Below are 51,579 nucleotides of genomic sequence, written 5' to 3'. Positions count from 1 at the left end.
GAAACTGCCCCGGCAGTCGACAGTTGATATAAGACATTCAGCTCTGCGAACGTAAGCATCTTGTCCTCGAAGAGGTTCGCGATGGTCGCGAGAACGATCTTCGCCGCCGTTACCGCAAGCGGATCTAGCTCAAATCCGGCATCCTCAGTCGGCTCGATGCAATGCTGTCCATCCATTGCGTTGCTCCTTGTCATAAGGGGCGCTGGCGCTTTCGGCTGGGCGACCCGGAGAAGAAAGGTCGCCGGTCCCCGCATCAGGGGCCGGCCTCGGTCTTTGCGAGTGGTGAAGCGAGCGCTGCGGTCTGCCGCGTGAACGGTCCCCTAGTCTCGAGCGAGCAGAAGCCATTGGTGCCGACAACGACAAAGCGTGCATCGCGAACATTCCTCGAGATATTGCAAAGCAGTATACATACATACTACACGTATGTAAATGATCGACATGGTATGCTGAACAGAACTGCGCCAATATGAACATGCGAAAGAGCCCCGCAGCTGGTATGGAGGATGATATTGGCTCAAGGAATCCAATGAGACGGACAAAAGAAGAGGCAGCGGAAACGCGACGGCAAATCCTTCGATCGGCGGAGGACGAATTTCTCGCGCGGGGCTACGAAAATGCCAAACTGGAAGACATAGCTACCGCGGTGGGGGTAACCCGCGGCGCAGTGCACTGGCATTTCAAGAACAAGCAAGGCCTACTATATGCGTTGCGCGATGAAGCAAAACGGCCATTCATGGAACTGGCCGAACGTTTGGCCGAGGAGGACACGGGTCAGCCTCTTGATGCGCTTGGTGACGTGATATGCGGAGTTTTTACGCGATTGAGCACGGACCCCCGTCAACGGGGGATGTTGCAGGTGATGTTTCGTTTGGATGCCACGCCAGTTGGTGGCCCCAGCGCAGATCCATTCCGACAAGCATTGCTAGACGCAATGACTAAGGTTCTTGAAATAGCAGAGCAACGCCAGGGTCTTCCGGCTCCCTGGACAGCGAAAGCAGCTAGCGCCGCCATGCGCGGCATAATCGAGGGACTACTGCTAGAATGGTCTCGCGGAGAGCTCGAGTTCGAATTGCTGCCTCACGGTCAAGCCGTAATCCGCACAATCTTGACGAGTTGGAAAATCTGATCGCGAAGAGGATGAACAAGACCATATGCTGACTTCAACCTACTCGCTTGATGCTCCGTCTTTTCCCGGAGATCTTCGTCGAAGGGCCTCTATGACTTGAACCATTGCCCTTTTCCCGCGGGACGCCATGCCGTTCAACAGCATGGATGTTGGCATAGAGTTGCCGATCTGCAACAGCTTGGGAAATCTCCCTCGACACGCGATCTTTGAATGTACTTAATATTGATACATTACGGCGAATATGCATATTCGAAGCGGCGGTAGCTCCGCACTTCCCGACAGGGCTGATTGAAATTGGGCAAGGTGAAACGTCGATTTCCGGCGCGAGAAACTGCGCCCATTTAAAAAACGGATTGGACCAACCATGAACTTGAAAACGCTTCTCTTGGCGTCTGGGGCCGCACTCGCTGCTGCCTCTGGGGCGCATGCTGCTGACGCGATCGTCGCAGCTGAGCCGGAACCTCTTGAATATGTCCGTATCTGCGATGCCTACGGCGCTGGTTATTTCTACATCCCCGGCACTGAAACCTGCCTGAAAATCGGCGGTGAAGTGCGCTCGGAAGGCGAATGGCACGATGCCTATAACCCGAACGGCAAGGTTGGTACGCTGTGGCACACCCGCGCCGAGCTTAGCATCGACACAGCCAGGGACACCGAATACGGCGCGCTGAAGACCAACACCGTTTTGCGTTGGGACTGGAATGACGGCAACGATACGAAGACAAAGCTGCTTTTCGCCAATATCAGCCTAGGCGGGTTTACCGTTGGCAAGCTCGACTCGCAGTTCCTCCTCTACCAGGGCTATGCTGGCGACGTCATCAACGACGACGTGATCTACGACGGACCGTACGAACTCAATCAGCTGACCTACAAGTACGACCCCGGCAACGGCTTTACCGCCATGATCTCGCTGGAAGACAGCAATTCCGCGAGCGACCAGTCCAGCTATGGCGGTGCCTGGAAGACATCCAAGGGCGATCACTACGCTCCCGACGTTGTCGCAGGTCTCGCCTACAAGAGCGGCATCTGGGGGATCAACGTTGTCGGTGGTTACGATTCGATTGTCGAAGAGGGTGCGATCAAGGCGCGCGTCGATGTCGACTTCGGTACTTTCTCAGTCTATGCGATCGGCGGCTGGAACACCGATGGCGACAAGCTAAACAAGTATGCAGGCTCCAATCTTGATGAAAGCTCGTGCCCTCCGGGTCGTGGCGATCTTTGCGGCTGGGGTGACTGGGCAGCATGGGGCGGCGTGGCCGTTCCGTTCAACGACAAGCTGAAGTGGAACCTGCAGGTCGCTTATACCGACTCGAAGATTTTCGCCGCAACGACGAACTTGAAGTTCAATCCGGTCAAGGATCTCTTGGTCGAGCCAGAGGTGTCCTACACCAACTGGGATTCCGTCAACCAGGATCAGTGGGCCGGCATCCTGCGCTTCCAGAGAAGTTTCTGATCCGATTGACCTCCGATCAGTGACTTGAGAGGGGTTCGGTTTCCCTGCCGGACTCCTTCCAGCTGTATGTAGACCCAGGAGACGGAGGGGTCGACCCGCCGGCAGACTTAATTGGTGATTTCGACCCCGCTGGCGGTCGGGCGAACATGAAGCTCATCGACGCTGTCCTGCACACTTATGTCGTCAAGCATATCCATAAGGGTCTGTTCCGCTTTGCTGCACAGGTCCTGGGAGAACAGCGCAATGCGTTCCGTCAGCTTGCATTGGCCGGAGACCCCCTCCCGAGCGCTCCAAACCGCCTTGTCGTTTGTCACCAGTCGGTAGATTTCGCCCAGGCTGATCGAGGCCGGGGGGCGGCCAAGCCGCAGACCGCCGTTGTTGCCTTTGGAAGGCGACACGATCGACGCCGCAATCAGCGGCGACAGCAACTTCCTTACGAACGAAGGATTGGTATTCAAGGTCTCTGACAAAGAACTGCTCGTGGATCGCACGTTCTCAACATCGTTTAGGGCAATGCGGATCACGACATGCAAGGCCGTCGAGAATCTAGTGTCGATCATGTGGCATTGTCATCCTTCCAACCGTCACCGAGCGGCCCATGTGGTGACCAAAAAGAAAGCCGACGGGCAGCCTTGCAATCCGTTCGGACGTACCTATGCGTTCCACAGTTAACTAGCAATCTCACGACGAAATCAAGATTCAAAATTAAAGGTTCGTAATGTACGCAGACCAACCCTGGGGTGACAATCTACTATTCGAGATGTTCAATTGTGCAAGACTGGTTCGCAGGCACCTGGAAACAAGGATGGCTGCGCATTATGATGGCCTGACATTTGGAGACGCTCAGGCGCTCGCGGCAATAGCAACGGAACAGCCGATGCAACAAGGCCGCGTCGCCGCGCGCTTGCTGATCAATCGACCGACTGCCACCGAGACGATAAATCGCTTAGAGAGGTTCGGCTTGGTGGAGCGTCGTCACGAACCAGCGGACCGCAGAATGTTATACATACACGTTACGGACAAAGGGACCGACGTCTTCAACGCGATCTTTGCGGAGATTTCTTCTATGGAGGTGGCACTCCATGCGAACCTCACTTCAACGGAACGCAAAGAACTGCGCTCTTCCCTTTTGGAGATGCGCAAGCGCTTGAGTTTAAATCACGACGATTAGGTGGTTCGATCTCAACGACCATCGGATGGACGACTTGCGCGCGCAGCAACCGATCTGTTCACCTAGGCTTGCAAAGCCATCCGACATCAATTGGATGTGAGGCCATAATGACAACTCCGAGCCGACCGCGCGGGCTTGCGTTCGGTAAGGCTGGAAACTGAGCTAGCAGCAGTAGCGTCGCCATTGCTTAAAGCATGCCCTGTCTGTCTTCGTCTCACCCCGGACTGTCAACGGCATCGAACCGCTCAAGCATTCTTCTGATCTGCACGTTTTCGGCACAAAGGACTTCGGCCAGCATCTTCCTGAGCCGTTTGTTTTCTAGTTCGAGCGCCGCCACCTCTTGAACAGAAACGGCATCCGCGGCAGTCACTGACTGCGCGCTTAAATTCACGTTGAGGCGGTCCTCGCCATTGATCGCTTGGGTGACAGTACGACGAGCACGTTTTCGAGCTGTGGCTTTCAAAGGTTTGCGAGGCTGCTGCACTCTCTGGCTCACGGGTGCTTGCGCAATGGTGTCCACAGCCGCCAAATTGTCCTCATGCTGCTTCGACGCCTTCGCCTCTTCTTTGTCGACAGCCAGCAACGTCGAATGTGCAGCGTCGCTATCATCTCCGGCTGCTCTGGGTGAGCCCGAATTCAATGGTTCAGGCGATATGTATCCATCATCAACTGACGAACCGAGCGTTTCATTCGGACCGAACAGATGCGGCGCGTCATCTTCGGCTTTGCGGACAAACGCTTTGAGGTCGGTATCACCCCAAATCGACTTCGTCTCCGCTCTTTGCTGGCGTCGCCCCGATTTGAATTCAACAACGAAGTTCCGTTGTGGCGTTTTCATATGCTGTTCAACCTAATCAATCCACACAGCCACGCTGATCAACGCAGCCTCGCTCCTGTTGCGGAGCTATATATTGTCTTATCGCTCGGCTCAATCGACTATAGAGGGCAATGATCGATGCAGAACACGGACCGCTCAGGAGGCTCCCTTGTCGGGTTGGGTTGGGTTGGGTTAGCTTAGTCCCAGCCTCTTGCGCAGGTCAGCGTTTTCCGCGCGCAGTTTTTCCGCTAGGACCTTGCGGAGCCTCAGGTTCTCCTGTTCGAGTTGAACAAGATCTGCCAGCTCATCGCCGGCCGGGACTGGCTTGGGGTCAGTCTGCTCAACGGGGTTCGTGGCTCGTTTCCAGTTATAGTAGGTTTGCTCCGATATGCCGGCGGACTTGACGGCGTCCTTGAGAGTGCTGATGCCTTTGCTGACCTGAGTATTGATCAACGCGAGCTTCGCCACCCGTTCGTCGGCGCCATAGCTTTTGGCACGCGGGGTCCGGGTGTCTGCCGCCACGGCTTCGGTAGCAGCCCGCACCGGTTCAACAGGCATCTTTTGACGCCGTGGCGATCTCTTCTTTTTGTCAGTCGTTGCCTTTGCCTTAGGATCCGTACCCGCAACCACGGTCATCGGTTCGACGTTATTCTCGTCTGCCATTTATTTGCCCTCTCTAGCGATCGTCTGTTGTCGGCTGGCTGAACCAAAGAGTCAACATGACGCCCGTCTGCTTCAAACTTGCGTGCTGCGAACGTCCGCCGTTTTGCCGGTATGTTGATTGATTGATACCAAGAGTTCCAACAGCGGCCTTTCGAAAAGGCTCCGGTCATGTTCCCCATAGTTTCAGCTTGATGCCATCAATTTTGCTCGCTGATGCCAAGCCACTTGAAGAGTTTGGCGGCTCGAGGCAGTGCTACAGAAAACTCCTAACCGTTGATAGGCAAGCATTCGCGCTATAGGTTGGTTGCGCGAGTCGAATGACCACGGGAAGTGGAGAGGAACTGTCATGCCCATCGGTACTGTTAAATTTTTCAATGACGACAAGGGATTTGGCTTCATTACACCTGAAAATGGTGGAACGGACGTGTTTGTTCACGTGTCTGCTTTGCAGCGAGGTGGCTCGCTCAGAGAAGGCGACAAAGTCAACTTCGAGGTTGGCCAAGATCGCAAGACAGGGAAGTCGAAGGCCGAGAACGTTAGCGTGCTCTGATCATACTGGTGGATGCTGTGTTTCCGGTCTTGGCCATCGCCGATCTTCACATGAGGTAGGTCACGTCCGCGACGCGGCGCCAAACGCAAAAAAGAGATCCGCGGAACGTGTGGCGCGGATCTCTTTTCCAGCAAAAGTGATGCACTGCTACGTACGACATGTGCTGCACATATGCCCTTGCAGCCAATTTACCATGTGCCCGCCCTATCAAGAGTGGGTTAATTGCAACGCCGACCAAGCGCAGGTTTGTTCACCCGACCAGCGTGCTGGCTCGCTGTCCGTGGGCATGAACAGCCAAGCGAAATCTTCCTGCAAGTGTCCAAATCGATTGGTCATCCATAGGGTCAATGATGTCGATCAGCGCTCCGGCCAAAGAACACCCTCAATCCAGTCCTTGCGAAAGATCGAGACGCCCATCAAACGGCGCCGTGACGTCTTCTTCGTCTAGAAGACACCGGGATCACGAAACGTCGAACCGCTCAAGCATCTTCTTTAGCTGAAGGTTCTGCAAATAGAGCTTTTGAGCCAGCTGGCTTTTCAGCTGGTTGATTTCCGCGTCAAGGCCAGCCACGTCATCTAAGAACGCACTTTTCCCGGTAGCCAAAGTTTGCGTGCTTTGATCCTCATTTGTGTCGACAGCGCTCTCAGCGACCGCGCGGGCCCGCACTCGCTTTGCGGGCGCTGGACGCTTGATCCGCTGTGTTCGTCGAAGCGGTTTGCGTGTCTCGTTCTCCTCCACCAATTCATCCGCTTCGGCACTCGAATGATCGGCCGCATCACGCGTCGATGTACTGAGCTCTCCAACATAACCCGGTGGAAGCACCTCTCCCGCGGCAGCGGGATCGACACCAGGGTCATTTGACGCGGCAGCCGTTCGATCAACCGGAACGTTCTCACCGCTATCAGGTGTGGCGGAGGCTTCGGTGGAATCTAATAGAAGCGCCGAGCGCTGTTCTACGGCGCTTGCAAAGGCCTTGGGATCGGTATCATTTTCAATCGGGCTTCCTTGCTCCTGTTCCTGCCGTCGCCGTGACGTGAGACCGACAAGGAATTTCCATGGTGACGTCTTCATAGTGTTTCCACCTTGAGCAACCTGCATTGCTATGCTGCTGCCGCCTTCGACATATCCTCAAATACCGTTCCGCCGGGCTCATAACGTGAGCCCGGCGAATTTCTCTTGTCGTCGGGCATTGACCGAGGTCGCTGTCGTAGCCGACCCGCCTGCCCCGCGATGATCAATTGAGCCCGAGCCGCTTGCGCAGTTCTGCATTTTCTGCACGCAGCTTTTCTGCCAGAGTTTTCCGAAGCCTCTTGTTCTCCTCTTCGAGTTGAACAAGATCCGCCATCTCATCGATTGCCGAAACACTCGTCTTTGCCGTTTGCTTAACGGGCTTAGCAGCCTTCTGCCTTCCGGTGCTCTTGGTGGCGTCCTTCGGCGTGCTCGTCGCATCTGTGACTTGCACCTCGACCCGCTTGAGCTTCCCTGTTCTATCTTGTTTGTCACGCTTCCCAAGATTTACTGTCGGTGACTTCGCAGTCGTCGCCCTTGATGTGGCTCGAACCGGTTCGACAGCTTCCTTTTGACGCCTTAGTGCACGCTGCTTCTTGGTCGCCGGTGCCGTAACCGGGGTATCAGTCTCTGCAACCGCAGCAATGAGGCCTGTATTGTTCTCGTCGGGCATTGGTTTTCTCCTCTGTAGCAGAGCCCTTTTCGGCTCCGCTAAGGAAGGAGTCAACACAAGCGCTACAGATCGCATTCAGTGTGGCCCCGCGGGTAGCCGCTTCTAGGGCCGCGGGCACGTTGAAGCCGCGACTAAATCAGCAATGGACTATCCTTCTGCATGGCGCATTACATCGACGTCAGTTGATCGGACGTCCGCACGTCGTGATGATCAAAAGCGGCCGCCACCCGGTCCGCCGTCGCCGACCACCGGGTCTTAAGAATATCGATCTGTCTCTCAATGACGCCAATCGACTCCTGCTCATTGAGGTGGAACTGCCCTGCGGCGGCGATGCACACCGCGAGCCTGCTCTGCCGGTTCTCGCCGGTGATAAGCATCGCCTGGCCTGCTTCATCTCCGGCCCTGTCTTGCGGGCAGATGTCATATGCAGGTGTCAGAGCAAGAGTGGTGCCATCCCAGAATGCGGCATGGTTTCTGGCGTGGTCATCGGTGTTGCCACATATAATGTTGAAGACCAGCCGGCCGAACAGCTCACGCAAAGACTGTTTGCGAGCAACGTCCCATAAATAGCGCACGAAACTAATCTATGATGATACAGCTCCATCACGCCGCTCCAGAATGAACGCCTTCTGAGCGTCCGAAAACTGCGCTGCATTCATCGTATTCCGTCCCTTTCGCAGATCGACACCGTCGCCCGCCATCGGCAGCGACCTGGCCTGCAACGCTGCGTTCAGAAGGCCGCGATCAGGTTCGTTCCGAAATCCGGCTCGACACCCAGCAGTGGTGCCGACCGCGCGATGATATCGCGCACCATGGGCGCTGCCGTATTAGTGGCGAAGGTCAAGTGATGTTCGCCGGTTAAGGGCTCATCGATAAACGACAGGATCACATATTTCGGATGATTTATCGGGAACGCGGCAAGGAAGGAATTAAAGCTCAGCTTGTGAGAGTAGACGTGGTTAATGACCTTGTTGGCCGTGCCGGTCTTGCCGCCGACATGGTAGCCGGGCACGTTGGCGGGCTTGCCAGAACCCTGTTCGCCGTTCAACTGAAACAGGTAGCGGATGACGTCGCTGGTGCTTTTCTTGACAATCATCTGCTCGGTCTTTTCGGCCTCGTCCTGGCTGCGCGGCAGGAAAGTCGGCTCGATCAGCTTTCCGTCGTCGATGAGAGCCGCACCCGCTACGGCCGTCTGCAGTGGCGTGGTGGCGACGCCGTGGCCGAACGAGATGGTAATCGAGTTGATCTTCTTCCAGACCTTCGGCTGGCTTGGCATCTTCACTTCGGGCAGCTCCGTTTGGATCTTGGAGAGCAGGCCGAAACGGGTCAGATAAGCCTTCTGGTTATCCATCCCGACGCGGTCCATCATCTTGGCCGTGCCGATGTTGGACGAGTAACGGAAGATTTCGGGGATCGACAGCACGCGACGCGGCACGTCGCGATCATCGTGGATGGTAAAACCGCCGTAGTGCAGTGGCGCGCTGGCATCGAATGTGTCGGTGAGCTTCGCCGATCCGCTGTCGATGGCCATGGCCATCGAGAATGTCTTGAATACGGAGCCCATCTCGAATGTGCCGTTCGACATGCGGTTCAGCCAGCCGTCGCTGCCGTTTGCCTGGGGGTCGTTGGGGTCGAAATCCGGGGCCGAGGCCATGGCCAGCACTTCGCCGGTGTGGATGTCGAGCACCACCGCACCGGCCGACTGGCCCTGATAGATTTTGACGGCATTTGAAACGACGTCATGGACGATGTTCTGAACGCGCAGGTCGAGCGACAGGCGCACCGGCTGCAGCGTCTCAACACCGGTCAGGCCCGTTGCGGCCAGATCGGAGAGACCCTGCTGGTCGATGTATTTCTCCATGCCGGCGACGCCCTTGTTGTCTATGTCGACATAGCCAAGTACGTGGGCAGCGGTGTTGCCACCGGGATAAAAGCGCCGGACTTCGGGACGGAAGCCGATGGCGGGGATGCCAAGGCTCAGGATTTGGCTCTGCTGTTTGGGCGTCAACTGTCTTTCAAGCCAGATGAAGTGCGAGCGCTTGTCCGCCAGCTTGCGATAGATCGCCTTGCGGTCGAGATTGGGAAAGACAGTCGCCAGCTTTTCGACAGCATCATCGGCATCCGCCAGCTTGAAAGGCTCGGCGAACAGCGAAACGGTTCTGATGTCCGTTGCCAGCAGCTGGCCATTGCGGTCGACGATATCGGGGCGGGCGGCCACGATCCCCTGGTTCGGAGGAATGCTAGAGGTCGTATCGCCCGGGTGTTCGCCGAAATAGATGAGTTTGCCGATGATGATGCAATAGAAGACAGCCAGCACGACAGCTAACGTCACCAATCTCGACTTCGCGTTAACCTGCCGCTTCTGCTTTGCCTTGGGAAGGCTTCGGTTCGAGCCAAGCTTGAAGTCAAGCTTTACAAGGCGGCCGCTATTGCTGTTCAACGCGCGAAGGATCGACATTGGGCGACTTTGCAAGACAAATTTAACCAGTGATCCCCCGTTATGACGGCAGTGGCATTAACAGCGCGTTAATTATACTCGCTGGGACAGGTCATTGCCTTTCCGAGGTAAAAATCGATCAGGTGAATTTTCTATATGCATCCCTTACTCTGCAGCTTAAAAGACAGTTGGCAGTGACTTTTGCTCGCCATCTGGACAATCTGTGCTGCTTACCGAGAGCCGCTGGCTATCGCTCCTCTCGCAAGGTTGGCGCAGCCTAAAGGCAAAAGATGTAGACCTGGCCGATGAATTGGCCCACGCGCATACGCGCCAGTTCCGGGACAATTTCATTGATTTCATGCGCGAGAACTACACCACAGACGTCACCCTGGGCACCGTTAAGGCGGCCCAGTGACCTGCGCGATACATCACGGAGATTAGAGAGCCGCATGAAACTGGGATTCATTGGAACCGGGGCGATCACCGAAGCCATCGTCACCGGCACGCTACGCTCTTCATTGGCGATTTCCGACATCAGCGTTTCGCCCCGCAGCGCTGATGTTGCCGCTCGGCTTGCTGCCAAAGATAAGCGCGTGATGATTGCGGCAAGCAATCAGGCGGTGGTCGATGCGTCGGACATCGTTTTCCTCGCCATCCGCCCGCAGGTGGCCGAAGAGGTCGTGCCGCCGCTTCGGTTTCGCAGCGCGCAATCCGTGATCAGCGTCATCGCCGCGACAGAGCGTGCCCTCTTGGAAAGATGGATCAATCAGACGGTCAAGCTGACCCAGGCGATCCCGCTGCCGTTCGTTGCAGATTGTGACGGCGTTACCGCCATCTACCCGCGCGACGACGAAACGGCAGGCATCTTTTCAGCATTGGGAACGGCCGTGGAGTGCGATACGAAGGAGGAATATGATCTACTCGCCGTCGCCAGCGCGCTCATGGGCACCTACTTTGGTGTCCTTGATAGAACGGCGGGCTGGCTTGTCGATCACGGCATGAAAGCCGAAACGGCAAAAGCCTATCTTGCTCCGCTATTTACAAGCCTCTCGCAGACGGCTTTTCAGTCCGCCAACCCATCATTCAGCCAACTTCGCCTGGAATTTTCCACGAAGGGCGGTCTGAACGAGCAAGTCTTTGCGGACTTCGATCAGAAGGGCGGCACGAAGGCGCTACTTGACGCTCTCGACCGGGTTCATCGAAGAGTCCGAGGATAGGCGGCTTTCTCAAGAAAAGCCGCCCGTCGCACTGAAGGATCAAGCCGCCCGTTGTCTAATAGCGCTCCAGGAGTCAAGGTGGTTTGGCCACACAGTATCGATACCGTATTGCAGGCATGCAAAGCGGTGTACGTTATTTGATTAGATCGAACCTCAGCGGCGTGACTTTCTGCAGAGCTATCCGGTGCCAGGAGCAGGGTTGTCTCCGCGGTCGACACATGGTCGCCGCATAATGGGTCTTCGCAGGGGGACCTTCCTATGTTTGAGGCGCAGTCTCAAGCGAGCTGCGACGGGTCTAACGGAATGATCCAACCCACGTCCGCGGCACGGACGCTCAGTGCCTCAAATCAGATTTGACGCGCTGAGGGAGGAAGGCTGGCGCTTCGCTTATGTGGTGGCGCCAGCCAATGCGTTGAATATCTCTCCTGTCTTGAGCATGCTGTGCATGATGACCGCCAGCTTTCGCGCGACCGCCACTGCGGCGCGCTTGAAGCCCAATCGCTCACGCAGCTTAAGCCCCCAGCTCTTGAGACTGCTCTCGTTCCTGGCACTGGTTCTCGTGAGGATCACCGTCGCCGCTTCGTAAAGCAGCCCCCGCAGGTGGTTGTCGCCTCGTCGCGAGATGTGGCCGTCATAATCGACCTCGCCTGACTGGTAGCGCCGCGTTGTCAGCCCAAGCCAGGCGCCGACCGAGCGCGACGTTTTGAAGTTTTCTGGCTCTTCAATCGCGGCGACATACGAGACAGCGGTGACAGCGCCGATCCCCGGGATCGTCATCAAAAGCTTCGTCTCCTGGCTCTCCCGCGCCGCTGTGAGCAATTGGCGATCAAGATCGGCCGCGCGCCTGCGTATGTCGCGCCAGGCCTCGAGCAGAGGCAATATGATCTTTGCCAGGCCGTCATTCCCATCCACCAGCTTTCTCACATTGCCATCGAATACCCGACCCGTCCCTTTGGGGACGATGAGACCGAATGTCTTCATCAGGCCGCGGATCTGATTGCTGAGCTGGGTCGAGATGCTGAGGAGCTGATTGCGAGCTGCCACCAGCGTGCGTGTCAGCATGCTATCAAAAGCCTTTACCCGGACGGCCTTGTAGAAGCCGGCTTCGGCCAGCTGGGCCAAGCCATCCGCGTCATTGGCATCCGTCTTGTTGAGCGTCTCGTTCAATACCTTTTGCGCGTGCCGCGCTTCAATGCAGATTGCCGGCATCCCCTCGGCTGTTAGCGCATGATAGAACCACGTCGACAACGGTCCTGTTTCGAAGACAACGCGCTTGGCGTGCGGGGCGTGTTTGCGGATCATTTCCGCCAAAAGTTTTGGGTCAGAGGGGCACTTGCCGCGCCAGATCCGCTTCCCGTCCTTTCGGATCGAAATCGCGGTGTCTTTCAATGAAACGTCAAGCCCTATATATTCGCCCATGGTTGCCTCCATTCGATGTTTGGGCCCGGTGCTAATCGTGAGCCCGTATTTCCATCTTATCGGGGGCAACCACCCTTACCAGCCATCTTGGATATCTGGCCTGGGACCATCGCGCCGCGATTACCCCATGTTTGAGGGCATCACCGAGAACCGAGACGATCTCGCGGATCTGTTCCTTCGTGATGATCAGTGGTGGCGAGAAGGCGATGATGTCCCCCGTCACGCGGATCAAAAGACCCTTCTCGAAGCAGTCGACGAATACGTCATAGGTACGCGATCCCGCAGCTCCTTCGCGGGACGCAAGCTCCACCCCGGCGATCAGACCGATCGTTCTGATGTCGGTGACGTGAGGAAGCCCCTTCAGGGAGTGCATGGCGTCTTGCCACTCCTGCTCAAGGTCAACCGCGCGGGTCAGCAATCCTTCCTCACGGTAGATGTCGAGCGTCGCAATCCCGGCGGCGCAGGCTGCCGGGTGACCCGAATAGGTGTATCCATGAAAAAGTTCGATCTGGCCTTCCGGCCCATGCATCAATGCATCATGCACCGTGCGGCTGACGAAGACCGCGCCCATAGGGATTGCGCCGTTCGTCAGTCCCTTGGCCGTGGTCACGATGTCGGGACGGACCCCGAAATAATCGGCTGCAAAGCCAGCACCCAGCCGACCGAAGCCGGTGATGACCTCGTCGAAGATCAGCAAAATTCCATGTCTGTCACAGATGGCGCGAAGTCGTTCGAGATAGCCTTTCGGCGGCACTAGGACGCCCGTCGATCCCGCAACCGGTTCGACGATGCAGGCCGCAATGGTCTCAGCACCATGAAGAGCGACCAGACGTTCCAGATCGTCCGCCAGTTCCGCGCCATGTTCTGGCTGGCCGCGCACATAGGCATTTCGAGCCGGGTCGTGGGTATGGCGCAGGTGATCGGAGCCAGGAAGCAGAGGGAACACCCGCCTGTTGTTGACCAGTCCTCCGACCGAGATCCCGCCAAAGCCGACGCCATGATAACCCCGTTCGCGGCCAATCAGCCGACTGCGCGTCCCCTGGCCGATCGACCGCTGGTAGGCGATGGCGATCTTCAAGGCTGTGTCGACCGATTCAGAGCCGGATCCCGTGAAGAAGATCCGATCAAGCCGGTTGCCGGGGCCGCCGGGAGCGATCTCGGCAAGACGCTCGGCGAAATCGAAGGCGATCGGGTGGCCCATCTGGAACGACGGGGCGAAGTCCAATGTCGAAAGCTGGCGTTCGACAGCCGAGGCAATCTGGCGACGTCCGTGTCCGGCGTTGACGCACCAGAGACCCGCCGTCCCGTCGAGGACGGTGCGGCCATCGGTGGTTGTGTAATGCATGCCGGAGGCGGATGACAGAAGCCGCGGGGCGGCCTTGAATTGCCGGTTGGCAGTGAATGGCATCCAGTAGCTGTCCAGAACGGCTTCGTTGGGTCGGATGTATGCGTTCATCGGAATCTCCCTTGCGATGGCGCATTGCGGTCGTGATTTACATAGCTAAACAAGTCCTTTTCTACTGACATTTAAACCATTGAATTCCCGTATGGTACCACACTATGTTTGCGATATTTCGAACAACCGGAACGGATAAATGATGTCGGTCGACATAGGAACGCGCCTTCGCCATCTGCGGCTCATGCACAATCTCTCCCAACGCGAACTCGCCAAACGCACCGGTGTGACAAACTCGACGATCTCGTTGATCGAGTCGAATTCATCCAATCCATCCGTCGGCGCCCTGAAGCGAATTCTCGACGGCATACCCATCGGACTTGCCGAATTCTTTGCATTCGAACCAGAACGACCGAGAAAGGCCTTCTATCGGTGCGATGAACTAACGGAGATAGGAAAGGGACCGATCTCGTATCGGCAGGTCGGCGACAACCTGTTCGGCCGCGGCCTTCAAATTCTGAAAGAGTGCTATCAGCCAGGGTCGGACACCGGCAAGGTTCCGCTTGTGCACGACGGCGAGGAAGGTGGGATTGTCCTGTCCGGACGCCTGGAGGTCACGATTGACGACGAGCGGAGGATCCTTGGGCCAGGTGATGCCTATTATTTCGAAAGTCATCATCCTCACAGGTTCCGCTGCATCGGGCCAGTCCCGTGTGAAGTCGTCAGCGCCTGCACACCCCCGACTTTTTGAAGCAACGAAAGTCGCGTTCCGCAATGGCCAGATACGGTCGCGGACCTCACGCGAAAAGGACCCGAGTGCTGCAACCATTTGCGAAAATGGCCCAAGCCTCGAGATCGGGAAGCCACTTCCGCCTTGTGTCTTTTCGCTGCCATTTCAATCGATCAGTTCGCGCTTGCTCATGGCAGGACTCCTTTAAGGTTGTTCGCCTTAGAAACGCGCGCGACGGCCAAAAGATGCATGTGAATCAAGATGCTAATCAGGACTCGCATTGCGGGAAGCGTGCCACCGCTCAGTCATTGAAAAATGATTCGTTTTGCCACGGAACGATTCGCCCGTTGATTCGGTTGAATCGCGTTGGCTGCGTCAGGAGTATAGATGTCATGGTTGGCCCAAGAGCGAATTGGAAAGGCTTCATCAAGTTCGGGGAGGTCTCCTGCCCGGTGGCTCTGTTCACGGCAGCATCGTCTTCCGAGCGCATCGCGTTCAACACCCTCAACCGCAAAACGGGCAACCGGGTCAAACGGGAGTTTGTCGATAGCGAGACCGGCGATCCTGTCGAGCGCGACAACCAGGTCAAAGGCTATGAGATCGAGAACGGCCAGTTCATCGTGTTGGAGCCGGATGAAGTCGCGGCAGCCGTGCCCGAGAGTGACAAGACCCTGAACATCGAAGCCTACATCCCCTGCGCGCAGATCGACACGACCTATTTCGACAAGCCCTACTATTTGGCGCCGGACAAGATGGGGACGGATGCCTTTGTGCTTCTGCGTGACGGCATGAAAAAGGAAAAGGTTGCAGCCATTGCCCGGACCATTCTGTTTCGCAGGATGCGTACCGTTCTCATTCGCGCGCACGGCAAAGGCCTGATCGCCAATACTCTCAACTTCGACTACGAGGTCCGATCGTCTGAGAAGGCGTTCGAAGAAATACCCGACCTCAAGATCGAAGGCGAAATGCTCGAACTTGCGGAGCACATTATCGGCACCAAGAAGGGCAGGTTCGACGCGAGCACGTTTGATGACCGTTATGAGGCTGCCGTTGCCGAACTGGTGAAAGCCAAGATCGAAGGCCGCTCACTGCCGAAGAGGAAGGCACCGGTGGCTTCGAAGCCCAGCGACCTTCTGCAAGCGCTGCGCGAAAGCGCCGGCAGGGGTGCAAAAGAGGCCCAACCCAAACGCACTGCCGCAAACGCCAACAAGGGCGCGGCTCGCCAGAAAGCTGCAAAGCCTGTGGCAAAGTCAAAAGCCGCGTCGGCGCCCACGCGCCGAGCAAGCTGACCGGAGGAGTTCGCCATGGCAATTCGCCCCTACTGGAAAGGCTATCTCAAGCTCTCGTTGGTCACCTGTCCGGTGCAGATGATGCCGGCGACCTCAGAAAACGACAAAGTCCGGTTCCATACCCTCAATCGCGAGACCCAAAACCGTGTCGTCAGCCGCTATGTGGATTCGGTCACCGGCAAAGGAGTAAAGGAAGAGGACGAAGTCAAAGGCTATCAGCGCGGTGAGGACGAATACATCATTCTCGAGGATGACGAACTCGAGAATGTCGCGCTGGACAGCACGAAGACGATCGACATCTCCACCTTTACGCCACGCGACAGCATCGACTGGATCTGGCTGGACTCGCCCTACTACCTGTCCCCGAACGATCCCGTCGGTCAGGAAGCCTTCTCCGTCATCCGTGACGCGATGCAATCGCAGGATATGGTCGGTATCTCCCGGCTGGTCATCACCCGTCGCGAACGCGCCGTCATGCTGGAGCCACGCGGCAAGGGTATTGTTCTTTGGACTTTGCGCTATGGTGACGAGGTCCGGGATGAAGAAACCTATTTCGAGGGTATTGGCGAGACACAAGCCGATTCCGACATGATGCCGCTCATCCAGCAACTGATCAAAAAGCAGACCCAGGACTGGACGCCAAAGATGGTCATCGACCCCGTGCAGGATCGGCTGCTCGATATCATCGACGCGAAAAGGAAATCGCTCAAGAAGCCGTCGAAGAGCGCGAGCAAGGCTCCCGCATCGTCACCGGCACCCAACAATGTTGTCAACATCATGGATGCTTTGCGCAAGTCGGTTGCGACGGAAAATCGGACCGGTAAATGAGCAGACGTGCGAAAGCGCTACTCCAGGACGATCACGTCGCCAAATCTCAACCACGCCGGCGCCGCAATCCGGCACAGCCCAATCTCCCGTTCGATCCCATGCCCGACCGTGTCGAACCATGTCTGGCGCTGCCGAGGACAACAGCGCCCGCGGGGCCAGACTGGGCCTTTGAGGTGAAGTGGGACGGCTATCGGCTCGCGATCCATATCGAGCCGAAGGGGGTCCGCATCATCACGCGCGGCGGCCACGACTGGACCCATCGTTTCCCGACGATTGCAGCCGCAGCCAAGAACCTGGGCGTTGGGACAGCCATTCTGGATGGCGAGGCGGTTGTGCTTGATGACCAGGGGCGATCCGACTTCGGTGCCCTTCAGCGATCGCTGGGAGGGCGGGGCGGCAAGCGGACATCGACGGAATCCCTCCTCTACGCCTTCGACCTTCTCTATTTCGACGGCCACGATCTGACGGGGACAGAGTTCTCAGTGCGACGACACATCCTCGAGGATCTGCTCGATGGCGCCAGCGGCGCGATCCGGCTGTCTGAGGAAATAGGCGGCAATGGTACCAAGCTTCTGAAGAATGCTTGCACCTTCGGGCTGGAAGGTGTCATCGCCAAGCGTCGCGACAGCACCTATCGGTCGGGCCGCACCGGCGACTGGCTGAAGATCAAATGCGTGCGGAGCGAGTGCTTCATGGTCGTCGGCTATGAGCAATCGGCGTCGGCCCGCTCTGGGATCGGCAGCTTGCTCCTTGCCGGGCGAAACGGGGATGAATGGGTCTACGTCGGCTCCGTCGGAACCGGGTTCAACACCAAGGATGCCGAGTACCTGCGCAAGACGCTCGACGGGCTGAAGACAAAACAACCAGTCGTGCATCTCAAGGGCAAGAACCTCGTCTTCGCTCAACCGACGCTGATCGCAGAAATCGAGTTCTGTGGCTGGACCAATGACGGCTATTTGCGCCACGCATCCTATAAGGGCCTGCGCGAGGTTCAGGATAACGCCGCGGTCTTTGATATGGGCGAGCGCGCTTCCCCTTGAAAAAGATAATGAGCTCGACCCTTATAGGGAGCGCCCTATCACACCCGGACAACCGCGCGCATCTGGGTAGCTGTTGCGCATGCGGTCATCAAAACAGGTAGTGGGCAGCAGGTGATAATTGGTTGTCGGAAATTCAAGCGCTGCCCATCCAATCAGCGCTCACGGCTCATCAATCCGATCGAGTTCGAAGAAGTAAATCCGATCGTCTCCCTGGATCGCCATCGCTCCCATGATCCTGCGATCATCCATCCTGCGGAAATGGTCGATAATGGGTTGATCGTCATAGATCATCGCGGCACTCGCCACGCCGTGAAATGACATGGTTTTCAAGGAAGCCACCGGGCCTTTGGCCCGAAGCCCACGCAGAAGATATGAAAACAGGATCCGCGCGGTACGCGTCCTCCCGACCCTGTGGAAACGGAGGGCCAGGCGAAGTGGTATCATTGCCGGGTCGATTGGAATCAGTCGCCGCTTGTCCAAGCGAAACAGCAGCGCGTCCGCGCGCAATTCCGGCGTAAACCGCTTACCGAACCAGCCAAGGTTTTCCAGAACCCCGTCGAAAGGGTGGCCGGACGGGATGCCCCGACCGGCCCATAGCCCGATCATCTCGCGCGGCGCGATCGGCGGCAAGCATCGAAACTCATCTAGCGCTTTCTGCATCTGCGGCCTGCTCAATCCCAACGCTCCTCTGCCCGCAACGTGTGGCACGACCTACGCGGTATCGTCCTGCTTTTCTTGCCTACGCTGTTGGGTTCGACGTTTTGATCTGGCCTTTCGCCGCGCGATCCGCAATTCCTCCAGCGTCGGTAGCCACCAGCCGCGCGCGCGTTCTTCTTCTCCAGTTGGCGTTCGTGCTGGCCATGTCGCCACCAGCTCTTCCAGCGAACCGGGCCGCCACGACACCCAAATATGCTCCTTGCTCTGTCCTGCGGGAAAATAGAACGTGTTGACAGTCACAGGATCTGCCAACTCGCCGTCCGTACCGGTGAAGATAATGACACCCGCATGCGTGCTAATCGCGCGTTCGAACGGCGCGACGTCGTCAGAGGGGACAGGATAACGTTTCCGCCGGCGCTCCCTCAATCCCGCCTTTGATGCCTTCTCTTCATCCGTGCCCTTCAATGCCTCACGGCGCGCTTGCCTCACCTCGGGTTCATTTCGCGCAGCCGCCGCCTCGATCGCTGGCCACCGTCGGCACAGTTCATCGTATGATCGGTAAGGCACAGTCCAGAGCCGGCGATCCGCGTCCCAGCGTGCAAACGGGATTTCTCGAATTTCGTTCACGATGGTACGCGAGTAGGGCGTCCGGACTTGAAAGACCGAAGGCGCTGCTTCGAGATAGCGGCTTTTGATCGGATCGAATTCGAAAGCGTCCCTACCTTTTTCGTCAGCAAAAGCGTCTGCCTCTGCCTCCATCTCGGCGAGCCAGCGTCCGATGCGCCTTTCGGCGGTCCGTCCGGGCACGAACCAGGCATTCAGACGGTCGCTCCACCGTGCGCGTGGGAAAGATTCCCGAAAGCGCTGCACTGTTATGCGATCGTGAGGCAGGTCAGTCGTTGCACCAACACCTAGGTCTGGGGGCACGGTGTCGTTCGGTTCCTTGTCCATAGTGTCTTACCGCACGAATTCGAAATCCTATTCGCTCGCGGCGCGGCCCTCGAACGCTGACGCTGCCCGGCTTGATCTTCCGAGACGCTTGATGGCCTGCTCAAGCGGTCGGTGACCATCGCAATAATCCAGCCACGCCGAGCTTTTCGCAAGCAGCGCTGGGACCGTGCGAACCGTAAATCGCTTCGGGTCTAGGTCAGTCTTTACCTGCGTCCAGGTCAACGGCATCGAAACGGTGGCGCCGGGCCGCGCTCGGGGCGAAAGGGGTGCAACAGCCGTGGCCATGCGATCGTTGCGCAAATAGTCGAGGAAAATACGGCCCTGTCGCTGGTTCTTGGCCATCTTGATCAGGTAAAGATCCGGATTGTCACGGGCCATCTCATGGCAGACATCGTGGGCAAAGGCCTTTGCTATGTCCCAGCTGAGTTTCTTGCCTTTCGGCACGGCAAGAGGCGTGACCACATGCAGTCCCTTGCCACCCGTCGTCTTGCAGAAGCTCACCAGACCCAGCTCCTCCAGCCGGTCGCGGATTTCGCGGGCGGCTTCAACGACGGTCGAGAATGCGACATCTGGACCGGGATCAAGGTCGAACACCAGACGGCCAGGCACCTCAGGCTGACCGGGCTCACAGTTCCACGGATGCAGCTCGACGCCGCCGATCTGGGCGATGGCGGCGAGACCTTCGATGCGGTCGATCTGCAGGTAAGGCTTCTTGTCGCCAAAGACCGTGACCAGCTTTAGAAGGTTCGATGTCCCCGGCATGGCATGGCGCTGGAAGAACTGTTCTCCTCCGATCCCGTCCGGCGTGCGAATGATCGAGCAGGGACGTCCTTTGATGTGGTCGATCAGCCAGGAGCCAACGGCTTCATGATATCGAGCAAGGTCAACCTTCGTTACCGGCTTCCCGTCACCGGCATCCGACCATAGCGGCTTATCGGGACTAGAGATCATCACGCCCATCACCTCTACCTTCCCGCCCTTGCGGGAACGCCTTGGCGCTGGTTTCTCCGTCTCGGGATCGGGCACGTCAGTCTTAGAAGGTGATGCCGGCTTCTCGGCCTCGACCTCTGCCGCGGGCTTGTCTTCCCGTAAACCTTTGAATGCGCCCTGACGCACCCGGCCATCGGCCGTCCAGCCGGCAAACTCGATCTCGGCGACGAGCTCGGGCCTCAGCCAGACGATATCAGCGGTCTTCTTCGGCGCTCCAATTCCGGTGAACGGCGATTTGGAAGTCTCCATCTCCTGTAGCTTGGGCAGAAGTGTCTCGATGGTCTTGGCGCCATAGCCTGTGCCGACGCGGCCGACATAGACAAAGTTGTCACCGTGATTGACGCCAACCAGAAGCGAGCGAAACTTTCCATTGGTCTTCGCATAGGCGCCGATGACAACTTCATGTCCCGCCCTGCATTTCGACTTCGCCCAGGTCTTCGTGCGGCCCGATTGATATGGCGCGTCGCCTTGCTTGGAGACAATCCCCTCCAACGACAAACGACAGGCAGATCTGAGAACGGCGTCGCCACCGCTTTCGAAATGCTCGACGAAACGTAGACGCGGATCTTCGCCGGCGTCCGACAAAACAGCCGCCAGTCTGTCCTTTCGTTCTGTGAGCGAGAGCCCACGCAGATCTTCGTCCCCCGCAAAGAGGAGGTCGAAGGCGAAATACACAAGATCACCTGTCATTCCTTCCGACAACGCCGCCTGCAGCGCTGCAAAATCCGGGGCGCCGTTTTCGTCAAGAGCGCAGATTTCTCCATCGATGATGACATCGGGAAGAGCGGAGGCTGACTTGGCGATAGCCGGGTATTTGGCCGTCCAGTCTAGACCCTTTCGGGTTTTCAGGGTTGCCTCACCATCGTCAACTCGCATCTGGATTCGATAGCCGTCAAACTTGATCTCATGGATCCAGCCGTCAGCAGATGGCGGGCGCGTCAGGGTTTCGCACAGTTGCGGCGGAATGAAATCCGGCATGGTGGATTTCGACCGCTTCGCAGCCGCCGGCTCCTTCTTGTTCGTCACTCCCGCTTTGCGTTCCTCGGCCGCAACACCCTTGTTGCTGTCCCACACCGCATCCGCCTCAACGTCGCCACCTTGCAGCATGAATGGCTTGGGCTTCTTGCCCTTTCCGGATGCAATTGCTTCCATCGTTCTGCCGGAAGCCACCGACGTATCGTTTTCTTCAAGGACGGCCGCTCCGTGCTCCTCGACCGAGAAGTCGTCGTGGTGCTTGATCAATAGCCAGTTCGTCCGTTTACCGCCGTCGCGGTCATTTCGCATACGCACGAGGACGAAACTCCCATGCAGGCGCTGGCCTTCCAGGGTGAACTTGAGGTCTCCCTTTTTCAGAGCCTCTTCCGGCGGCTTGCTGCCCTCCGGTTCCCAATAGCCGCGGTCCCACATCATGACCGTGCCGCCGCCATACTCACCCTTCGGGATGGTGCCTTCGAAATCGCCATAGTCCAGCGGATGATCTTCAACTTGGACGGCCAGCCGCTTGTCATGCGGATCGAGAGAGGGTCCCTTTGTCACCGCCCAGGACTTGAAGACGCCATCGAGTTCCAGCCTGAGATCATAGTGCAGGCGGGTCGCGTCGTGCTTTTGAATAACAAACCGCCGACGGTTCGACGACTTCACTTGAGCTTCGCCGCTCGGTTCGCCCGTTTTCTTGAAATTTCGCTTTGCACGGTATCTCGAAAGATTGTCGACCATGAGCTCCCAACTCCTCCCAATCTGACAAAGAAACGCAGCCGGCTTGCCCCACCGGCTCCCGTTACTGACCTAGCGACCCGATAGGCGGATCGCGCCAGCGTCACCGAGACTGCGTTGAACTGCAGTAATCTGACTGACGGCAATATCCGCCGAGACCACGATGTCGCCTTCAAGGGCTGCGTCTTTACGGGCGCCCTCTTCATGGAAAGTATCGCCGCCCGATGGCACTGAGCCGGCGGTTTTTCGATCCGTAGCGGATTGAATGAAGATGTCGGGCCGTGAGATAACGTGTTGCCGAAGCAGATGGTCGAGCGCAAGGCCGGCTGCCTCGCGAATGGCCCACATCCTGGTGGTACTATCGTCCGCCACTGGACTGTCTCCTGCAGTGTTGTGTCACAGGATTAGAACGCCTTGAGCGGCCAGTAGTTTCGCAACGTAGAAGGATCGGACGATTGAAATTGATGCAATCGCCGCAAAGACTGCTATGTTCCCTCTTTGTTTCTGGTAAGGCTCTCAAAAGGGGGGCGCCAAGTCCGCAGCTTTTCTTTCTGAAGCCACCTGCTGGGCCAGCGAGAGAATTCAATGCAAAATCATAGATGGCCCGAGTGTGCGAAGGATCAATGCCGCGATTACGAAAAGAAATGTGGCTAAGAACGCGATCGCTAAAATCGATTTGGCGTGCTTAGGTCGTGCCCTTCCCTGTGGTCTCTTTGCCATAAGCGTCCATCCGCTTTCCGTTCATTAGCCCATCAGAAGTTTTGCTCAACTATCCGGCGGTCAGTCAGCTTTAGACTTCGGTCGGGCTGAATGATGTAGGTCTCATAGACGTCATCGCCCCACTGATCAGTGAAATGATGCGGTACTTGGCTCCCTATGGGGGCCTTGGTCAGCTTGGTTCGCGGCTGGCCGCCGTAGGTGATGCTACCTGGAATCGGTTGCAACGATGTCGACGTTTGTTCGCAAGCCACCAATAGTATGGCCATAATCGCAATAGCGATACCAACCTTCATCGTTCGATCCTCCGCGTCGGAACTGGCCACTCGGGTGCTAGTTGCCCGTCGCCGACCAAGCTCGCAGTCTATACGAATGTCGCGCCAAATGGTTTCATGGTGGTGATCGGTGCGGTCATCTTTGCCAGCCTCAAGTGGGAGCACCACATTGGCCGTCATTGGAATGGGTCATATTCACTTGGCGATGCCGGTCGGACAAGAGGACATTGCTCGCAGCTTCTACGAGGGGCTGCTTGGCCTGAAGGAAGTCGCAAAGCCACAGCATCTCGCTGCCCTGGGTGGATGCTGGTTCGAGACCAATGGTGTCAGAATTCATTTGGGGGTTGAGGATGATTTTTCGCCCGCAAGCAAGGCCCATCCGGGCCTCGTCGTTAGTGACCTCCCCCCTCGCGACTGTGCTGGATGCAGCCGGGTTTCCGACATCGGCAGACGAACCAGGCCAAGAGTGAGTTGACTATCGAAATCGTCCCCATCTACGCCAATTGTCACTCTGTGACTACGGCAGTTGGATAAAGGCGGTTTCACTCCTCGGGACTTGATCTCGGAGAGCTGAGCGGTGTCGGCCCCAGACTGTTAACTGCTCGACGTACCTAGACTCCTTGATTGGCTGCATACCGCCAACCGTGCTGATTGTGTTGTTGTCAGAACACAGCCGGGACAAGACCTCTCTGAGGTTGGAGCGATTTGACCGGCTAAAGCTTGTACCCGAAGCCCTTTGGGCCAACACTTAACGGGTGAACGGCGCAAACCGAATCACAAGGAGACTAAGATGGTTCGATTGTTTGGCAAAGGCATTGCCGCTTTCCTGTTACTCGTCGGCATGATCCTTATCGCCCTGGTCCCGATAGCGGTGTATCAGGCAGGAGAGCAGTTCCTCTCATTCATCGGCTTTGGTTTGCTATTCGGTCTGCTGTTCACGGCGATTGGTTTGTTTTTCCTTTCGCCCGCGGAAAAGCGTCCAGCTTAGCGCCTAGCATGGACTCGGGCGATTCCGGCATATTCGACTTCAACCGTTCTTAAAGTCGCTCCTCATGTAGGCGCGCTGACTGGACGTTGCCGCTGCTCGTTCTCATTGCGTTGACCTACGGGATCACCGAGACGACCGAACATCCTTGTGGGACTAGCGGGCAGTTTTAGCCCGGCTCGGGCTGAGGCGGTCGGTCTTTACAGGCCAAAGGGCCTCGTACTCCACATACGTCAAAGAGGCCCCAGCTGATCGTTGATCCTGCCGGTTGGTAAACCCGGTGTGTATCAGTTCGTATCCCCATTCCGAAACACCGGCACACTCCTTGCCTGTATCGGCGAAATCATCCACCTCACTAAAGAGCCCCAACTCGATTAGCGTGCGTACAACCCTGTCTGAGAACGGTCCCGGGAACGTCTTGTGTTTCAGCGAAAGCCATCTACCCCCAACTCTTGGAGAGCTGCTATCAGCAGTAGCTGGTTCATGGAAATGAAAGAGCAGGTCCTCAAGCGTGTGGGGCCTTCCTGCGATCACAAGTCTCAGGACCTCGATGACTTTGCGAGCGAGGGCCGGAATATCCGAGTCCGTCAGCCTCATGCTGCTCTTGGAATGCAGCGTAAATTCAGGATTGTTCCTTGCCGCGAGCAGACCGGCTTCAAAGGCTTTCTCTAGCATCCGGCAGATCGTCATCTGTTGGTCTTCCAGCCATCCCTCTCGATCATCCCTGGCGAATAAACGTCCGGCCTCCTGAAAAGCTGCCTTCCTTCGATCCTTATCATTCATTTCCGTTTGCGAAAATGCGATGCCTCGTATCATGCCTACCATGGGTCCTCCCGTAAGCTTGGACGATCATTCTTTGACCCATCTACTCCTTGAGCCGAATCAGTGAACCAGAGGAGTGTAGCCTCAGAGGGGGGATCGACCAAATTCGGGAGGGGCGGCAATGGAAATGTCGAGCCCGTTACCCTCTTGAAAATGGAATCGAACTCGACGTCTATGGCGAGATCAATTCGGTATTCACCTCATGACCGAGACCAGGAGACGAGCCGTTGAGCCGCTTCTTTACTGGCAGGGCGGATACCGGCATCTGAGGTCAACCAAGGCATAATCTGTCAATCCGCAGCGAACACTGACCCCGGCGGATTTTGCATTAAGTATATGATAATGCTGATTGATTGACAGTGTCGTCTGGTCATCATCAGCACCGGTTTCCCCACCCCGGCTTTCCAAAACTGTTGCGAAAAATCAGTCCGTTGCACTCCTCAAGCGAGTGGGTCGTGTTCGCTTCGGATTGACATGACAGATGATCTTCATCAACCCCGGGTGCGACGTCGGGTGGCCGCGTGGACGTTATCGGCGAAAATAACGACGGCGTGGAGAGGAAAGCCGCGGACGTCTCCTACGACGTACCGCGCGGTAGCATCGCCGGCCACTATCTGGAGCTGAACGTTCTGGCACCGCTCTTCAGCGCCGGTGAAGAAAGCGATACCCCTACATCGAAGTCGATCATGTTTTCTATCGGATCCGTGAGGCAGCGTGAGCGCCGCCGCGTCCGGCCGGGGGATTTTCTTGGATCTGGTCGAACGAATTGATGATACCGCGATGCGACCCACAGCGTTGCACCCGCGCCCGTGATTTCGGGCGCGGGCATTCGATGCTTTAGCTCCAGGCGTGAAGTGGTGGCTTTTCGCCATTGAGAAAGTACTTGCCGAGAATGGCATATTTCCACCGGACCGGATCGTGAAGCGTGTGGGTTCGCGCATTGCGCCAATGGCGGTCGAGCCCATGTTCTGCAAGGGTGGAACGGGTGCCGGCGAGCTCGAATAATTTGTTGGTCGCGGCGATGGCGATTTCCGTCGACAGGATCTTGGCTTCGGCGGTGACAATCTGTGCTTCGGCCACAGTTTCCGCCGTTGGGCCGGCAACTGCGCGGTCTATGGCATATCCTGCCTTTTCCAATAGCGCCTGCGCCGCGTGCAGACGCAGCGTCAGATCACCGATCGCCTGGATGGTATAGGGATCATCCCACGCATTTTCGACGCCACTGTCGACCCAGGCGCGGCTCTTAGTGCGGACAAAATTCACCGTTTCGTCTATGGCCGCCTGAGCAATGCCCGTGTCGACTGCGACCTGGATGATCTGGAAGATGGCGCCGTCGGCGGTCGGCACCTCATAGCCTTTGTAACCGGGCACCAGATGTGTCTTGGGAACCTTCACATTGTCGAGCAGCACCGTCCCGGACAATGTCGTACGCTGGCCGAACGACGACCAGTCATCGATGACAGTGAGGCCTGGCGCATCGCGCTCGGCAATCGCGTACCAGGCGCGACCCTGGTCATCGAGTGCCACGATCGGCACCAGATGGGCCAGCAACGCACCGGACGAATAGAATTTCTGCCCGCTGACGATGACGTGATCGCCACGATCGGTAAACCGGGTTTCAAAGTCTACCGCGCGTTTTGACCCATATTCCGAAAATGCGTTGCCAAAGCGAGTGCCCTTGAGCACTTCGCCAAACAGCAGTCTTTGCTGATCCTCGTCAGAGACGGTGCGTATGGCCGCGACGACGCCGAGGTGGTTCTGCGCGATCTGTCCGATCGAAGGGTCGGCAGCCGAGATGATTTCGATCACCTTGGCAAGCGTCACATAGGATAGGTCAGGGCCACCAAACGCCTTCGGAACGTTGATCGACCACAATCCGCTTTGGGAAAAGGCATCCAGCTCGGCGACAGGCCAGATGCGCTCCCTGTCCCGGCGGGCGGAGCCCTGGACGAACTCGGCGGCCAGCGTCTTGGCTATGGTGATTGCCTCCGCGTCATCCTTGATGATGTGTGCCGCTGCAGTTGGACGCGGAAATGCCGGCACCGCCTTTACGGCATTGTCGGTGTTGACGGGCGATAGGGTCATTGGGCGTCTCCTTGTTGTGTTGATCGCTTGGGTCGATATTTGGGTTGATGGCTGGCCGATGGTCTTCAGACAGCCGCTGCAGGTTGGGCCGGAACGCCGGGCGCGCCGGGAATGATCTTTTGTCCGAGATAGAAAGTTTTCACATCGTCTCGTTCGCCAAGCTCAGCCGCCTGACCGGACAGAACAGTGACGCCGTTCTCCAGGATTGTTGCGCGATCGGCGTATTTCAGGGCGATGGCGGAGTTCTGTTCGGCGACCAGGATCGACAGACCGGTCTCCCGGTTGAGCCTGCGTAGCGTCTTGAAGATGTTTTGCACCACCAGGGGCGCAAGCCCCATCGACGGCTCGTCGAGCACAAGCAGGCGTGGACGGGCCATCAGCGCCCGGCCAATCGCCGTCATCTGCTGTTCGCCGCCCGATGTCAGACCCGCAAGCGCCCGACGCTTTTCCTTAAGGTGGGGAAAATACGCGTAGACCTTGTCCAGGTCCTCGGCAAGTTCCGCTCTGCTGCTGCCTCGGCCGAGCCCTCCGGACACCAGGTTTTCCTCCACCGACAGGCTAGGGAAGCAATGCCTTCCCTCGAGCACCTGCACCAGCCCGCCGCGCACGAGATCGGAGGGCGAAGACTTTCTGACGTCAGCGCCTTGAAACAGGATACTGCCGGCGGTGATCTGTCCGCGCTGGGCCGGTAGCAAGTTTGAAATCGCCTTCAATGTCGTCGATTTGCCGGCGCCATTTGCTCCCAGCAGCGCAACGATCTCGCCACGTTTGAGCACAAGACTGACGCCGTGCAGCGCCGAAACCGCATGATTGTAAGTCGCCTTCAGATCCGTAACAGCGAGAATGACGTCATCGTTGCTCATGGTATTTCCCACCGGGTTTGAGGATGGCGGCTGTCAAAAGAGCCGGACGGGGAGCCCGCCCGGCAGAAGTGCAGGCCACAGCGACTAGTTCGTCGCGTTCTGAGACTCCGCAGCCGTTCGCAAGGTGATCCCCTTTTCCTTGGCATAGGCTTCCGACGATTTCTCGATGATGGGTCGCAGCAACGCCCAATCCGGCGCGATCCAGTCGGAGACCACGTTCCACTTCTTGCCGTCCCATTGCTGGAAGGTGACGTAGCCATTGCCCTCATGATTGTCCCAGGTCACGTCGATCGAGTGGAACAGATCCTTGGCGCCCAATGCCTCGACGCGGGCCGGGTCAAGCTGCAGATGCTCGAAGCCCCAGCGCACCTCGTCTCCAGTCAGTGTGCGGTTGCCGAATTTTGCCTGGGCAATCCGGATGGCTTCGACATTTAGGATGCCGTTGACGATACCGAGGTTGTGATAGACGGAGCCGATGCGGCCCTTGTCCTGGAGGTTGCCCTTGCCGTTGTCGTAGAGGGTTTTGACAATCTCCTTGACGACGGGATATTCGGCGCCGGAGGCCTGCGTGGTGATCGCAGTGTAGCCCTTGGCGGCGTCACCAGCCGGGATGACGTCCTCTTCCGAGTTCGACCAGACGTTGCCGACAATGTGGTCAACCGGGAAGCCGACCTTTGCTGCGGTCTTCAGCGCGACAGGGTTCATCACGCCCCAACCGCGGAGCACGACATAGTCCGGCTTTGCGCGGCGTATCGTCAGCCACTGCGACTGTTGCTCGTTGCCGGGATGAGGCACCTCGATCTGTTGCAGATCGAAGCCGAACCTCTTTGCAAGCAGCTCATAGATCGGGATGGTTTCCTTGCCATAGGGCGAGCCATGATAGAGCACGACGATTTTCTTGCCCTTGAGGTTCTCAGCCCCGCCGAGTTTGGATGCGATGTAGTTCACGATGCCGGAGCTCTCGCTGTACGGGTTGAGCAGCAAAGGGAAGACATAAGGGAAAACGCGGCCGTCGGTGGAATCGGTGCGACCGTGGTTGATGGTGATGAGCGGGACCTTGTCCTTCGTCACGCGGTCGATCATCGCATAGGCGATACCGACGGAAAGAGGGTTCCAGGCCGCCGCGTTCGGGTGGCTTTTCTGGCGTTCATAGCATTCGACGCCGCGCTCGACCTCGTACTGGGTCTCGCACTCGTCCCACGTCAGTTTGACGCCGTTCACGCCGCCGTCGCGCGTGTTGATGAGATTGAGATAATCGATGAAGCCTCCGAAAAATCCGGTTCCGCCGGCCGCATAAGGACCAACCCGGTAGCTCTGCAGAGGAAAATACTGCTCGTCGGCATGGGCGGCCGGGAGCCCCATCACCATTGCGATGCCTGTCGCCATCGCTGCCAGTTTGAGTTTGCTGAAGATCGTCATTTTGGACACACCCCTGGAATGGACCGGTGAGGCACCGATCTTTGGTTGAGTTTGAAAGTTGAGTTCGTTTTGTGCGGATGCCGGTGGAGCCGGCAGTCACGATCGTCTGAAGACTGCGCCGATACGCGCTCGGCTCCTGTCACCTAGCGCCACCAGGCCATCCGGCTCGAGGATGAGGAACAGGATAATCAGAGCGCCAAGGATGACGCGCTGGCTCATGTCGAGCACACCTGAATCAAAGATATCGCCGAGCAGGAAGGATCCTATCCGCGATAGGATCAGCGGAAAGACGACGATCAATGCGGCTCCATAGAACGCGCCGCGGATCGAAGCCAAGCCTCCGATGATGATGATGAAGAGGATTTGAAATGAACGGTCGAGATCGAAGCCGGCCGGCTCGACGGTTCTCAGATAAGTAAAGGCCCAAAGCACGCCGGCAATGCCGATGATGAACGACGAGATCGAAAAGGCGAGCAGCTTCGTCTTCAGGACCGGAACACCGATGATCCGGGCGGCGGTCTCGTTATCGCGCACGGCGATGAAGTTTCGCCCGGTCTGCGAACCGACCAGCCGAAGCGTAAGAGAGGTCACGACAACGACGACTGTCAGAGCAAAGAGATATCGGCCGATGGGGCCGTTGAACGAAACGCCGGCGATCGACAGGGCCGGCGCGTCGATAACACCGGAGGCGGAATCGTTTGAGAACCAGCTGAATTTCGTCAGGGCCCACTGCACGAAAAATTGCGCTGCAAGGGTCGATACCGCCAGATAGAAGCCCTTGAGCCGGAGGCTCGGAAGGCCGAAGACGATACCGATGAGAGCGGCAGCCGAACCGGCAAGCAGGATCGTGACGATCAGCGGCAGGCCGACAATCCGTAGATTGAAATTATAGGCGGCGAAGGCGCCGACGGCCATGAATGCGGCACTTCCGAGCGACACCTGTCCGGCATATCCGGTGAGAATATTCAGCCCCAGGGCGGCAAGGCTCAGTGCCAGGAACGGCAGGAGGATGGCCTCGAACAGATAGTTGGTTCCGATGAATGGCACGCCCAGATAGGCGACTGCGAGCAGGATTGCCGGTGCGATCCAGTTCGGAAGGCGCTGAAGCGTCGGGAGATTGGCTGCAATTGCGGACATGGCTCAGACCCTCTCCACAAGCTTCTGGCCGAAGAGGCCGGAGGGACGAATGAGGAGAAACGCCAGCGCAATGACATAGGCGAACCAGCTTTCGATGCCGCCGCCGAAATATTCGCCCACATAAACCTCGGCAAGCTTCTCCGCAGCCCCGATCAGCAGGCCGCCGAAGATCGCGCCAGGGATCGAGTCGAAGCCACCGAGAACCAGCACGGGCAAGGCTTTTAGCACGACCAGCGATAACGAGAATTGCACGCCGAGCCGAGCGCCCCAGAGCAGACCGGCAACAAGTGCGATCAGACCGGCGGTGGCCCAGACCGTCGCCCAGATCCACGGCAGCTTCAAGCCGACGGCCAAGGCTGCGAACTGATCATCAGCAACCGCCCGGAACGCAAGACCGATCCGGGTGTAGCGGAAGAAGAGAGAAAGCGCGACGACCATGCCTGCAGCGACGACGGCTGCGAAAATATCGAATTGGCTGATCAGCACACCGCCCAGTTCGAATGGAACATCCTCGATGCCAAGGTCGAGACCGTGGACCTGCGTGCCCCAGATCAGCTGTGCGGCGCCTTCAAGGATATAGGACAACCCAAGCGTCGCCATGAAGAGGGTAATCGGCGGCTTGTTCGTGAGCGGCCGCAGGACAACGCGTTCGATCGCTATGCCGATCAGCACCATGATCGCGAAGGTCACGGCGAAAGCCAGCCAAAAGGGAAGCCCGCGCTCGACCAGACTGACGAAGGTCAACGCCGCGAAAAGCAGCATCGCGCCCTGCGCAAAGTTCAAGACGCCCGATGTTTTGTAGATCAGCACGAAGCCGATCGCGACGAGTGAATACATCACGCCCGACAACAGACCGCCGATCAGGACCTCCAGAAAGAATTGCCAGTCGAAATCGCCCATCAAATCCCCTCCCCCTCTTCATTTTCGGGGGCGACGCCGAGATAGGCATCGATGACGCGCTGGTTGGATCGGACATCATCCGGCGTCCCGTCGGCGATCTTGCGCCCGTAGTCGAGCACAGCGATGCGATCGGACAGTTCCATGACGACGCCGATGTCATGCTCAATCAAAATGACGCTTGACCCGTATTCGTCGCGTGCGGCGCGAACGAAGCCGGACATCTCGCCCTTTTCCGTTGCCGTCATCCCGGCCATCGGCTCGTCCAGAAGCAGTATAGCCGGCTCGGCAACCAATGCCCGGGCAAGCTCGACGCGTTTCTGCAGCCCGTAGGGCAGGGTTGCAACCAAACGATCGCGAAGATCCGACAGCTGGAGAAATTCGAGGATCCGCAAGGCCCTTTCCTGGCCGTCACTTTCCTCGCGACGCGCGCGGCCAAGGCCGAGGATCTGCTCCACGAAGCCGGAGCGGGTAGCATAGGCCCGACCGGAGGTGACGTTGTCCAAAACGCTCAATCCCTTGAAGAGAGCAAGGTTTTGAAAGGTCCTGGCGACGCCGAGTTGCGCCAGTTTCTGCGTTGGGACCTGGCGATAGGCCACTCCGCCAATATCGACATGGCCACGATCGGCGCGGTAGACGCCGCTGATCACATTGAGCAACGAGCTCTTGCCGGCCCCGTTCGGGCCGATGATGGCGCGTATTTCTGCGGGCTGGACCGACAGATCAATGTCCGTCAGCGCTGCAACGCCTCCGAAAGAGAGGCTGATACCATGCAGCTCAAGCCTTCTTCTCTCATGCTCTCCGGCAACCGGGCCAGCCGGTGGCGGAGCCACCTCGATACGCCTGGCAAGCTCGAAGCCATCAGGCGGAAGCGAGGATGCTATGCGCTCGTCCAGTGCGTAAGTCGTTGCATGCATTTGGTGTTCTTCCGTTGATGTACCTGGCCCGGCAGCAAGGCGCACAAGATCGTTCGCGGATCGGTTCTGATCCGCGTTCTCCCGGACCCGCCAGCCGGCGAGCCCATTGACATGTCAGCGTCGGTTATTCGGCGGCAATCGCCTGGGCGCTGGCCGCTTGTTCCAGCTCACGCACCAGGGGAATGACGTGCTTGCCGAAATATTCGACTTCTTCCTGGAAATGGAGGAAGCCAAGAAGGATCAGGTCGGCACCGGCCCGTTTCAGATTGACGATACGCTCCGCCACCTGCTGCGGCGTTCCGATCAGGTTGGAGCGGAACCCGTCATTATATTGGACAAGATCTTCGAACGACGATTTCGCCCAGTTGCCCTCACCTTCGGGAGAAGCCTTGCCGGCGTTCTTGACCTCATGGCCGAATGCATTCACCGCTTCGGGGTTTGCCTTTTCGATGATTTCAGCAAGAACGGCCTTGGCCTCTTCTTCCGTTTCTCGAACGATCGCGAAGGCGTTCACCCCGACACGCACCGAATGCCCGTTGGCCCCAGCTTTCCCCTGGATGTCGTCGACCTGTTTGCGGATTTCCTCCGGCGTGTTGCCGTTGGTGAAATACCAATCCGACACCCGGGACGCCATGTCGCGCGCCGCGCGCGACGACCCGCCCTGGAAGATCTCAGGCTGCGGATCGATCGGCTTCGGCTTCAGTGAATAGTCGCTGAAGCGATAGAAGTCGCCTCGGAAGGTGAAGTTGTCTTCGGTCCATATTCCACGAAGCGCTCGGATGAACTCCTCGGAACGACGGTAGCGCTCGTCATGATCGAGCCAATGTTCGCCAATCGCATGGAATTCGCCACGGAACCAACCGCTGACCACGTTGACGGCGACGCGACCGTTGGTCAGATGATTGATTGTTGCGATCTGCTTGGCAGCCAGCGCCGGGTTCCACGGGCCAGGCAACAATGCCGCGATGACTTTCAGCGTCGTTGTGGATTCAAGCAGCGCGTGGCTGAACGCAACCGACTCATGCTGGAATTCGGCCCCGTATCCTGCCGTGAAACGGATCTGGCTCAACGCATATTCGAATCCGCTTGCCTCGGCGATCTGGGCGAGCTTGCGATTGTACTCGATCGTCCAGCTTGTCCGCTGCTCGATATTCGAAATCACCAGACCGCCCGAAACATTGGGCACCCAGTAGGCGAATTTTACCGGGTCTCTGTCGATATGCGGCATTGTCGTCTCCCTTTTCAATATCTATGCGCGCTGCTTGAGGCGCGCCGGCTCTGCGCTCGAGCCGATGGACCTAAGCAGCGGTGTGATGGATGCGAGTTCGGCCAGCGCCCGGTCTACCCGGTCGGACACCGCGTCGCTTGCCAACTCGTGGCCAATGAAATCACTCTCGGTCGCGTAGATCGCCGTCGGAACTGTGATCGTGTTGAAGAACCCGAAGAGCGGCCGAAATTGATGCTCTGTCATCAGGCCGTGCAATGGTGTCCCGCCGGTCGCAACAAGAAGGACACGCTTTCCCGCCAATGCCCGATAGTCGACGAGGTCGAAGAGATGCTTCAAGGCGCCGCTGTACGACGCCCGGTACACTGGAGAGCCAACCACCAGGATATCCGCGCCCTCAACGGCGTCGACAATGGCTCGTCCGGCCGCGTCAAGCTGATCGGCACGCAATGCCTTGAATAGAACCGGAGCCGCATCGACCAATTCGATGAAATCCGTCTCCACGTCAAAGCGCTCGCTGAGCCGTTTCACAAGCACTGATACGAGCGCAGCGGTTCGCGACGGGCGCTTGACGTTGCCAGATAGGGCAAGAACTTTCATGATTGGGCAAATCCAATTTCATTTTGTGACATTAACCTATAGATTTAATGAACTTCTGAAAACAAAACTGTCCTAATGTTTGGCCTTTCCGGAGTTTCGTAACCGATGGTTTTACGATTAGTCTGGGAAAAATAATTCGACGGCCACGAAAACGCCAAGTTGGGCCGGTGCGGGACGCGACGATTTTTTGGCCTGGCCGTCTGGCGATGACTAGCGAATTCTGCAATCGAAGCTCGCTCGTAACATCTTACGTGGAACACTGCGCTTTCAGAACAGGGGCCTCTTCCAAGAGCGGTTGGCGCTCGAGGCGGAGATTATTGATCGTTCCCATGTTGGACGCGTAGAATGAGGCATGGAGAGCGTCCTAGTCGCGACGTTGGAGGCCTTGACGAAAGCCTTGTCCGTCAATGTTTCGCCGCTTTTGCAGAAATTGGCCGGACCGATACGCGGCCTCTGTCACTCCGCTCCTGCCGGAAACAAAGGCATCAGGACCAACAGCGTCCCAGACGAGACCTTATGCGATCCTTTCAACACAGACCGGGAACATGCCGCACAGACGAGTGGGGTTTAAATTCTATTTTCGAACATCCAAGAGCTGCAGGTTTTCCATTCGAGGACGTGAGGTTCTCTATGAGAATGTCATAGTCGGAGACAGGTCGCGCAACCCATATTGCTTACACCGTGAGAAACAGCGGAGAGCTCCATACCCGGGATTGATCCCGCTGACGCGCGGTCAAGAACAGCGGATGTTCACGGCCCGGTTTCAATGCCAACGATGCGAGGTCGATCGCCCCCGAAACGTCCCGCGGCAGGTTGACATCGGCGATGCGCTCGACTGAAAGCTGCAGCTCGATGCCTGGAATGTCGAGGTTGATATGACCGTTGGCGGCTAACTCTTCGCCGGTCATCACAAGCTGCACAGAGGGCGCGTGGATGTGCGGCGGCGGTTGCAACGGATCGCCGACCTTTGGATAGCCCGTAATGTTGGCGCGAACCTCTATCCGAGCACCGGCCAGCTGCGACAAGGTCAGTTCCACGCCGTCGATATCGCCGTGCGTGGCGGTGCGAAAGCCGAGGATCGTCGGGCCGGTGCGCCAGACGCCTTGTTCCGGATGGTCGAAGCCGACGCCCTGTGCATTAAGTACCGTCGCTCCGAGGATAGAAATCTCGCCGTTCCAATAGGCGGCACGATAGCGATCCTTGATACGGGCGCCGCCGAAGCGGATGCGTACACGGCGATCGGAGAAGCCTGCCTCTTCATGGAGATTGCGATGCCAGATGCAGTGATCGGCATCGTAGAGGCTGATCTCCTCCCATCCATGCTCACCAAGCAGGCGATACGCGAGAGGCATGGACATATCCGCGGACGCGACATCTCCCATCCAGGCCTCGCTGTGGCGAAGGCTGACGAAACTGCGTTCGCCTGTTGTGGCGAAGGTGCGGCGGGTGCGCAGTGCCTTGCCAACCGTTTCCCGATCCAGCGCTTCGGCAAACACGCCGGTCAGGCCGCCGCGGGAGCCGAAGACGGCGGTCGCAGGAGCGCCGCCGCCGCAGCGGCCCTGATGCTCATCGCTGGCGGCCGAGGCGCCCAGGCGATAACCGCGGCTCAAGGCGTCAATGTAGTTCCAGTGAAACTGCCCCCAGGCCGAACTGACTTCGGTCAGTCGCTCAAGCTCCGGATGATGCCAGTCGAAGATGCAGCGGCGACCGCCGACATGGGGGATCATCAAGTGTCCGTCGGGGTCGTCTGCATAGGCGGCCCACAGATCGTTGACCGGCCAAACACCGGGTTTGATCGTCCCGGCCGTGAATTCGTTCCATTCGAAAGAGCGAACGGATTTGCCTTGCTCGTCGAAGGGAAAGCGCGGCTTTCCGTCACGCAGGAAGACGACATTGCGATCGCCGCCGGCAGCCGAATTGCCGCACCATTCCGTGCCGGGATAGCAGACGAAGCGGCCGGGCTCGTTGAGTTTGGCGATGAGGCCGACGGCCTCGTTCCATTTCGCTTCGGTGATGTTGAAATCGTTGACGGTATAGCCGACAACATCGAGCCCGGCCACATCGCGGCCGTAGCTCAAGTTGTAGTAGGTGTCGTTGGTCCCGACCGTATCTTCGGAATGGACATGCAGATCGGCATAGAGCGGCCTAAGCCCGCTGTCGAGCGGTTCCATCTGCAAGAACGCTATGCCGGGATTTGCAGCAATGCCGTCGAGCGTCGCCTGCAAACGCCATTCGCCATCCCCTGCGAGCTCAATGCCGGACAGTCGCGCAACGGTCCAGCCTTCAGCAGCAAATTTCAAGGCTTCGTGTCGGACCGTGCCAGCGGGTGCCGTCAAGGTCAGATTGCCGTCAACGCTCAAGTCGCGGCAGGTATTTCCCCAGATGTCGTCGACGCGGACGATAGCATCCAATACGGCCGCCGTATCGATCAGGCGCGGGGCGATCACTTTCAGTGCATGTGGCGCACCGGGCACGATGTCAATAACGCAATCCCTGGGCACTTCGGCGAATTTCGAGCTGCCGAGCGGGTCGATGAACATGCGGAAGCGGAAATTCTTCTCGACGAAGGTCTGGACGCGCGTGCCGGCGCCACCCTGCCGTCGATCGCCGAGCCGAATGACAATGCGGTCGCCGGCGTTGAGATAGCCATCGACGATATCGATGATCACGGCCTTCTGAAATGGCCGCTCATGTCCCTTCTGATCGAAGCGGACCTTCAGCGCCTGAACGGTCGACGGGCTCTGACCCGGAAGCAGAGGGGCAGCGTGATACTCGGCGGAGACATAGTTTGCACCGGCAGGGTCGGAGGTCTGGAACAGGGCCCAGTCGGAATAGAACTTGAAAGCGAGTTTCAGCCACGCGCCATCGGCAAGGCCGACTGCACCCACTTCGTAGACGAGGGTCAGTTCGGTCCATTCGCCGGCAACCAGCGTCTTGCGATCGCAGCTGATTCCGCCAAGAAAGTGCAAGGACTTCATGTATTCGTCCAGGCCGAGCGGCGAGACGATGTTTCCCAAGGCGGCTTTTGCATCGGATATTGTCATCACTGGGAGCACCTCATTGTTGTCCGCGCCAGCTCTCGTAGCTGCGTTCGATACGTCGGAAGACGAGGCTTTCCATCAGCCATGCTGTAATCCCGATCAGCGCCACACCGAGAAGGACTTCGCTGGAATTGCCGGTCTGGCCACCCATGGCGACCATCCAGCCGATGCCTTGCGAGGCGCCGATCATCTCGGCAGCGACCAGCGCTCTCCAGGCTTGGGCAAAGCCGATGCGCAACGCTGCGGTGATGAACGGGAGGGAGGCCGGGAGATAGACGTGGCGCAGCAGTTGAACACGATTTGCGCCGAGCGTCCGGGCGGCGCGCACCTCGCCGTCATGGATTGCAAGCACACCCTCCTGGATAGTAATCGCCATCGGGAACACGGCAGCGATGAAAATGACCACAGCGATCGACAGATAGCCGAGACCGAAAAAGATCATCGAAAGCGGCGCCCAGGCAATCGGTGGAATGGCCATGAAAAGGCTGTTCAAAGGACCGACAAATTCGCGGAAGCCGCGCGAAAGCGCGGCGGCGGTGCCGATGGCAAGGCCGGCAACCGCCGCCGCCGCGAAGCCGCCAAGCTCGCGCAACAGGCTCGCGCCCACTTGCTGGCCGAGATCGCCTGACCGGATCCAGTGGACGGCCTCGGCGATCACATCCCAGGGCTGCGGCAGCACATAGGACGGAACGCGGGTAGCCGCGACGCACCAGACGATCAACAGTGCCGGCAGCGATGCCCATCCCCAGGATGGTTTTGGCCAGTTTATGGATCGGCGCACCTTAGTTATTCCCGGCAATGGCGCGAGACCAGAGGCTCGTATCGATGATGTCATCAGCCTTGAGTGCCTTGGGGATAAGACCGAGCGTCAGCGAATAATCCATCAGCTTTTGGATAAACGACCGGTCCGAGGTTTCGAGCGCGTCGGACCAGCCAAGCCGCTTGCGGGCCTCACTTGCAATCGTCTCCGGCGGGACCATCTTGCCATCGGCCGACTGAACGGCTTCCAGTTTGAACGCGTCCGCGATGATCTTATCGGCTTCAACAGGGTGATCCTGCAGGAAGATGATCGCCTTGTGATGAGCGCGCAGTAGCTTCACGAGATCGTTTGGGCGTGCCTGGATCACTTTCTCCGTTGCAGCGATGACGTACCAGGGATAGCCGGGCAATGCCTCATTGACGTCGAAGACGACGTGGCCCGTGCCGCGCAGAATCAATTGACTGACAAACGGCTCCCATTCGAAAGCAGCGTCCACCACGCCCGTATCGAGCGCCGCGTTCATGTTGCCGACGGGCATCTGCGAAAGCGACAGATCGATATCTGGATCGAGCTTGGCGGTATCCTTCAGCACAAAACCGCGCAACAGAACGTCCATGCCGCTACCGCGACTGAGGCCCGCCAGCCTCTTGCCCTTGAGGTCGCCGAGCGTGCGGATCGGACCGCCAGCCTTGGCGACCAGCGCAGCCTGTCCATAGTTCACCTTTGCCAGAATACGACTATCCAGCCCACGAGCAAACCATTGGTAGACCGGGGGCGCGCCGATATAGGCGACATCGATATCGCCAGAGGCAACCGCCTGCTGGATCACCGGCCCATCGCCGAAGGCCTTGATCTCGACGTCTAATCCTTCCTCTCTGAAGAACTCTTGCCTGTCGGCGATCAATGCCGGCGCATTGGCCATGGCAGAAACCCAACCAATCCGCAGCGGCTCGCTATCGGCTGCAACCGCTGGTGCGGCAGCGAACAGCGCAAATGTTGCCGCGAGAAGGCCCTGCTTCATTCTCTCAAAGACTTGCATGATAACGTGATCCCGATTGAAGTTGTTGCGAGTTGGGAAGCCCGGTGCTGGTGAGCGACCCGATGCGACGCATCAGCTCTTCGCCATATTCGGCGAACCGAGGCGAAAGACGCGTGCTCAGCCGATTGCGCGGGCGCGGCAAGTCGATCGCAAGTTCGCTGTCGATGCCGTTGGGCGGCAGGCCGAGGAGAACGACGCGATCGGCAAGAAATACTGCTTCATCGATGTCGTGCGTGATGAAAACGATGGCTTGACCGAGCTCGGTCCAGAGCCGCAGCAATTCCTCGTTCATGTTGATACGGGTGATCGCGTCAAGTGCGGCAAAGGGTTCGTCCATCAGCAGCAAGCTAGGCTCGAGCGCAAGGGATCTGGCAAGCGCCGCGCGTTGCCGCATTCCGCCGGACAGCCGGTGTGGCAGCTCGTCCGCGGTGTCTTCGAGGCCGACGAGAGCCAAATAGCGACGCGCTTTTTCCCGCTGCTCGGCGGCATTCGAGCGTCCGGCCATCCGCAATCCGAAACGCACGTTTTCCAGCACCGAAAGCCACGGGAAGAGGTTTGCAGATTGGAAGACGTAGCCAAGTGCGGCCATCTCCGGTAGGACCACTTCACCGTTGATCCGGATCGATCCGCTAGTCGGCTTGAGGAAACCGGAAAGCAGGTTCAGCAGTGTGGTCTTGCCGCAGCCGGAGGGGCCGAGCAGGGCTACGAATTCGCCGGGCCTGGTCGAGAGGGAAAAGTCTCTAAACACCTCGCGCCCGCCTGAATAGGCAAAGCCGACGCCTTGCGCCGCGAGGATGGGCTGAGAACAGTTATCTGCGACAAGATTCATAGCTGACTAATTCAATAGACAAAGAGGTTCCGCGATAATACATTTTAATACATGTTGCGCAAGCGCCCGATCGACATTACCGTCCATCAGCGGTGCAAGGCCAAAAATGCTGCCTTTCGGCCGTGAAATCAGAAAGCAATTCAAGTCCATGCCGCTTGTCAGAGACAATGCCACGACGCTTTACCGGCAGATCGCTGCGACCCTTCGCGATGAAATTGCCGGGGGACGCTTCAATCCATCGGGACGGCTGCCGTCCGAAGCCGACATCGGCGCACGGTTCGGTGTCAGCCGGGTCACGGTCCGCCTCGCTCTCGACAAATTGGCTGGCTGCGGGCTTATAGAAAGACGCAAGGGCAAAGGCACCTATGTCGCCGGCAAGCAGGTGCGGCATGAGCTCGACACGTTGCGGAGCTTTCACGAATCCCTATTGCTGCAGGGATTGAAGGCCAGCATGCGGATTCTCTCGATGCAATCGCAGGCGACGCCGCCTGAAATCGCCGCCACACTTGGTTCCGGTTGGGAGACTTGCCTGTTTGTTGAGCGTCTTCACCTCGTCGACAACGAACCGATTGCGCTCGGCCGCAGCTTCCTCCCGGCCGCGCTGCAGGGCCTTTCGAGGGACGAGGTGGAAAACCGGCCGGCCTACGCGCTTCTCGCTGACACCATCGGGCAGGATCTCGAGCGGGCAAGCGTGACGCTTGGCGCCCAGAGCGCCGATCGCGAGTTGGAATCTGTGCTCCTTGTGCCGAGGAGTGCTGCACTTCTCATCATGGAACGCACCTCCTATTTCGCCGACAACGTCGCGGCCGAACACTCGATCTTCTACGTTCGACCGGAGCGCTACCGCTTCGCCGTCAACAGCTTCTTTCAACAAGCCGATCGAGCGCGATCCAACTGACAAGAGCAAGAAGTTTTGGCCCGGTGCCACGAATTCTTACCGATCGGGCGCGATCAAGCGTGCTCCGGATGTCTCGGATCGTCGTGCGACCGCAGGAAAAATCGCGCCACGATATCCAGGTATCCGTTGTAGACCAATCCGCCATTCGACAGGATCAGTGTTTCCCGGTTTTCTGTATAAACGGCCTGAAGACGATACCAGGGAATGCCGGGCCGCAGGTGATGCAAAACATGCAGATTATTGAACAGGAACAGCGGCCCGAAGATCCTGCTGTTCTCGGCAATTGCCGTTCGCTCGTCGACATGCTGGGAGTAGCGATGCTCTGCGTAGGACCTGAGCCGGGTTAGTGCGGCACCCAGATAGACAAAGCCGAACACGTAAAGCCACAGAGGCATCTTGCAGATCGCGCAGACCCAGACCAGCGTGATGGCGACCCCAAGCAGATGGAAGCCCCATATCTTTCGTCGACCAGGCTTTCCAGTTCTTAGATATCGCCATTCCTGCGCCAGGAAACTCAAAATCATGACAGCCGGTCCAATCGCCAGCCGCCCAAACAGCGTAGTATTCCAGCGGGCCAATGCTTGACCTATCCGACCCATCCGTTCCCAGGCGTTCCGCGTAAAATACGAGGATTCCGGGTCTTCGATCGGGTCAGTCAGATGTTCGTCGCGATGATGGGTGAGATGCGCTTCGCAATAAATCTCATAGGGCAGCCAAAGCGATAGGGGTATTGCGCCGATGTCGTCGTTGACGGTTTGGCTGCGCGTCGGATGACCGTGGATCACCTCGTGCTGAAGCGAGCAGTGCCATGCTATCAACCAACCACCGGCGGCGATGACAAGTACGAGCGGAAGCGACTGCCACCACCACGTTAACGCCAGGAAGCCTCCGTAAATGGTGACTATCAGAGCCACAGTTGGCCATTCTGTACGGACCACGTTTCTCGTAGTATCGCTTGCGCTCAACTTTGATTTCCCCTGTTTCGATGATCGAGTGTTAGCAAGCTCGACGGCCGAAACAAGATAATGTCTATCAATTTGATGTAGTAATGGGAACATTGTTGCTCACCCGCCCTAGACCGAGGAAAGGGAAGCTACAACTGCTCGCCAGCGAGATGACGTTCGAGAAAAGGGAGATTGTCCTGTCCCCAGTAGAGTTCGCCGTCGTGTCGGAATGTCGGGAAACCAAAGACGCCGAGTTGCACCGCATGGGCACGGTCTGACGCCCACTTGGCCCTCACGTCCTCGTCCTGTTCACGCCTCAGCAAACCGGCACCATCGAAGCTGCGAGTATCAGCAATCGTCTTGCGCACGTCCGATAGGCCGATGTCTTCGCCACGGACCCAAAACGCTTCCTGCAGCGTGCGCGTCAAGGTGGGCCAATCGCCACCGTCGAGATAAAGCGCGATGACGGATAGCGAGGCGGGCGACGGATCGGAAAGCTGCGGCCGATTGTCCAGCAATAGATTCTTGCCGCGGAGCTTGGCCCATCGCTTCAGATCCCGAGTCCAATAGGCACGGCGCGCTTCCGGACGGTCGCGCGAGAAGATACCGCCGTTCTCCTCAACCACTGTCGTGAGGTAGGGCTTAACTTCGACATCGTTCTTGCGCGCCAGATCGAGGAAGGCGTCAAGACCGATGAAGGACCATGGGGAGCCGATCGAAAAGAAGTATTCAACGGTTTTCGTCACGGATAATCGTTCCTCTGCGTAGATGTTGCAATCCATTGCTGCTCTCAGCCGTCGCTCGGTGGCATCTCAGGAAGCGGCCCTGATCTCGGGCAGGGCACTCCATCCGAGTTCTGGTGCGATCAGCGTCACGAAGTCGTGGAGGATTTGGCGGTATTCTTCGTGCTCGAATTCATAAGGAAGTTCGAGCCGCAATTCGCTGACCTCAGATAGAAGCGGGTCGGCGAAGAGCCGCTCCAGTATCTCATCGGATGTCCCGACTATATCGCCGGCGAACAAGGTGCGGCGCTCACCCTGCGGCGATAGAGTCCGTTCGTGACGCCCGGCGGTATAATCACGATAACGGCGACGCGTGGCTGCATCAGCGCTGTCGAACGGCACGATCACGCGCCCGAGGGCGACGCGACGCCTGGTCTCGGCAACGCAACGATAGGTTTCGAGCTGGCGCGACTGGGCGACGTGGAAATCGTCGGTCCCCTCGCCTGTGGTCACATTGCCAATCAGCAGATTGAAGCCGTTGCGGCCGGCCCAATCGGCGGACCGCAACGATCCGCCGCCATACCATATCCGGTCGATCAGGCCCTTGGCATAGGGCTGCAGGCGCGGCCGTTGCGGGCCGAAAGGCGTCTTGATGAACGTTTCGTCGTCGCCAAGATAGGCGCCGCGCAGATTGCCGGCAAAACGCAGGACGCGGTCATGGGAAAAGTCGTAGCCGGTCCAGTCGCCGTCGAAGACCAGCGGCGCGATCAGGTCGGCGTGCAGCGGCCGCCCGGCGCTGACGCCAATATTCAGCCGCCCCCGCGACAGGACATCGACGGTGGCTAGGTCTTCGGCCAGCCGATAGGGGCTTTCATAGCCGATCGGAATGACCGCGGTTCCCAACTGTATCCGTTTGGTCCGCTGCGTCGCCGCCGCGAGAAAGGCACTCGCCGACGAAATCCCGGGCTCTAGATGCCGCTGGCGGACCCAGGCGCTGTCGAAGCCCAAGTTCTCGCCATATTGCAGTTGCTGGAGTGTCTGCTCCAATCCCGACAGCGGATCATCGTCGGGATAGTTGCCGGGCGTCAGGAAGCCGATAAGGCTGATGGACAGCTTGCGGTGGTTCATGTCATCACTCCCGTTGGCCAATCAATATTTTGGCAGGCCGGGCGGATTGGTCTCCGACTTTAGCAACGCTTCCTCGGACAGATGCCAGTGATCGAGGATTTTCCCGTAGGTCCCGCTGGCAATCAGGTCATTAGTGGCGACGGTCAGTACATTGGCCAAACCGCTCCCCTTGCGCGTGGTGACCGCCACGTCGGATCGATCCGGCCAACCGGCGCTCAACGTGCCGACACCCCTAATGGTGTTGTCGCGAGCGGCGATGTAGACGAGTTGTGCATGCGGCTGCACGATCACATCAGCGCGGCCGGACGCCAGCGCCAAAAGGCTCGCCGCGTCGTCGTCGTAGTACTGAAGCTCCAGCGGCTTCAAGCCGGCGGCGACATTCTCCTTGTTCCATTCCAGCAGGATGCGCTCCTGATTGGTGCCGGCGCCGGCGATGATCTTCAGACCCGCCGCGTCCTTCGGCTCCTTGATCGAGGTGATCTTGCTGTCGGACTTGACATAGATTCCGTGCAGACCCTGACGATAGGTGGAGAAATCGAATTTTTCCTTACGCTGTTCGGTGACGCCGACATTGGAGACGACGGCATCGTACTTGCTCGAGGCGAGACCCAGCGGCCAATCGATCCAGGCGACCGGCACCAGTTCCAGCTTAAGTCCCAGACTGTCGGCAATGGCGTAGGCGATATCCGGATCTGCCCCGACCACGGTCTTGGCGTCGGTGGCGTAAGTCGCAAGCGGTGGACCGCCTGGCGCCACGGCAACGGTAAATGTGCCTGGCGTGACGAACTTAAAGTCCCTGGGAATAGCGGCAACTGCCGTCTCGTCCCGCCCCACATGAATGCGCCCCGGCTGCTCCGGGCTCAGATCGAAGCTCAGATCTCCGGCACGGGCGGTGCCAAAAGAGGTCAGCGCCGTTATCAGCAATACGAATGGCCATGGGCGGAATGCCGGTGTGCTTGTCATGATCGTCTCCACATCACTGTAGACGGCCGGCCTCGCTTTGGCGCGAGCCGGCCAATCGCACTACGGCTGATTACGAACCGCTTTTCGGCAGGCCGGGCGGGTTGGTCTGTGCCTTGTCGACAGCCTCGGCCGAAACGCTCCAGCGCTTCAGAACTTCGCCGTATTTGCCATTCGCGATCAGATCATTGAGTGCAAGCGTGATCGCATCGGCGAGACCGGCACCCTTGCGCGTTGTCACCGCAATATCGGCCGTCAACGGCCAGCCGCCGGATACGACACCAACTAGCTTTCTGTCGCCCTTGATCGAAGCGCTGTAAGCCTGTGTCGCATTGGGGTTGAACTCGACATCGGCGCGTCCGGATTGAAGTGCCAGACTGGCTGCGCCGCGATCGTCGTAATATTGCACCTCGATAGGCTTCAGGCCGGCAGCGACATTCTGGCGATCCCATTCCAGGATGATCTTTTCCTGATTGGTGCCGGCCCCGGTAATGACTTTGAGCCCAGCCACATCCTTCGGCTCCTTGATCGACGTTATCTTGCTGTCGGACTTGACGTAGAAACCGAGCACGTCCCTGCGATATGTGGAGAAATCGAATTTTTCTTTGCGCTCCTCTGTGACGGTCACGTTGCTGATGACGGCATCGTATTTTCCGGAGGCAACGCCAAGCGGCCAGTCTGCCCATGCAACCGACACCACCTCCAGTTTCAGGCCGAGCGCATCGGCGAGAAGCGACGCGATATCGGGATCGGCTCCAACGACGGTCGATGCATCTGTCGCATAGGTGGCGATCGGCGGATCCCAAGCATTGACCGCGACCGTAAACTTGCCGGGCGTCACGAATTTGAAGTCAGGCGAGATTGCCTTGACCGCCGCCTCGTCCTTTTCGGCGCGAACGCGGTTCGAGGTATCGGGGCTGAGGTCGAATTTGTCGGCCGCATTGATGACCCCAATGCCAAGTGCTGCGACCGCAAATGCACCGGCCATCAGAAGTTTCGCTGCTCTTAAGAATGCCATGTTTTCCGTCTCCATTTCATCTCTTGGTTGTGTTTGTAAACGTCAGGTTCCGGTCGCCGGTCGCGGCCGGCGTTTTCTGGGCGAGCCTGGCTGCTAGAGAACTTTGGCCAGGAATTCGCGGGTACGCGGATGTTGAGCTTCGTTGAAGACACGGGCCGGCGGACCGACTTCGAGAACGTGGCCGCCCTCCATGAAGACCACCGTATCGGCGACTTCGCGGGCAAAGCCGACCTCATGGGTGACGATGACGAGCGTCGTGCCGGTGCGGGCAAGTTCCTTGATGACGTCGAGCACTTCCCCGACCAGCTCCGGATCGAGAGCCGAGGTCGGCTCGTCGAAGAGCAGAACTTTGGGGCGCAGCGCCAGCGCGCGGGCGATCGCAACGCGCTGTTGCTGGCCGCCGGAAAGCTGGCGCGGATAGGCGTTGATCTTGTCGCTGAGGCCGACACGTGCAAGCAGCTCCAGCGCCAGCTGGATAGCCGCCTCACGGCTTAACCCGCGCACCTGGATCGGTGCCTCGATCAGGTTTTCGAGGACGGTCAAGTGCGGGAAGAGGTTGAAGTTCTGGAAGACCATGCCGATATCGGCGCGCCGCTTCAGAATGTCGCTCTCCTTAAGCTCGTGGAGCGTGTCGCCCTTCTGAGAGTATCCAACGAGATCGCCGTCGACCGAGATGAAGCCGTCGTCGACACGTTCGAGATGGTTTATCGCACGCAGCAGCGTCGACTTGCCTGAGCCCGACGGGCCGAGGATGGCAGTGACGCTGCCTGCGGGAAGGTTGAGTTCGATGGTGTCCAGCACTTTGAGCAAACCATAGCTCTTCGAAATACCGTGGATGCGCACGGCGCCACCTGCTGCCCTGAGGGCTGCCGCGTCCCGGAAGCCGACCTTCCACACGGTGTCGTTCCCCGCACTGATGCCCGGCAGCGGCTGGCGGAACCGTCGGAAGAATGCCTGGAAGGGCAGCGGCGTCGGATTGCGAACGGCGCCCTTAGAAAAATAGCGCTCGATGTAATGCTGGGCGATCGACAGCACCGTCATGATGATCAGGTACCAGACCGTTGCTACCATCAGCAGCGGAATGACTTCAAGGTTGCGACGATAGATAACCTGGACCGTATAAAAGAGCTCCGGCAGCGCCAGCACATAGACCATCGACGTGCTCTTCGCCAATCCGATAAGCTCATTGAAGCCGGTCGGCAGGATGGAGCGCATGGCCTGCGGCAACACGATGCGGAAAGCCTGGCGGCGGCGCGACAGGCCGAGCGCAGAGGCTGCCTCCAACTGCCCCTGATCGACGGACAAAATGCCGCCGCGCACGATCTCGGCGAAGAACGCCGACTGGTTGAGTGTGAGGCCGAGGAAGGCGGCGGCAAAGGGGGTAAGCAACTGCACCGTTGGATAGTTGATGAACACGGTGTCTGTGAACGGAATGCCGATCGTGATCGTCGCGTAGAGGTAGCCGAGGTTATTCAATATCAGCAGAAGCACGATCACCGGTATGGAGCGCAACAGCCAGATATAGCCCCAGGACAGGCCGGAAAGCAGTGGCGACCTGGACACGCGAGCGAGCGCCAGAGCTGTGCCGAGGATAGAGCCGGAAAAGGCTGCAAGCACCGTCAAGAGCAGCGTCCTGCCAAGGCCAACGAGAACAGGCTCGGCAAAGAACCACTGGGAAAAGACCCCCCAACCCCAGCGTGGATTGGTGAAGGTGGAATAGAGCACCGCGACGATGACCAGCGTGGCGAATATGCTGCCCGCCAACCGACCGGGATGGCGAGCGGGTACGATTCGATAACGGGAATAGTCCTGCCTTGGTTCGGCGATCCTGCTGCCAGGTTCGATGCCCGCGAAATCTGTCGTCAGTGCCATGATGCTTTCCCCTTTATGGATTCTCCAGCCCGCCTCAGATGCTTCCGCCTGCGCGACGCAGTTGCCGTTCCGCGCCCTCGCTTTCGAAAGCGCGCAGTTCGGCGAGATGCCGTATGTCCTTCTCGAAAGGCAGCGTTTTGTGGATTTCAGGATCGACGTTGACGTCGAACAGCGCCGTATAGCCGTAGTTCAAATAGAGCCCGACCGCCTCAGGCTGGCGGAAACCGGTGGTCAGATAGACGCGCTCGTATCCTTGCCGTGCGGCCTGGTATTCCAGTTCGATCAGAACCTTCTTGGCCAACCCCTGGCGACGCAGATCCGAGCGTGTCCAGACCCTTTTGAATTCGGCCGTTCGCTCGTCATAGTGCTTGAATGCGCCGCCGCCGATGGTCTCGCCACCGCGGATCAACAGCAGGAAATTGCCATCGGGCGGCGCAAAGGCTTCAGGCGGATAGCGGTTCAATTCAGCGGCGGCACCCTCGGCATTGAAATAGGTGCCATAGCGGCTGTCATATTCATGGATCAGCTCGTCGATCAGTGGCTTTGCCCTTAGATCAAGCGGCGTTGTGTAGAGAAAAGTATCGCTCATTTCATTCACCAATCCTGCTGACATCATCGGAGAAAGGTTTCGGCCAATCGCACCCAGTAGCGGGCGGCGGGGGCTATGATCACGTCGTCGAAATTGTAGTGGGCGCTATGCAATGGGGCGCTGTCGCCGTTGCCGACGAAGAGATAGCTGCCGGGCTGCGCCTGCAGCATGAAGGCGAAATCCTCGCTTGCCGTGCGCGGTTTGAAATCGATCTCGACTTTGGCTCCACCGAAGGTGTCGATCGCAACCTCGCGAGCAAACGCGGTTTCTTCGCGATGATTGGTCAGCGCCGGAAAGCCGAGCCTGTAGTCCACTTCCGCTAACGCGCCGAAGCTTTCGGCCTGGGCACGGGCAAGGGCTGGAATTCGTTCCTTTAACTGCTCCCTGACGCGCTCGTTGAAGGCGCGCATGGTGAGTTTCAATTCCACGCTCTCGGGAATGACGTTCGAGGCGGATCCGGCATGGATCGAGCCGACTGTCACGACCGCCATCTCCTGCGGATCGACGTTGCGCGAAACCACGCTCTGCAGCGCTGTAATGAACGACGCAGAGGCAAGAACCGGGTCGATGGCGCGGTGGGGCTCGGCCCCATGGCCACCTTTGCCGACAATCCTGATGTTTGCCTGATCGACCGAGGCCATGGCAGCGCCTTCGACAAAGCCGAACTGGCCTGTCGGCACGCCGGGCCAGTTGTGCAGCCCGAAGACGGCATCGACCGGAAAGCGCTCGAACAGGCCTTCGGAGATCATCCTCCGGGCGCCAGCGCCGATCTCTTCGGCCGGCTGGAAGATCAATCGAAGCGTGCCGTTGAAATTTCCTGTTTCTGCAAGATAGCGAGCCGCGGCCAGCAGGATCGAAGCGTGGCCGTCGTGGCCGCAGGCATGCATGACGCCAGGATTGTTGCTGGCATAATCGAGCCCCGTCGCCTCCTCGATCGGCAGCGCGTCCATGTCTGCGCGAATGCCGATCCGCTTCTCTCCACTTCCTCGCTTGAGGGTGGCGACGATGCCGGTTCCGGCAATGCCCGTCGCCACCTCGTAGCCCCAGGAGGAAAGCTTGGAGGCAATGATCTTGCTCGTTCGGCGCTCCTGGAAGGCGAGCTCCGGATATTGATGCAGGTCGCGGCGCAGTGCGATAATCTCGTCGAGATAGGCAGCAATCCCGCTCTCGACGGGATCGTTTGAGCCGCTGATAGGAGCGATGACGTTCATGGTGGTTTCCCCGACGCTCATGCGCCAACGGCCTTTCCATGTTGCACTTCTTCTTTCGCGGCATAGCGACTTTCGCGATAAGGCAGCCCCAGATGATCACGCAGCGTCTCGCCCTTGAGTACCGGGTTGAAATAGCCGCGCTTCTCGAGGATCGGCAGGACGTGCTCCGCGAAATCGTCAAAACCTTCGGCGATTACGGGAAAGCCGAGGATGAAGCCATCGGCAGCCTCCCCATCGACCCAGCGGACAATCTCATTGGCGATATGAACCGCCGTGCCAATGAACTTGGTCCGTGGGGTGGCGACGTCGAGCGCAATCTCGCGCAGCGTCAACCCTTTGTCGCGCGCCGTCTTCTTGATACGATCGGTGGTAGCGCGGAAATTGTTGCGGCCGATATCGCCGAGGTCGGGGAATGGCTCGTCCAGCGGATAAACGCTAAAATCGTGGTGGTCGAAGAAGCGACCGAGATAGAGCAGCGCCTCCTCGACAGTGACGAGGTTGCGGATTGCCTGATACTTGGCCTCCGCCTCGTCAGCTGTCGCCCCGACGATCGGGCCGATGCCAGGATAAATGCCGACCTCCGCGGCCGACCGCCCATGGGCAATCACGCTGTCCTTGAGCTGCCGATAGAAGGCTTGCGCCTCTTCGATCGGACCGCCATTGGTGAAGACGGCATCGGCGTGCTTGCTCGCAAGCCGGATACCCGAATCCGAAGCCCCTGCCTGGAAGATGACCGGCTGTCCTTGTTTGGATCGGCCGATATTCAGCGGCCCTTCGATGCGGAAGAAGCGGCCCTTGTGATTGAGCCGATGCAGCTTTGTCTTGTCGGCATAGACGCCCGCTTCGCGGTCACGGATGAAGGCGTCGTCGTCCCATGAATCCCAGAGGCCCTTGATGGCATCGAGGTATTCGTCGGCGATCTCGTAGCGCAGCTCGTGTTCCGGATGCTCGCGGCTGTAATTCCGGCCCGAACCTTCTAGCGGTGAGGTCACCGCATTCCAGCCTGCCCTACCACCGCTGATCAGATCGATCGTTGCGAATTGCCGGGCAATCGTAAATGGGTCGCTATAGGAGGTCGAGACCGTGCCGACCAGACCGATCTTCGAAGTCGAGGCTGAAAGCGCCGAAAGGATGGAGATTGGTTCGAAGCGATTGAGGAAATGCGGGATCGACTGCTCGTTGATGTAGAGACCATCGGCGACAAAGGCGAAAGCGATGCCTGCCGCTTCCGCCTTGCGGGCGGTGTTGACGAAGAACTCGAAATTGACGCTGGCATCGGCCGGGCCGCTTGGATGTTTCCAGGCGTTCATGTGGCCACCGGGGCCTTGCAGCATGATGCCGAATGTGACGTGTTTCTGAGCCATGGGATCAGTCCTTTTTGAGGCAAATTCAGGCGGCCAGGGATAGCCGCTCCTTGGCGAGCAACTCGATCGACGCGAAGCGTTCGGCGGCCGTCAGCGCCGGCGTATCGAGAATGAATTCCTTGACGCCGTATCGGCGGTGTATGTCGTCCAACTCCTTGCGGATCTGTTTGGCAGTCCCGTGCAACACGCTTGGCACCTTTTCCTCGGTGCGGTAGTCGGTGATACCGGCTTGTCGCGCGAATTCGGCCGCTTGTTCCTCGCTGCCGACGTTGATGGTCTGACCGTTGGGCAAGAAAATCTTGACAATGCGGAGATCGCCGACACGCTGGCGTGCATGCTCCACGCTTTCAGCGGCAAAGGCATTGAGCGCCAGGATGGGGCTCTTGCCGCCCGACGCTTGCTCGTACACCTCAAAGGTTTTGCGAAGATTTTCCGGATCGCCGTTCAGATGACCTGCGAAAACAAGTTCCCAACCCTTCTCCGCAGCAAGCTTCGCGCTCTCGACGGAAGCGCCCAGCAGGAAGCGTTCGGGTGCGGTCGGCGGGAAAGGGGTTGCCTGAGCGCCGTCGTAGTTTGGATCGGCAGCGAGGTAGGTATTGATATCCGAAAGCTGGTCCCCGAATTCGGGCTTCCTGGCTGGATCGACTGCCGCCTGCAGCGCGCGTGTCGACAGCGGGAAGCCGCCCGGCGCTTTGCCGACACCGAGGTCGACCCGACCGGGTGCAAGCGACGCCAGAAGATTAAAGGTCTCGGCGACTTTGTAAGCGCTGTAATGCTGGAGCATCACACCACCGGAGCCGACGCGGATCTTCGTAGTACTAGCAAGCAAGTAAGCGATCAGCGTTTCCGGTGCGGAGCTCGCGAGATTGGCCATGTTGTGATGTTCGGCGACCCAGAAGCGGTGATAGCCGAGTTCCTCCGCCCTGACGGCGAGCCTCACCGTGCTGCGTAAAGCGTCTACCGCTGTACTGCCCTGTTCGATTGGACTTTTGTCGAGAAGACTGAGGAGGTAGGACATTGATCGTCCGTTCCCTTCGCGGAGTTGCAAAACTTAGTCTATAAAATCAGTAGATAAAATAGATTATAAGAAACGGAATTCTCTTTGAGGGAGGCGAAGGGGAAAAAGCCACCTG

General features: G+C 58.4%; 49 protein-coding genes and 2 pseudogenes. 14 read left to right on the top strand and 37 right to left on the bottom strand.

Annotated features, from left to right (window positions below; translation table 11 throughout):
- The first annotated feature begins 466 nt into the window (after positions 1-466).
- Both AB4Z52_RS21470 and AB4Z52_RS21465 read left to right on the top strand, forming a co-directional pair.
- On the top strand, positions 467-1,126 hold the full coding sequence (locus AB4Z52_RS21470) for a TetR family transcriptional regulator (RefSeq protein WP_442219938.1): 660 nt from the start codon (positions 467-469) through the stop codon (positions 1,124-1,126).
- Positions 1,127-1,490: 364 nt separating this feature from the next.
- Complete coding sequence (locus tag AB4Z52_RS21465) at positions 1,491-2,579, top strand: porin (protein WP_442219937.1); 1,089 nt, start codon at positions 1,491-1,493, stop codon at positions 2,577-2,579.
- Between the two features lie 107 nt (positions 2,580-2,686).
- Here the strand turns inward: AB4Z52_RS21465 and AB4Z52_RS21460 are convergent, their stop codons facing one another.
- Positions 2,687-3,139 carry an RrF2 family transcriptional regulator gene (locus tag AB4Z52_RS21460; RefSeq protein ID WP_442219936.1) on the bottom strand — a complete coding sequence of 151 codons (453 nt, stop codon included), beginning with the start codon at positions 3,137-3,139 and terminating at the stop codon, positions 2,687-2,689.
- 245 nt (positions 3,140-3,384) lie between these two features.
- Between AB4Z52_RS21460 and AB4Z52_RS21455 the strand changes: the two genes are divergently transcribed.
- Positions 3,385-3,750 (top strand): MarR family winged helix-turn-helix transcriptional regulator, encoded by a 366-nt coding sequence (locus tag AB4Z52_RS21455; protein WP_442219935.1) that lies wholly within the window; start codon positions 3,385-3,387, stop codon positions 3,748-3,750.
- Positions 3,751-3,964: 214 nt separating this feature from the next.
- Here AB4Z52_RS21455 and AB4Z52_RS21450 read toward each other — a convergent pair whose 3' ends face one another.
- Complete coding sequence (locus AB4Z52_RS21450; protein ID WP_442219934.1) at positions 3,965-4,588, bottom strand: hypothetical protein; 624 nt, start codon at positions 4,586-4,588, stop codon at positions 3,965-3,967.
- Between the two features lie 171 nt (positions 4,589-4,759).
- Positions 4,760-5,230 carry a transposase gene (locus tag AB4Z52_RS21445; protein ID WP_442219933.1) on the bottom strand — a complete coding sequence of 157 codons (471 nt, stop codon included), beginning with the start codon at positions 5,228-5,230 and terminating at the stop codon, positions 4,760-4,762.
- A 346-nt stretch (positions 5,231-5,576) separates the two neighbouring features.
- On the opposite strand from AB4Z52_RS21445, the gene AB4Z52_RS21440 reads away from it, so the two are divergent.
- Positions 5,577-5,780 carry a cold-shock protein gene (locus AB4Z52_RS21440; protein ID WP_442219932.1) on the top strand — a complete coding sequence of 68 codons (204 nt, stop codon included), beginning with the start codon at positions 5,577-5,579 and terminating at the stop codon, positions 5,778-5,780.
- A gap of 460 nt (positions 5,781-6,240) precedes the next feature.
- Here AB4Z52_RS21440 and AB4Z52_RS21435 read toward each other — a convergent pair whose 3' ends face one another.
- The 4 genes from AB4Z52_RS21435 to AB4Z52_RS21420 all read right to left on the bottom strand — a co-directional run bounded on the left by AB4Z52_RS21435 (position 6,241) and on the right by AB4Z52_RS21420 (position 9,920).
- Positions 6,241-6,852, bottom strand: coding sequence for a hypothetical protein (locus AB4Z52_RS21435; RefSeq protein ID WP_442219931.1), 612 nt, complete (start codon positions 6,850-6,852; stop codon positions 6,241-6,243).
- A 163-nt stretch (positions 6,853-7,015) separates the two neighbouring features.
- Positions 7,016-7,462, bottom strand: a complete 447-nt coding sequence (locus AB4Z52_RS21430) for a SyrB-like regulator (protein ID WP_442219930.1) — start codon at positions 7,460-7,462, stop codon at positions 7,016-7,018.
- Positions 7,463-7,629: 167 nt separating this feature from the next.
- The gene (locus tag AB4Z52_RS21425) at positions 7,630-8,001 is read right to left on the bottom strand and encodes a HipA domain-containing protein (RefSeq protein WP_442219929.1); all 372 of its coding nucleotides are present in this window, start codon (positions 7,999-8,001) and stop codon (positions 7,630-7,632) included.
- Between the two features lie 191 nt (positions 8,002-8,192).
- Positions 8,193-9,920, bottom strand: a complete 1,728-nt coding sequence (locus AB4Z52_RS21420) for a peptidoglycan D,D-transpeptidase FtsI family protein (RefSeq protein ID WP_442219928.1) — start codon at positions 9,918-9,920, stop codon at positions 8,193-8,195.
- Between the two features lie 202 nt (positions 9,921-10,122).
- Between AB4Z52_RS21420 and AB4Z52_RS21415 the strand changes: the two genes are divergently transcribed.
- Entirely contained in the window at positions 10,123-10,314 is a 192-nt protein-coding gene (locus AB4Z52_RS21415; RefSeq protein WP_442219927.1) for a GntR family transcriptional regulator, read from the top strand.
- 34 nt (positions 10,315-10,348) lie between these two features.
- Complete coding sequence (locus tag AB4Z52_RS21410) at positions 10,349-11,116, top strand: pyrroline-5-carboxylate reductase (protein WP_442219926.1); 768 nt, start codon at positions 10,349-10,351, stop codon at positions 11,114-11,116.
- Positions 11,117-11,503: 387 nt separating this feature from the next.
- On the opposite strand, the gene AB4Z52_RS21405 is transcribed toward AB4Z52_RS21410, so the two are convergent.
- Both AB4Z52_RS21405 and AB4Z52_RS21400 read right to left on the bottom strand, forming a co-directional pair.
- Positions 11,504-12,535 carry an IS110 family transposase gene (locus AB4Z52_RS21405; protein ID WP_442219925.1) on the bottom strand — a complete coding sequence of 344 codons (1,032 nt, stop codon included), beginning with the start codon at positions 12,533-12,535 and terminating at the stop codon, positions 11,504-11,506.
- A gap of 130 nt (positions 12,536-12,665) precedes the next feature.
- A pseudogene (locus AB4Z52_RS21400) lies at positions 12,666-13,991 on the bottom strand (aspartate aminotransferase family protein); the annotation flags it as partial.
- A 142-nt stretch (positions 13,992-14,133) separates the two neighbouring features.
- Between AB4Z52_RS21400 and AB4Z52_RS21395 the strand changes: the two are divergent.
- The 4 genes from AB4Z52_RS21395 to ligD (AB4Z52_RS21380) all read left to right on the top strand — a co-directional run bounded on the left by AB4Z52_RS21395 (position 14,134) and on the right by ligD (AB4Z52_RS21380) (position 17,818).
- Positions 14,134-14,682 carry a cupin domain-containing protein gene (locus AB4Z52_RS21395; protein ID WP_442219924.1) on the top strand — a complete coding sequence of 183 codons (549 nt, stop codon included), beginning with the start codon at positions 14,134-14,136 and terminating at the stop codon, positions 14,680-14,682.
- Positions 14,683-15,053: 371 nt separating this feature from the next.
- Positions 15,054-15,950: a non-homologous end joining protein Ku gene (gene ku / locus AB4Z52_RS21390; protein ID WP_442219923.1), complete on the top strand. Its 897-nt coding sequence runs from the start codon at positions 15,054-15,056 to the stop codon at positions 15,948-15,950.
- Between the two features lie 15 nt (positions 15,951-15,965).
- Positions 15,966-16,778: a non-homologous end joining protein Ku gene (gene ku, locus AB4Z52_RS21385; protein WP_442219922.1), complete on the top strand. Its 813-nt coding sequence runs from the start codon at positions 15,966-15,968 to the stop codon at positions 16,776-16,778.
- Positions 16,775-17,818: a non-homologous end-joining DNA ligase gene (gene ligD, locus AB4Z52_RS21380; protein WP_442219921.1), complete on the top strand. Its 1,044-nt coding sequence runs from the start codon at positions 16,775-16,777 to the stop codon at positions 17,816-17,818. The genes ku (AB4Z52_RS21385) and ligD (AB4Z52_RS21380) overlap by 4 nt, the downstream gene beginning before the upstream one ends.
- A 159-nt stretch (positions 17,819-17,977) precedes the next feature.
- On the opposite strand, the gene AB4Z52_RS21375 is transcribed toward ligD (AB4Z52_RS21380), so the two are convergent.
- From AB4Z52_RS21375 to AB4Z52_RS21355, 5 genes are all read right to left on the bottom strand, one after another.
- Positions 17,978-18,478, bottom strand: coding sequence for a DUF4334 domain-containing protein (locus AB4Z52_RS21375; RefSeq protein WP_442219941.1), 501 nt, complete (start codon positions 18,476-18,478; stop codon positions 17,978-17,980).
- A gap of 51 nt (positions 18,479-18,529) precedes the next feature.
- Positions 18,530-19,426 carry a hypothetical protein gene (locus AB4Z52_RS21370; RefSeq protein ID WP_442219920.1) on the bottom strand — a complete coding sequence of 299 codons (897 nt, stop codon included), beginning with the start codon at positions 19,424-19,426 and terminating at the stop codon, positions 18,530-18,532.
- A gap of 27 nt (positions 19,427-19,453) precedes the next feature.
- Positions 19,454-22,132 carry a DNA ligase D gene (ligD, locus tag AB4Z52_RS21365; protein WP_442219919.1) on the bottom strand — a complete coding sequence of 893 codons (2,679 nt, stop codon included), beginning with the start codon at positions 22,130-22,132 and terminating at the stop codon, positions 19,454-19,456.
- A 69-nt stretch (positions 22,133-22,201) separates the two neighbouring features.
- Complete coding sequence (locus AB4Z52_RS21360) at positions 22,202-22,501, bottom strand: hypothetical protein (RefSeq protein WP_442219918.1); 300 nt, start codon at positions 22,499-22,501, stop codon at positions 22,202-22,204.
- A 380-nt stretch (positions 22,502-22,881) separates the two neighbouring features.
- Complete coding sequence (locus AB4Z52_RS21355; RefSeq protein ID WP_442219940.1) at positions 22,882-23,172, bottom strand: hypothetical protein; 291 nt, start codon at positions 23,170-23,172, stop codon at positions 22,882-22,884.
- A gap of 118 nt (positions 23,173-23,290) precedes the next feature.
- On the opposite strand from AB4Z52_RS21355, the gene AB4Z52_RS21350 reads away from it, so the two are divergent.
- Both AB4Z52_RS21350 and AB4Z52_RS21345 read left to right on the top strand, forming a co-directional pair.
- Positions 23,291-23,596 (top strand): VOC family protein, encoded by a 306-nt coding sequence (locus AB4Z52_RS21350; RefSeq protein ID WP_442219942.1) that lies wholly within the window; start codon positions 23,291-23,293, stop codon positions 23,594-23,596.
- A 315-nt stretch (positions 23,597-23,911) separates the two neighbouring features.
- Positions 23,912-24,109, top strand: coding sequence for a hypothetical protein (locus tag AB4Z52_RS21345; RefSeq protein ID WP_442219917.1), 198 nt, complete (start codon positions 23,912-23,914; stop codon positions 24,107-24,109).
- 153 nt (positions 24,110-24,262) lie between these two features.
- On the opposite strand, the gene AB4Z52_RS21340 is transcribed toward AB4Z52_RS21345, so the two are convergent.
- Complete coding sequence (locus AB4Z52_RS21340) at positions 24,263-24,931, bottom strand: hypothetical protein (RefSeq protein ID WP_442219916.1); 669 nt, start codon at positions 24,929-24,931, stop codon at positions 24,263-24,265.
- 500 nt (positions 24,932-25,431) lie between these two features.
- On the opposite strand from AB4Z52_RS21340, the pseudogene AB4Z52_RS21335 reads away from it, so the two are divergent.
- Positions 25,432-25,698: pseudogene (locus AB4Z52_RS21335) on the top strand (hypothetical protein); the annotation flags it as partial.
- A 67-nt stretch (positions 25,699-25,765) separates the two neighbouring features.
- Here the strand turns inward: AB4Z52_RS21335 and AB4Z52_RS21330 are convergent.
- The 12 genes from AB4Z52_RS21330 to AB4Z52_RS21275 form a co-directional block, all read right to left on the bottom strand.
- The gene (locus tag AB4Z52_RS21330; RefSeq protein WP_442219915.1) at positions 25,766-27,013 is read right to left on the bottom strand and encodes an SfnB family sulfur acquisition oxidoreductase; all 1,248 of its coding nucleotides are present in this window, start codon (positions 27,011-27,013) and stop codon (positions 25,766-25,768) included.
- Positions 27,014-27,078: 65 nt separating this feature from the next.
- Positions 27,079-27,876 carry an ABC transporter ATP-binding protein gene (locus AB4Z52_RS21325; RefSeq protein WP_442219914.1) on the bottom strand — a complete coding sequence of 266 codons (798 nt, stop codon included), beginning with the start codon at positions 27,874-27,876 and terminating at the stop codon, positions 27,079-27,081.
- An 84-nt stretch (positions 27,877-27,960) separates the two neighbouring features.
- Positions 27,961-29,295, bottom strand: a complete 1,335-nt coding sequence (locus tag AB4Z52_RS21320; RefSeq protein WP_442219913.1) for an ABC transporter substrate-binding protein — start codon at positions 29,293-29,295, stop codon at positions 27,961-27,963.
- Between the two features lie 96 nt (positions 29,296-29,391).
- Positions 29,392-30,432, bottom strand: a complete 1,041-nt coding sequence (locus tag AB4Z52_RS21315; protein WP_442219912.1) for a branched-chain amino acid ABC transporter permease — start codon at positions 30,430-30,432, stop codon at positions 29,392-29,394.
- A gap of 3 nt (positions 30,433-30,435) precedes the next feature.
- The gene (locus AB4Z52_RS21310) at positions 30,436-31,332 is read right to left on the bottom strand and encodes a branched-chain amino acid ABC transporter permease (protein ID WP_442219911.1); all 897 of its coding nucleotides are present in this window, start codon (positions 31,330-31,332) and stop codon (positions 30,436-30,438) included.
- Entirely contained in the window at positions 31,332-32,246 is a 915-nt protein-coding gene (locus tag AB4Z52_RS21305; RefSeq protein ID WP_442219910.1) for an ABC transporter ATP-binding protein, read from the bottom strand. The genes AB4Z52_RS21310 and AB4Z52_RS21305 overlap by 1 nt, the downstream gene beginning before the upstream one ends.
- A gap of 124 nt (positions 32,247-32,370) precedes the next feature.
- The gene (gene sfnG / locus AB4Z52_RS21300; RefSeq protein ID WP_442219909.1) at positions 32,371-33,474 is read right to left on the bottom strand and encodes a dimethylsulfone monooxygenase SfnG; all 1,104 of its coding nucleotides are present in this window, start codon (positions 33,472-33,474) and stop codon (positions 32,371-32,373) included.
- A gap of 21 nt (positions 33,475-33,495) precedes the next feature.
- Entirely contained in the window at positions 33,496-34,071 is a 576-nt protein-coding gene (msuE, locus tag AB4Z52_RS21295; protein WP_442219908.1) for an FMN reductase, read from the bottom strand.
- Between the two features lie 674 nt (positions 34,072-34,745).
- Positions 34,746-37,115, bottom strand: coding sequence for a hypothetical protein (locus AB4Z52_RS21290; RefSeq protein WP_442219907.1), 2,370 nt, complete (start codon positions 37,113-37,115; stop codon positions 34,746-34,748).
- A gap of 13 nt (positions 37,116-37,128) precedes the next feature.
- On the bottom strand, positions 37,129-37,893 hold the full coding sequence (locus AB4Z52_RS21285; RefSeq protein WP_442219906.1) for an ABC transporter permease: 765 nt from the start codon (positions 37,891-37,893) through the stop codon (positions 37,129-37,131).
- A gap of 1 nt (position 37,894) precedes the next feature.
- Entirely contained in the window at positions 37,895-38,911 is a 1,017-nt protein-coding gene (locus tag AB4Z52_RS21280; protein WP_442219905.1) for an ABC transporter substrate-binding protein, read from the bottom strand.
- On the bottom strand, positions 38,898-39,740 hold the full coding sequence (locus AB4Z52_RS21275; protein WP_442219904.1) for an ABC transporter ATP-binding protein: 843 nt from the start codon (positions 39,738-39,740) through the stop codon (positions 38,898-38,900). The genes AB4Z52_RS21280 and AB4Z52_RS21275 overlap by 14 nt, the downstream gene beginning before the upstream one ends.
- A 148-nt stretch (positions 39,741-39,888) precedes the next feature.
- Here AB4Z52_RS21275 and AB4Z52_RS21270 point away from each other — a divergent pair, with 148 nt between their 5' ends.
- Positions 39,889-40,638, top strand: a complete 750-nt coding sequence (locus tag AB4Z52_RS21270) for a GntR family transcriptional regulator (protein ID WP_442219903.1) — start codon at positions 39,889-39,891, stop codon at positions 40,636-40,638.
- A 53-nt stretch (positions 40,639-40,691) separates the two neighbouring features.
- Here AB4Z52_RS21270 and AB4Z52_RS21265 read toward each other — a convergent pair whose 3' ends face one another.
- From AB4Z52_RS21265 to AB4Z52_RS21220, 10 genes are all read right to left on the bottom strand, one after another.
- Positions 40,692-41,552, bottom strand: coding sequence for a fatty acid desaturase (locus AB4Z52_RS21265; RefSeq protein WP_442219902.1), 861 nt, complete (start codon positions 41,550-41,552; stop codon positions 40,692-40,694).
- 179 nt (positions 41,553-41,731) lie between these two features.
- The gene (locus tag AB4Z52_RS21260) at positions 41,732-42,328 is read right to left on the bottom strand and encodes a 2-hydroxychromene-2-carboxylate isomerase (protein WP_442219901.1); all 597 of its coding nucleotides are present in this window, start codon (positions 42,326-42,328) and stop codon (positions 41,732-41,734) included.
- A 66-nt stretch (positions 42,329-42,394) separates the two neighbouring features.
- A complete protein-coding gene (locus tag AB4Z52_RS21255) occupies positions 42,395-43,432 on the bottom strand; it encodes an LLM class flavin-dependent oxidoreductase (protein ID WP_442219900.1) in 1,038 nt (345 codons plus the stop codon).
- A gap of 21 nt (positions 43,433-43,453) precedes the next feature.
- Complete coding sequence (locus AB4Z52_RS21250) at positions 43,454-44,395, bottom strand: ABC transporter substrate-binding protein (RefSeq protein WP_442219899.1); 942 nt, start codon at positions 44,393-44,395, stop codon at positions 43,454-43,456.
- A gap of 70 nt (positions 44,396-44,465) precedes the next feature.
- Entirely contained in the window at positions 44,466-45,410 is a 945-nt protein-coding gene (locus tag AB4Z52_RS21245) for an ABC transporter substrate-binding protein (protein WP_442219898.1), read from the bottom strand.
- A gap of 93 nt (positions 45,411-45,503) precedes the next feature.
- Positions 45,504-47,282, bottom strand: a complete 1,779-nt coding sequence (locus AB4Z52_RS21240; RefSeq protein ID WP_442219897.1) for an amino acid ABC transporter permease/ATP-binding protein — start codon at positions 47,280-47,282, stop codon at positions 45,504-45,506.
- 34 nt (positions 47,283-47,316) lie between these two features.
- Positions 47,317-47,871 (bottom strand): GNAT family N-acetyltransferase, encoded by a 555-nt coding sequence (locus tag AB4Z52_RS21235; protein WP_442219896.1) that lies wholly within the window; start codon positions 47,869-47,871, stop codon positions 47,317-47,319.
- Positions 47,872-47,894: 23 nt separating this feature from the next.
- Positions 47,895-49,082, bottom strand: a complete 1,188-nt coding sequence (locus AB4Z52_RS21230; protein ID WP_442219895.1) for a M20 aminoacylase family protein — start codon at positions 49,080-49,082, stop codon at positions 47,895-47,897.
- 17 nt (positions 49,083-49,099) lie between these two features.
- On the bottom strand, positions 49,100-50,446 hold the full coding sequence (locus AB4Z52_RS21225) for an LLM class flavin-dependent oxidoreductase (RefSeq protein WP_442219894.1): 1,347 nt from the start codon (positions 50,444-50,446) through the stop codon (positions 49,100-49,102).
- A 25-nt stretch (positions 50,447-50,471) separates the two neighbouring features.
- Complete coding sequence (locus AB4Z52_RS21220; RefSeq protein ID WP_442219893.1) at positions 50,472-51,464, bottom strand: LLM class flavin-dependent oxidoreductase; 993 nt, start codon at positions 51,462-51,464, stop codon at positions 50,472-50,474.
- Positions 51,465-51,579: the final 115 nt, after the last annotated feature.

It is taken from the genome of Rhizobium sp. 2YAF20, assembly GCF_052114685.1.
Taxonomy (GTDB): Bacteria; Pseudomonadota; Alphaproteobacteria; order Rhizobiales; family Rhizobiaceae; genus Rhizobium.
Note: the sequence above shows the minus strand (reverse complement) of the source record. Positions and strands in the feature narration are given on the sequence as shown.

What these genes read in the sequence shown, in the direction of transcription:
- AB4Z52_RS21470 (WP_442219938.1), top strand. Translation starts at nt 467, where the DNA reads ATGAACATGCGAAAGAGCCCCGCAGCTGGTATGGAGGATGATATTGGC.
- AB4Z52_RS21465 (WP_442219937.1), top strand. Translation starts at nt 1,491, where the DNA reads ATGAACTTGAAAACGCTTCTCTTGGCGTCTGGGGCCGCACTCGCTGCT.
- AB4Z52_RS21460 (WP_442219936.1), bottom strand. Translation starts at nt 3,139, where the DNA reads ATGATCGACACTAGATTCTCGACGGCCTTGCATGTCGTGATCCGCATT.
- AB4Z52_RS21455 (WP_442219935.1), top strand. Translation starts at nt 3,385, where the DNA reads ATGGCTGCGCATTATGATGGCCTGACATTTGGAGACGCTCAGGCGCTC.
- AB4Z52_RS21450 (WP_442219934.1), bottom strand. Translation starts at nt 4,588, where the DNA reads ATGAAAACGCCACAACGGAACTTCGTTGTTGAATTCAAATCGGGGCGA.
- AB4Z52_RS21445 (WP_442219933.1), bottom strand. Translation starts at nt 5,230, where the DNA reads ATGGCAGACGAGAATAACGTCGAACCGATGACCGTGGTTGCGGGTACG.
- AB4Z52_RS21440 (WP_442219932.1), top strand. Translation starts at nt 5,577, where the DNA reads ATGCCCATCGGTACTGTTAAATTTTTCAATGACGACAAGGGATTTGGC.
- AB4Z52_RS21435 (WP_442219931.1), bottom strand. Translation starts at nt 6,852, where the DNA reads ATGAAGACGTCACCATGGAAATTCCTTGTCGGTCTCACGTCACGGCGA.
- AB4Z52_RS21430 (WP_442219930.1), bottom strand. Translation starts at nt 7,462, where the DNA reads ATGCCCGACGAGAACAATACAGGCCTCATTGCTGCGGTTGCAGAGACT.
- AB4Z52_RS21420 (WP_442219928.1), bottom strand. Translation starts at nt 9,920, where the DNA reads ATGTCGATCCTTCGCGCGTTGAACAGCAATAGCGGCCGCCTTGTAAAG.
- AB4Z52_RS21410 (WP_442219926.1), top strand. Translation starts at nt 10,349, where the DNA reads ATGAAACTGGGATTCATTGGAACCGGGGCGATCACCGAAGCCATCGTC.
- AB4Z52_RS21405 (WP_442219925.1), bottom strand. Translation starts at nt 12,535, where the DNA reads ATGGGCGAATATATAGGGCTTGACGTTTCATTGAAAGACACCGCGATT.
- AB4Z52_RS21395 (WP_442219924.1), top strand. Translation starts at nt 14,134, where the DNA reads ATGTCGGTCGACATAGGAACGCGCCTTCGCCATCTGCGGCTCATGCAC.
- ku (WP_442219923.1), top strand. Translation starts at nt 15,054, where the DNA reads ATGGTTGGCCCAAGAGCGAATTGGAAAGGCTTCATCAAGTTCGGGGAG.
- ku (WP_442219922.1), top strand. Translation starts at nt 15,966, where the DNA reads ATGGCAATTCGCCCCTACTGGAAAGGCTATCTCAAGCTCTCGTTGGTC.
- ligD (WP_442219921.1), top strand. Translation starts at nt 16,775, where the DNA reads ATGAGCAGACGTGCGAAAGCGCTACTCCAGGACGATCACGTCGCCAAA.
- AB4Z52_RS21375 (WP_442219941.1), bottom strand. Translation starts at nt 18,478, where the DNA reads ATGCAGAAAGCGCTAGATGAGTTTCGATGCTTGCCGCCGATCGCGCCG.
- AB4Z52_RS21370 (WP_442219920.1), bottom strand. Translation starts at nt 19,426, where the DNA reads ATGGACAAGGAACCGAACGACACCGTGCCCCCAGACCTAGGTGTTGGT.
- ligD (WP_442219919.1), bottom strand. Translation starts at nt 22,132, where the DNA reads ATGGTCGACAATCTTTCGAGATACCGTGCAAAGCGAAATTTCAAGAAA.
- AB4Z52_RS21345 (WP_442219917.1), top strand. Translation starts at nt 23,912, where the DNA reads ATGGTTCGATTGTTTGGCAAAGGCATTGCCGCTTTCCTGTTACTCGTC.
- AB4Z52_RS21340 (WP_442219916.1), bottom strand. Translation starts at nt 24,931, where the DNA reads ATGGTAGGCATGATACGAGGCATCGCATTTTCGCAAACGGAAATGAAT.
- AB4Z52_RS21330 (WP_442219915.1), bottom strand. Translation starts at nt 27,013, where the DNA reads ATGACCCTATCGCCCGTCAACACCGACAATGCCGTAAAGGCGGTGCCG.
- AB4Z52_RS21325 (WP_442219914.1), bottom strand. Translation starts at nt 27,876, where the DNA reads ATGAGCAACGATGACGTCATTCTCGCTGTTACGGATCTGAAGGCGACT.
- AB4Z52_RS21320 (WP_442219913.1), bottom strand. Translation starts at nt 29,295, where the DNA reads ATGACGATCTTCAGCAAACTCAAACTGGCAGCGATGGCGACAGGCATC.
- AB4Z52_RS21315 (WP_442219912.1), bottom strand. Translation starts at nt 30,432, where the DNA reads ATGTCCGCAATTGCAGCCAATCTCCCGACGCTTCAGCGCCTTCCGAAC.
- AB4Z52_RS21310 (WP_442219911.1), bottom strand. Translation starts at nt 31,332, where the DNA reads ATGGGCGATTTCGACTGGCAATTCTTTCTGGAGGTCCTGATCGGCGGT.
- AB4Z52_RS21305 (WP_442219910.1), bottom strand. Translation starts at nt 32,246, where the DNA reads ATGCATGCAACGACTTACGCACTGGACGAGCGCATAGCATCCTCGCTT.
- sfnG (WP_442219909.1), bottom strand. Translation starts at nt 33,474, where the DNA reads ATGCCGCATATCGACAGAGACCCGGTAAAATTCGCCTACTGGGTGCCC.
- msuE (WP_442219908.1), bottom strand. Translation starts at nt 34,071, where the DNA reads ATGAAAGTTCTTGCCCTATCTGGCAACGTCAAGCGCCCGTCGCGAACC.
- AB4Z52_RS21290 (WP_442219907.1), bottom strand. Translation starts at nt 37,115, where the DNA reads ATGACAATATCCGATGCAAAAGCCGCCTTGGGAAACATCGTCTCGCCG.
- AB4Z52_RS21280 (WP_442219905.1), bottom strand. Translation starts at nt 38,911, where the DNA reads ATGCAAGTCTTTGAGAGAATGAAGCAGGGCCTTCTCGCGGCAACATTT.
- AB4Z52_RS21275 (WP_442219904.1), bottom strand. Translation starts at nt 39,740, where the DNA reads ATGAATCTTGTCGCAGATAACTGTTCTCAGCCCATCCTCGCGGCGCAA.
- AB4Z52_RS21270 (WP_442219903.1), top strand. Translation starts at nt 39,889, where the DNA reads ATGCCGCTTGTCAGAGACAATGCCACGACGCTTTACCGGCAGATCGCT.
- AB4Z52_RS21255 (WP_442219900.1), bottom strand. Translation starts at nt 43,432, where the DNA reads ATGAACCACCGCAAGCTGTCCATCAGCCTTATCGGCTTCCTGACGCCC.
- AB4Z52_RS21250 (WP_442219899.1), bottom strand. Translation starts at nt 44,395, where the DNA reads ATGACAAGCACACCGGCATTCCGCCCATGGCCATTCGTATTGCTGATA.
- AB4Z52_RS21245 (WP_442219898.1), bottom strand. Translation starts at nt 45,410, where the DNA reads ATGGCATTCTTAAGAGCAGCGAAACTTCTGATGGCCGGTGCATTTGCG.
- AB4Z52_RS21240 (WP_442219897.1), bottom strand. Translation starts at nt 47,282, where the DNA reads ATGGCACTGACGACAGATTTCGCGGGCATCGAACCTGGCAGCAGGATC.
- AB4Z52_RS21235 (WP_442219896.1), bottom strand. Translation starts at nt 47,871, where the DNA reads ATGAGCGATACTTTTCTCTACACAACGCCGCTTGATCTAAGGGCAAAG.
- AB4Z52_RS21230 (WP_442219895.1), bottom strand. Translation starts at nt 49,082, where the DNA reads ATGAACGTCATCGCTCCTATCAGCGGCTCAAACGATCCCGTCGAGAGC.
- AB4Z52_RS21225 (WP_442219894.1), bottom strand. Translation starts at nt 50,446, where the DNA reads ATGGCTCAGAAACACGTCACATTCGGCATCATGCTGCAAGGCCCCGGT.
- AB4Z52_RS21220 (WP_442219893.1), bottom strand. Translation starts at nt 51,464, where the DNA reads ATGTCCTACCTCCTCAGTCTTCTCGACAAAAGTCCAATCGAACAGGGC.